At 54.4% G+C, this 57,671-nt stretch carries 49 protein-coding genes (1 of these 49 cut by a window edge); 28 read left to right on the plus strand and 21 right to left on the minus strand.

The window, feature by feature from the left end:
* The 8 genes from serC to pyrF form a co-directional block, all read left to right on the plus strand.
* Positions 1 to 319, plus strand: partial view of a 3-phosphoserine/phosphohydroxythreonine transaminase gene (serC, locus tag NNL38_RS05330; protein ID WP_255389988.1) — the end only. 764 nt of this gene lie to the left of the window's left edge; 319 of the gene's 1,083 nt are visible here — the last part of the coding sequence; the start codon falls outside the window, past its left edge; it ends in the stop codon at positions 317 to 319.
* Between the two features lie 163 nt (positions 320 to 482).
* On the plus strand, positions 483 to 1,763 hold the full coding sequence (aroA, locus tag NNL38_RS05335) for a 3-phosphoshikimate 1-carboxyvinyltransferase (RefSeq protein ID WP_255389989.1): 1,281 nt from the start codon (positions 483 to 485) through the stop codon (positions 1,761 to 1,763).
* Positions 1,764 to 2,005: 242 nt separating this feature from the next.
* A complete protein-coding gene (gene cmk / locus NNL38_RS05340) occupies positions 2,006 to 2,689 on the plus strand; it encodes a (d)CMP kinase (protein WP_255389990.1) in 684 nt (227 codons plus the stop codon).
* Positions 2,690 to 2,788: 99 nt separating this feature from the next.
* On the plus strand, positions 2,789 to 4,459 hold the full coding sequence (gene rpsA / locus NNL38_RS05345; RefSeq protein WP_255389991.1) for a 30S ribosomal protein S1: 1,671 nt from the start codon (positions 2,789 to 2,791) through the stop codon (positions 4,457 to 4,459).
* Between the two features lie 72 nt (positions 4,460 to 4,531).
* The gene (ihfB, locus tag NNL38_RS05350) at positions 4,532 to 4,825 is read left to right on the plus strand and encodes an integration host factor subunit beta (RefSeq protein ID WP_255389992.1); all 294 of its coding nucleotides are present in this window, start codon (positions 4,532 to 4,534) and stop codon (positions 4,823 to 4,825) included.
* Between the two features lie 130 nt (positions 4,826 to 4,955).
* Positions 4,956 to 5,240: a LapA family protein gene (locus tag NNL38_RS05355; RefSeq protein ID WP_255389993.1), complete on the plus strand. Its 285-nt coding sequence runs from the start codon at positions 4,956 to 4,958 to the stop codon at positions 5,238 to 5,240.
* Positions 5,241 to 5,246: 6 nt separating this feature from the next.
* Positions 5,247 to 6,416, plus strand: coding sequence for a lipopolysaccharide assembly protein LapB (lapB, locus tag NNL38_RS05360; RefSeq protein ID WP_255389994.1), 1,170 nt, complete (start codon positions 5,247 to 5,249; stop codon positions 6,414 to 6,416).
* 245 nt (positions 6,417 to 6,661) lie between these two features.
* On the plus strand, positions 6,662 to 7,357 hold the full coding sequence (gene pyrF / locus NNL38_RS05365; protein ID WP_255389995.1) for an orotidine-5'-phosphate decarboxylase: 696 nt from the start codon (positions 6,662 to 6,664) through the stop codon (positions 7,355 to 7,357).
* Between the two features lie 70 nt (positions 7,358 to 7,427).
* On the opposite strand, the gene NNL38_RS05370 is transcribed toward pyrF, so the two are convergent.
* From NNL38_RS05370 to pspF, 6 genes are all read right to left on the minus strand, one after another.
* Positions 7,428 to 8,243: a peptide ABC transporter ATP-binding protein gene (locus NNL38_RS05370; protein ID WP_255389996.1), complete on the minus strand. Its 816-nt coding sequence runs from the start codon at positions 8,241 to 8,243 to the stop codon at positions 7,428 to 7,430.
* Positions 8,240 to 9,241: a peptide ABC transporter ATP-binding protein gene (locus NNL38_RS05375; RefSeq protein WP_255389997.1), complete on the minus strand. Its 1,002-nt coding sequence runs from the start codon at positions 9,239 to 9,241 to the stop codon at positions 8,240 to 8,242. The genes NNL38_RS05370 and NNL38_RS05375 overlap by 4 nt, the downstream gene beginning before the upstream one ends.
* On the minus strand, positions 9,241 to 10,128 hold the full coding sequence (gene sapC / locus NNL38_RS05380) for a putrescine export ABC transporter permease SapC (protein ID WP_255389998.1): 888 nt from the start codon (positions 10,126 to 10,128) through the stop codon (positions 9,241 to 9,243). The genes NNL38_RS05375 and sapC overlap by 1 nt, the downstream gene beginning before the upstream one ends.
* Positions 10,115 to 11,077, minus strand: a complete 963-nt coding sequence (locus NNL38_RS05385) for an ABC transporter permease (protein ID WP_255389999.1) — start codon at positions 11,075 to 11,077, stop codon at positions 10,115 to 10,117. Before NNL38_RS05385 ends, sapC begins: the two co-directional genes overlap by 14 nt.
* A gap of 4 nt (positions 11,078 to 11,081) precedes the next feature.
* A complete protein-coding gene (gene sapA, locus NNL38_RS05390) occupies positions 11,082 to 12,701 on the minus strand; it encodes an ABC transporter substrate-binding protein SapA (protein ID WP_255390000.1) in 1,620 nt (539 codons plus the stop codon).
* Positions 12,702 to 12,835: 134 nt separating this feature from the next.
* Positions 12,836 to 13,852, minus strand: a complete 1,017-nt coding sequence (gene pspF, locus NNL38_RS05395) for a phage shock protein operon transcriptional activator (protein WP_255390001.1) — start codon at positions 13,850 to 13,852, stop codon at positions 12,836 to 12,838.
* A gap of 245 nt (positions 13,853 to 14,097) precedes the next feature.
* On the opposite strand from pspF, the gene pspA reads away from it, so the two are divergent.
* From pspA to tyrR, 6 genes are all read left to right on the plus strand, one after another.
* Positions 14,098 to 14,763 (plus strand): phage shock protein PspA, encoded by a 666-nt coding sequence (gene pspA, locus NNL38_RS05400; protein WP_255390002.1) that lies wholly within the window; start codon positions 14,098 to 14,100, stop codon positions 14,761 to 14,763.
* A gap of 48 nt (positions 14,764 to 14,811) precedes the next feature.
* On the plus strand, positions 14,812 to 15,036 hold the full coding sequence (pspB, locus tag NNL38_RS05405; RefSeq protein ID WP_255390003.1) for an envelope stress response membrane protein PspB: 225 nt from the start codon (positions 14,812 to 14,814) through the stop codon (positions 15,034 to 15,036).
* On the plus strand, positions 15,033 to 15,419 hold the full coding sequence (gene pspC / locus NNL38_RS05410) for an envelope stress response membrane protein PspC (protein WP_255390565.1): 387 nt from the start codon (positions 15,033 to 15,035) through the stop codon (positions 15,417 to 15,419). Before pspB ends, pspC begins: the two co-directional genes overlap by 4 nt.
* A 142-nt stretch (positions 15,420 to 15,561) precedes the next feature.
* Positions 15,562 to 16,959: a YcjX family GTP-binding protein gene (locus NNL38_RS05415; protein ID WP_255390004.1), complete on the plus strand. Its 1,398-nt coding sequence runs from the start codon at positions 15,562 to 15,564 to the stop codon at positions 16,957 to 16,959.
* Positions 16,956 to 17,975, plus strand: coding sequence for a YcjF family protein (locus NNL38_RS05420; protein WP_255390005.1), 1,020 nt, complete (start codon positions 16,956 to 16,958; stop codon positions 17,973 to 17,975). The genes NNL38_RS05415 and NNL38_RS05420 overlap by 4 nt, the downstream gene beginning before the upstream one ends.
* Before the next feature lie 288 nt (positions 17,976 to 18,263).
* Positions 18,264 to 19,799, plus strand: coding sequence for a transcriptional regulator TyrR (tyrR, locus tag NNL38_RS05425; protein WP_255390006.1), 1,536 nt, complete (start codon positions 18,264 to 18,266; stop codon positions 19,797 to 19,799).
* Between the two features lie 235 nt (positions 19,800 to 20,034).
* Here tyrR and NNL38_RS05430 read toward each other — a convergent pair whose 3' ends face one another.
* On the minus strand, positions 20,035 to 20,547 hold the full coding sequence (locus NNL38_RS05430; RefSeq protein WP_255390007.1) for a methylated-DNA--[protein]-cysteine S-methyltransferase: 513 nt from the start codon (positions 20,545 to 20,547) through the stop codon (positions 20,035 to 20,037).
* Between the two features lie 239 nt (positions 20,548 to 20,786).
* On the opposite strand from NNL38_RS05430, the gene rimJ reads away from it, so the two are divergent.
* Positions 20,787 to 21,371: a ribosomal protein S5-alanine N-acetyltransferase gene (gene rimJ, locus NNL38_RS05435; protein WP_255390008.1), complete on the plus strand. Its 585-nt coding sequence runs from the start codon at positions 20,787 to 20,789 to the stop codon at positions 21,369 to 21,371.
* 66 nt (positions 21,372 to 21,437) lie between these two features.
* On the opposite strand, the gene pyk is transcribed toward rimJ, so the two are convergent.
* Together pyk and NNL38_RS05445 are read right to left on the minus strand one after the other, a co-directional pair.
* The gene (gene pyk / locus NNL38_RS05440; protein WP_255390009.1) at positions 21,438 to 22,883 is read right to left on the minus strand and encodes a pyruvate kinase; all 1,446 of its coding nucleotides are present in this window, start codon (positions 22,881 to 22,883) and stop codon (positions 21,438 to 21,440) included.
* Between the two features lie 265 nt (positions 22,884 to 23,148).
* Positions 23,149 to 24,003: a MurR/RpiR family transcriptional regulator gene (locus tag NNL38_RS05445; protein ID WP_255390566.1), complete on the minus strand. Its 855-nt coding sequence runs from the start codon at positions 24,001 to 24,003 to the stop codon at positions 23,149 to 23,151.
* 327 nt (positions 24,004 to 24,330) lie between these two features.
* On the opposite strand from NNL38_RS05445, the gene NNL38_RS05450 reads away from it, so the two are divergent.
* From NNL38_RS05450 to fabV, 4 genes are all read left to right on the plus strand, one after another.
* Entirely contained in the window at positions 24,331 to 25,185 is an 855-nt protein-coding gene (locus NNL38_RS05450; RefSeq protein ID WP_255390010.1) for an NAD-dependent epimerase/dehydratase family protein, read from the plus strand.
* A gap of 1,023 nt (positions 25,186 to 26,208) precedes the next feature.
* Positions 26,209 to 26,883, plus strand: coding sequence for a TetR family transcriptional repressor PsrA (gene psrA, locus NNL38_RS05455; RefSeq protein ID WP_255390011.1), 675 nt, complete (start codon positions 26,209 to 26,211; stop codon positions 26,881 to 26,883).
* A gap of 44 nt (positions 26,884 to 26,927) precedes the next feature.
* On the plus strand, positions 26,928 to 29,204 hold the full coding sequence (locus NNL38_RS05460) for an acyl-CoA dehydrogenase (RefSeq protein WP_255390012.1): 2,277 nt from the start codon (positions 26,928 to 26,930) through the stop codon (positions 29,202 to 29,204).
* Positions 29,205 to 29,424: 220 nt separating this feature from the next.
* Positions 29,425 to 30,627: an enoyl-ACP reductase FabV gene (gene fabV, locus NNL38_RS05465; RefSeq protein ID WP_255390013.1), complete on the plus strand. Its 1,203-nt coding sequence runs from the start codon at positions 29,425 to 29,427 to the stop codon at positions 30,625 to 30,627.
* Between the two features lie 86 nt (positions 30,628 to 30,713).
* Here fabV and NNL38_RS05470 read toward each other — a convergent pair whose 3' ends face one another.
* The 5 genes from NNL38_RS05470 to NNL38_RS05490 form a co-directional block, all read right to left on the minus strand.
* Positions 30,714 to 32,057 (minus strand): ATP-binding protein, encoded by a 1,344-nt coding sequence (locus NNL38_RS05470; RefSeq protein WP_255390014.1) that lies wholly within the window; start codon positions 32,055 to 32,057, stop codon positions 30,714 to 30,716.
* Positions 32,054 to 32,728 (minus strand): response regulator, encoded by a 675-nt coding sequence (locus NNL38_RS05475; protein WP_255390015.1) that lies wholly within the window; start codon positions 32,726 to 32,728, stop codon positions 32,054 to 32,056. The genes NNL38_RS05470 and NNL38_RS05475 overlap by 4 nt, the downstream gene beginning before the upstream one ends.
* Positions 32,729 to 32,913: 185 nt before the next feature.
* Positions 32,914 to 34,596 (minus strand): aspartate:alanine antiporter, encoded by a 1,683-nt coding sequence (locus NNL38_RS05480; RefSeq protein ID WP_255390016.1) that lies wholly within the window; start codon positions 34,594 to 34,596, stop codon positions 32,914 to 32,916.
* A 234-nt stretch (positions 34,597 to 34,830) separates the two neighbouring features.
* Entirely contained in the window at positions 34,831 to 35,094 is a 264-nt protein-coding gene (locus NNL38_RS05485) for a GrxA family glutaredoxin (protein WP_255390017.1), read from the minus strand.
* A 224-nt stretch (positions 35,095 to 35,318) separates the two neighbouring features.
* Positions 35,319 to 36,299, minus strand: a complete 981-nt coding sequence (locus tag NNL38_RS05490) for a porin (RefSeq protein WP_255390018.1) — start codon at positions 36,297 to 36,299, stop codon at positions 35,319 to 35,321.
* 268 nt (positions 36,300 to 36,567) lie between these two features.
* Here NNL38_RS05490 and NNL38_RS05495 point away from each other — a divergent pair, with 268 nt between their 5' ends.
* The 3 genes from NNL38_RS05495 (at position 36,568) to NNL38_RS05505 (ending at position 40,017) form a co-directional block, all read left to right on the plus strand.
* Positions 36,568 to 37,743 carry an iron-containing alcohol dehydrogenase gene (locus NNL38_RS05495; RefSeq protein WP_255390019.1) on the plus strand — a complete coding sequence of 392 codons (1,176 nt, stop codon included), beginning with the start codon at positions 36,568 to 36,570 and terminating at the stop codon, positions 37,741 to 37,743.
* Between the two features lie 138 nt (positions 37,744 to 37,881).
* Complete coding sequence (nfsA, locus tag NNL38_RS05500; RefSeq protein ID WP_255390021.1) at positions 37,882 to 38,607, plus strand: oxygen-insensitive NADPH nitroreductase; 726 nt, start codon at positions 37,882 to 37,884, stop codon at positions 38,605 to 38,607.
* Between the two features lie 180 nt (positions 38,608 to 38,787).
* Positions 38,788 to 40,017, plus strand: coding sequence for a hypothetical protein (locus tag NNL38_RS05505; protein ID WP_255390022.1), 1,230 nt, complete (start codon positions 38,788 to 38,790; stop codon positions 40,015 to 40,017).
* A 48-nt stretch (positions 40,018 to 40,065) separates the two neighbouring features.
* Here the strand turns inward: NNL38_RS05505 and NNL38_RS05510 are convergent, their stop codons facing one another.
* Complete coding sequence (locus NNL38_RS05510) at positions 40,066 to 40,356, minus strand: hypothetical protein (RefSeq protein ID WP_255390023.1); 291 nt, start codon at positions 40,354 to 40,356, stop codon at positions 40,066 to 40,068.
* Positions 40,357 to 40,416: 60 nt separating this feature from the next.
* Between NNL38_RS05510 and NNL38_RS05515 the strand changes: the two genes are divergently transcribed.
* On the plus strand, positions 40,417 to 41,010 hold the full coding sequence (locus NNL38_RS05515; protein ID WP_255390024.1) for an acetate uptake transporter: 594 nt from the start codon (positions 40,417 to 40,419) through the stop codon (positions 41,008 to 41,010).
* 115 nt (positions 41,011 to 41,125) lie between these two features.
* Here NNL38_RS05515 and NNL38_RS05520 read toward each other — a convergent pair whose 3' ends face one another.
* The 4 genes from NNL38_RS05520 to pabB form a co-directional block, all read right to left on the minus strand.
* Entirely contained in the window at positions 41,126 to 42,487 is a 1,362-nt protein-coding gene (locus tag NNL38_RS05520) for an L-serine ammonia-lyase (RefSeq protein WP_255390025.1), read from the minus strand.
* 241 nt (positions 42,488 to 42,728) lie between these two features.
* Positions 42,729 to 43,982: an aromatic amino acid transport family protein gene (locus NNL38_RS05525; protein WP_255390026.1), complete on the minus strand. Its 1,254-nt coding sequence runs from the start codon at positions 43,980 to 43,982 to the stop codon at positions 42,729 to 42,731.
* A 191-nt stretch (positions 43,983 to 44,173) separates the two neighbouring features.
* Complete coding sequence (locus NNL38_RS05530; protein WP_255390027.1) at positions 44,174 to 44,773, minus strand: CoA pyrophosphatase; 600 nt, start codon at positions 44,771 to 44,773, stop codon at positions 44,174 to 44,176.
* A 128-nt stretch (positions 44,774 to 44,901) separates the two neighbouring features.
* Positions 44,902 to 46,299, minus strand: a complete 1,398-nt coding sequence (gene pabB, locus NNL38_RS05535) for an aminodeoxychorismate synthase component I (RefSeq protein WP_255390028.1) — start codon at positions 46,297 to 46,299, stop codon at positions 44,902 to 44,904.
* Between the two features lie 274 nt (positions 46,300 to 46,573).
* On the opposite strand from pabB, the gene NNL38_RS05540 reads away from it, so the two are divergent.
* The 4 genes from NNL38_RS05540 (at position 46,574) to NNL38_RS05555 (ending at position 53,520) form a co-directional block, all read left to right on the plus strand.
* Positions 46,574 to 48,082 (plus strand): fumarate hydratase, encoded by a 1,509-nt coding sequence (locus tag NNL38_RS05540; protein ID WP_255390029.1) that lies wholly within the window; start codon positions 46,574 to 46,576, stop codon positions 48,080 to 48,082.
* A 216-nt stretch (positions 48,083 to 48,298) separates the two neighbouring features.
* Complete coding sequence (locus NNL38_RS05545) at positions 48,299 to 49,324, plus strand: efflux RND transporter periplasmic adaptor subunit (RefSeq protein WP_255390030.1); 1,026 nt, start codon at positions 48,299 to 48,301, stop codon at positions 49,322 to 49,324.
* A gap of 79 nt (positions 49,325 to 49,403) precedes the next feature.
* Complete coding sequence (locus tag NNL38_RS05550; RefSeq protein WP_255390567.1) at positions 49,404 to 50,450, plus strand: efflux RND transporter periplasmic adaptor subunit; 1,047 nt, start codon at positions 49,404 to 49,406, stop codon at positions 50,448 to 50,450.
* A 1-nt stretch (position 50,451) separates the two neighbouring features.
* On the plus strand, positions 50,452 to 53,520 hold the full coding sequence (locus NNL38_RS05555) for an efflux RND transporter permease subunit (RefSeq protein ID WP_255390031.1): 3,069 nt from the start codon (positions 50,452 to 50,454) through the stop codon (positions 53,518 to 53,520).
* A 121-nt stretch (positions 53,521 to 53,641) separates the two neighbouring features.
* On the opposite strand, the gene pyrC is transcribed toward NNL38_RS05555, so the two are convergent.
* Complete coding sequence (gene pyrC, locus NNL38_RS05560) at positions 53,642 to 54,673, minus strand: dihydroorotase (protein WP_255390568.1); 1,032 nt, start codon at positions 54,671 to 54,673, stop codon at positions 53,642 to 53,644.
* A gap of 181 nt (positions 54,674 to 54,854) precedes the next feature.
* Positions 54,855 to 56,858 carry a methyl-accepting chemotaxis protein gene (locus NNL38_RS05565; protein WP_255390032.1) on the minus strand — a complete coding sequence of 668 codons (2,004 nt, stop codon included), beginning with the start codon at positions 56,856 to 56,858 and terminating at the stop codon, positions 54,855 to 54,857.
* 364 nt (positions 56,859 to 57,222) lie between these two features.
* On the opposite strand from NNL38_RS05565, the gene hinT reads away from it, so the two are divergent.
* Positions 57,223 to 57,573, plus strand: coding sequence for a purine nucleoside phosphoramidase (hinT, locus tag NNL38_RS05570; protein ID WP_255390033.1), 351 nt, complete (start codon positions 57,223 to 57,225; stop codon positions 57,571 to 57,573).
* Positions 57,574 to 57,671 lie beyond the last annotated feature (98 nt).

Raw genomic sequence — 57,671 nt, forward strand, 5'->3', positions numbered from 1 at the left:
ATCCATTGGTGGTGTTGCTGAAATGCAGCGGCGTAACGAGGCCAAAGCCAAGGTGCTGTACGATTTTATTGATCAGTCTGACTTTTACCGCAATGAGGTGCATCCGGACAACCGCTCCCTGATGAATGTGCCGTTCCAGCTGAAAAATCCGCAGCTTGATGCCCTGTTCCTCGAGCAGGCAGAAGCGGCGGGCCTGAAAGCCCTCAAAGGCCACCGAGCGGTGGGGGGGATGCGCGCCTCAATTTACAATGCGATGCCGATTGAAGGTGTCCGGGCGCTGGTGGATTTCATGGCGAAGTTTGAACATCAGCAGGGTTAAGTTGCATTGAAGCCATGACACGAACCAATCAAGGCCGCCGCGAAGGCGGCTTTTTTATTGAATCATCGGATCAGCCAAGCCGGGCTGGATTCAGTACTAGCCGACAAGGGCATTATTCGCTAATCTGCGGGAACGCCTAAAAAACAGGATAGAAGAGAGACAGATGGACAGTTTAACGTTACAGCCGATACAACAGATGAATGGGGAAGTGAATCTACCAGGGTCGAAGAGTGTTTCCAATCGCGCCCTGTTATTGGCAGCGTTAGCACAAGGGACCACACGACTGACAAACCTGCTCGATAGCGATGATATCCGTCATATGCTCAATGCATTAACACAACTCGGTGTCAGCTATCAGCTTTCTGAAGATAAGACCGTCTGTGAAGTTCACGGATTGGGCCGCGCATTTGCACCAACCCAGGCCCTGGAGCTATTTCTGGGCAATGCAGGGACTGCGATGCGCCCGCTGGCGGCGGCGCTGTGTCTGGGCGAGGGAGAGTTTGTGCTCACCGGTGAGCCGCGGATGAAAGAGCGCCCGATTGGCCATCTGGTTGATGCCCTGCGTGCTGCTGGCGCCGATATTACTTACCTGGAAAATGACAATTATCCGCCGCTGAAAATTACCGGCACCGGTCTGCACGGCGGTGAGGTGGAAATTGACGGCTCGATTTCCAGCCAGTTCCTGACCGCCTTTCTGATGGCGGCGCCGATGGCCACGGGGGATACCGTGATCAAGATTAAAGGCGAGTTGGTGTCTAAGCCGTATATCGATATTACCCTGCATATTATGTCTCAGTTTGGGGTCGCGGTTGAAAACCGTAACTACGAAGCGTTTGTGGTGAAAGGTGGCCAAACTTATCAGGCGCCGGGTGATTTCCTGGTTGAGGGTGATGCCTCGTCTGCTTCTTACTTCCTGGCTGCCGCCGCGATCAAGGGTGGCACCATCAAAGTCACCGGCATTGGCAAGAAAAGCATCCAGGGGGATGTCCAGTTTGCTGATGCCCTGGCGGCGATGGGGGCCGAAATTGAGTGGGGTGATGATTATGTGATCGCCCGCCGCGGTGAGCTGAAAGCGGTCGATATGGACTTTAACCATATCCCGGATGCAGCCATGACCATCGCCACGACCGCTTTGTTTGCCGAGGGCACCACGGCGATCCGCAATGTCTACAACTGGCGGGTGAAGGAAACTGACCGTCTGGCTGCGATGGCCACCGAGCTGCGTAAAGTCGGTGCTACCGTTGAAGAAGGGGAAGATTACATCATCATTACCCCGCCGGTGCAGCTGCAGCATGCGGCGATCGATACTTATGATGATCACCGGATGGCGATGTGTTTTTCTTTGGTGGCACTGAGCGATACCCCGGTCACCATCAATGATCCAAAGTGTACTTCAAAAACCTTCCCGGACTATTTTGACAAGCTGGCGCAACTAAGCTGCTGAGTTTGTCGACCTGGCCTGAACAGAGCCCGCCTGCTTGGCGGGCTCTGTTGTTAATCAACTTCGCGCGTTCAGCCAAGCGGTGGATTCTCCGCCATCAAGCCGCTGATTTGATAGTACTGAGGCTATTTTTCCCGTATAATACGCCCCCGTTTGAGGGCTGTCATACCAGGCTGTTGGCTCACATTCTGCGCTAGCGGTTTGGTATGACAGCGCTATATTTGGAACCAATTCGGAGAAAACCTATGTCTACACATGCTCCAGTGATCACTGTTGATGGACCAAGCGGCGCCGGGAAGGGCACGCTCTGTATGCTGTTGGCAGAAAAGCTGGGCTGGAAGCTGCTGGACTCTGGTGCGATTTATCGCGTCCTGGCCCTGGCAGCCATTCATCATGGTGTTGATCTTGAATCAGAAGACGCACTGGTTCCACTGGCAGCGCACCTGGATGTTGAATTCGTTGCGGAAGGCGAATTGGTGAAAGTGATCCTCGAAGGCGAAGATGTCTCGGGTGAACTTCGCAAGGAAGAAACCGGGATGGCGGCTTCCAAAGTGGCAGCCTTACCTCGCGTGCGTGAAGCGCTGCTGCGTCGCCAGCGGGCATTCAGTGAAGCCCCTGGGCTGGTGGCTGATGGTCGCGATATGGGCACCGTGGTTTTTCCGGGCGCTGACGTGAAGATTTTTCTTGATGCCAGCGCGGAAGAGCGTGCAATTCGCCGCATGAATCAGTTGCAACAGAAAGGCTTAGATGTTAACTTTGATAGTCTTTTAAACGAAATTCAGGAACGCGATGATCGCGACCGCAATCGCGCGGTAGCGCCGCTGCGTCCCGCGGCTGATGCTTTGGTGCTAGACTCTACTGAGATGTCAATAGAGCAAGTCACTGCAGAGGCACTGGCCTATATTGAAACGAAATTATCAGTTGAGTAATCAACATGATGGCGTCGGTATCAAGGATGAATACTGACTATACCCCCAACCCCATGTGGTAGGACACCCATGGTTGTTTATTAAATTGAAGATTAAATAATGATTGAATCTTTTGCTCAGCTCTTTGAAGAGTCACTGAAAGAAGTAGAAACACGCCAAGGTGCCATTGTTAAAGGTACTGTTGTAGCGATCGAAAACGGTTATGTACTGGTTGACGCGGGCCTGAAGTCTGAGTCTTCTATCCCAGCTGACGAGTTCAAGAACGCCGCTGGCGAACTTGAAATCGAAATCGGTGCAGAAGTTGACGTAGCTCTGGACGCTGTTGAAGACGGCTTCGGTGAAACTAAGCTTTCTCGTGAAAAAGCGAAGCGTCACGAAGCTTGGATTCAGCTGGAAAAAGCTTACGAAGATGCTGAAACTGTTGTTGGTATCATCAACGGTAAAGTTAAAGGTGGTTTCACCGTTGAACTGAATGGCATCCGTGCATTCCTGCCAGGTTCTCTGGTTGACGTTCGTCCAGTTCGTGACACTGCTCACCTGGAAAACAAAGAGCTTGAGTTCAAAGTAATCAAGCTGGACCAGAAGCGCAACAACGTTGTTGTTTCTCGCCGTGCTGTTATCGAGTCTGAGAACAGCGTTGAGCGTGACGAGCTGCTGGCTTCTCTGCAAGAAGGCATGGAAGTTAAAGGTATCGTTAAGAACCTGACCGACTACGGTGCATTCGTAGATCTGGGCGGTGTTGACGGCCTGCTGCACATCACTGACATGGCTTGGAAACGCGTTAAGCACCCATCAGAAATCGTTAATGTTGGCGACGAAATCAACGTTAAGGTTCTGAAGTTCGACCGTGAGCGTACTCGCGTATCTCTGGGTCTGAAGCAACTGGGTGAAGATCCATGGGTTGCTATCGCGAAGCGTTACCCAGAAGGCACTAAGCTGTCTGGCCGCGTAACCAACCTGACTGACTACGGCTGCTTCGTTGAAATCGAAGAAGGTGTTGAAGGTCTGGTACACGTTTCTGAAATGGACTGGACTAACAAGAACATCCACCCATCTAAAGTTGTTAACGTGGGTGACGAAGTTGAAGTTATGGTTCTGGACATCGACGAAGAGCGTCGTCGTATCAGCCTAGGTCTGAAACAGTGTAAAGCGAACCCATGGCAGTCATTTGCAGAAATGCAAGCTAAGGGCGACCGCGTAACTGGTAAGATCAAGTCTATCACTGACTTCGGTATCTTCATCGGTCTTGAAGGCGGTATCGACGGTCTGGTTCACCTGTCTGACATTTCTTGGAATGTTGCAGGCGAAGAAGCTGTTCGTGACTTCAAGAAAGGCGACGAAATCTCTGCAGTTGTTCTGGCTGTTGACGCTGAGCGTGAGCGTATTTCTCTGGGCATCAAGCAAATCGAAGAAGACCCGTTCAACGGCTTCGTTGCTGTGAACAAGAAAGGCGCTCTGGTAACAGGTACTGTGACTGCTGTTGACGCGAAAGGCGCAACTGTTGAGCTGGCTGAAGGCGTTGAAGGCTACCTGCGCGCTTCTGAAGCATCTGTTGACCGTGTTGAAGACGCAACTCTGGTTCTGTCTGTTGGCGATTCTGTTGAAGCGAAATTCACAGGCGTTGATCGTAAGAACCGCGTAATCAACCTGTCTGTACGTGCGAAAGACGTTGCTGAAGAGCAAGAAGCAATGGCTGCCCTGAACAAGCAAGACGATGCTTCGTTCGGTAGCGCAATGGCTGACGCTTTCAAAGCGGCTAAAGGCGAATAATTGAGCATAGGGGGAACACTTTTCCCCCTAAGCGGTTATACTATTGAGAAACATACTAAAAACGGAGTGTGTATGACAAAGTCTGAATTAATTGAAAGGCTGTGCAGTCAACAAACACATCTTTCTGCGAAACAAGTAGAAGATGCAATCAAGGAAATCCTTGAGCATATGGCGACCACCCTCGCAGAGGGCGACCGTATCGAAATCCGTGGCTTTGGTAGCTTCTCCTTGCATTACCGTGCTCCACGCGTTGGGCGTAATCCCAAGACCGGGGACAAGGTTGAGTTAGACGGTAAGTACGTCCCTCACTTTAAACCGGGCAAAGAGTTACGTGATCGCGTGAATGCTGCTTACGCAGCGAATTAAACGCATTTAGAACAAAAAAACGGCATGCTGAAAGGTATGCCGTTTTTTTATGTCTATTGATCATGGTCTGATGTGTGAAAATCTTGCATAATCAACCCATCAACTATCGATCAAGTAAGAAGGATTTACGATGAAGATAATAAGCATTCTTGTTTTAGTGGTCTGCTTTCTCATTACGCTGGCGTTGGGGGCGCAAAACCAACAGTTAGTGAATTTTGATTATCTGATTGCTCAGGGTGAGTTCCAGATGTCGACCCTGCTCGGGATTGCCTTTGGTGCCGGTTTTGCCATTGGCTGGCTGATTTGCGGCATGCTGTATCTGAAAGCGCGTTTTTCAAGAAATCGCCTGAGCAAGAAAGTTGCGAAGCAACAGAAAGAGCTCGAGCAGCTGCGTGCTGAGCCTGTAAAGGAATAAACATTAATGCTAGAGCTGTTGTTTCTGTTATTGCCAATTGCCGCCGCCTACGGCTGGTATATGGGTAACAGGAGCGCTAGTAATAAACAACAGGAGCAGTCTCACCACATGTCACGCCAGTATGTGACTGGCTTGAACCTGCTGTTATCTGATCAGTCAGATAAAGCGGTGGACGTGTTTATTGAACTGCTCCAGGTTGACAGTGAAACGATTGATACTCACCTTGCTTTGGGGAACCTGTTCCGAAGCCGGGGCGAGGTGGATCGTGCCATTCGAATTCACCAGAATCTGATTGCCCGTCCGAATTTAACTATCGATCAACGCAATTTAGCTTTGCAGCAATTGGCCCAGGATTATATGGCTGCCGGGTTCTTTGATCGTGCGGAGAAGATTTTTGAACAGTTGCTGGACGAGCCGGAGCATCGTAAAGGTGCCTTGCAGCAACTGTTGACCATTTATCAGCAAACCCGGGAATGGGACAAAGCTATCGAAATGGCCAGCCAGCTGGTCAAAATGGGCAAGTCCAAGCTCAAGCATGATATTGCCCACTACTGGTGCGAAATGGCGATGCTGGAGCTCAGTGCTTTGAATATGGACAAGGCCAGACAACTCCTGAAGAAAGCCCTGTCGGCTGATAAATCCTGTGTGCGTGCCTCAATGATGATGGCGAAGATTCTGATCGGCGAGGAAGAGTACAAAGCCGCGCTGAAACAGCTGGAGCGGGTCGCTGAGCAGGACATTGATTATGTCAGCGAAACCTTGCCGATGTTGTTGCAATGCTATGAAGCGACCGGAAACGAGTCGGGGTGGTACAAACACCTGCAGCACTGTGTTGAGCTCAATGCCGGGGCTACGGCTGAATTGATGCTGGCTGACGAGATTGCCAGGCTTGAAGGCTCCGTGTCTGCCCAAACCTTTATGACCCGCCAGCTGACCAAAAATCCGACCATGAAAGGATTTTATCAGTTGATGGATTACCATCTGGATGAAGCGGAAGAGGGGCGAGCCAAAGAGAGCCTGAGTACCCTGCGCGCGCTGGTGGGGGAGCAGCTGAAAATCAAACCTCACTTCCGCTGCCGGAAGTGCGGCTTTGCCACGCACTCGCTCTACTGGCAGTGTCCCTCCTGTAAAGGCTGGGGCGGCGTGAAGCCGATCCGAGGTCTGGACGGTGAATAACCCGAATGCTGAACAGCCCGCTCGATGCCGAGCGGGCTTTTTATTGCCGGCAGGTTTGACGATTTACGATACCGAGTTGAATCTTGTGCTCTGAACAAACGATTGGCAAGGTAAGAAAAGCTTTGGTTTTGACTACTTCCAACAAAATTTGAAGAAGTGCTCGAAAAAAAACAATTTTACGGTACAATCCCGACCGCGCTCAGGGAGGCTGGGCGAGATTTAGCAATTATCAAGCAGGAGATGCCATGTTGGATCCAAAAGTCATTGTCGCGCTCGATTATCCAAGTCAGGATGAGGCTCTTGCCTTTGTTGACCGGATTGAGCCCGGAACTTGTCGATTGAAAGTCGGCAAAGAGATGTTTACTTATTTTGGCCCTGATTTTGTGCGTAAACTGCATGATCGGGGCCATTCTGTATTTCTGGACCTGAAATTTCACGATATTCCCAACACCTGCTCCCGTGCTGTTGCGGCGGCGGCAGAGCTCGGGGTGTGGATGGTGAATGTTCACGCCGGCGGCGGTGAGCGCATGATGACGGCATCGCGGGAGATCCTGGAGCCGTTTGGCAAGGACCGCCCATTGCTGATTGCAGTGACTGTGCTGACCAGCATGGAAGCGACTGATCTGCGTGGGACTGGGATTACGGCTGAGCCGCAGGCGCATGTTCTGAATCTGGCTCGTCTGACGAAAAGCAGCGGCCTGGACGGGGTGGTTTGCTCGGCACAGGAAGCGACGATGCTGAAAACAGAGCTAGGCCGAGAATTTAAACTGGTCACGCCGGGGATCCGTCCGGCAGGCAGCGCTGCTGGCGATCAGCGCCGGGTGATGACGCCGGTTGAAGCGGTTCAGGCGGGCTCGGATTATCTGGTGATTGGCCGGCCAATCACCCAGGCCGATGATCCGGCAGCGGTGCTGGCGGCGATTAACCAAAGCCTGGCCTAAGCGAACTTGGCAGGCCCGGTGGGCCTGTCGTTGTTTTGGGGTATGGTTCGCTTCGCGAACAGGTTAGGCGCTAGCACTCTACCTTGGCAGAACGCCGGCTGCGCCGATCGTGGCTGTGAGCGGAGAAATGACTGTCGAGCAGCTTTTGGGTCAGCGGGTGTTGCGGGTTGTTAAAGACCTCCTCGGTTAGTCCTTGTTCGACCACTTCGCCGGTTTGCATCACCATCACTTTATCAGTGAAGTGTTTGATCACCCCCATGTGTTGCGACACGTAGATATACGACAAGCCCATTTCTTCCTGAAGCTCGAGCAACAGGTTGATGATCTGCGAGCGCATCGACATATCCAGCCCGTTCAGGGCTTCATCGGCGACAATGATACAGGGTTGCAGGATCAGCGCGCGGGCGAGAGAAACCCGCTGTTTCTGGCCGGTCGCCAGCATTTGCGGATAAAAATAGGCGTGCTCCGGCAGCAGCCCGACCCGGCGGAGGGTTTCCATGATCCGTCGCTCACGGGCTTGCGGGGTCATGTTGGTGTTTCGCTTCAGCGGCCCCTCCAGGATCTTGCCGATCTGGATCCGGGGGTTGAGCGAGGTATTGGGATCCTGAAAAATCATCCGGATCAGCTTACAGCGAGTCTGAAAGTCATTGTTGGCCAGTGGCTCACCGTTGACCCGGATGATCCCTTCGGTCGGCTCGACGACCCCAGACAGCATTTTTGCCAGGGTCGACTTGCCGGAGCCGTTCTCGCCGATAAAGGCCAGGGTCTCACCGGCTTCGAGGGAAAAGGTCACTGGTTTGACGGCTTCAATGGTCCGGCGGCGGAATAAACCTGAACGGTAGTGATAGTCTTTCTTCAGGTGTTCGACTTCAAGCAGCGCACTCACTTACTGTTCTCCTCCATGTTCAGCGGGAAATGGCAGCTGAATTTATGGTTTTTGATTTTTCTGCGCTTGGGGACTTCGACACATTTCCGCTGGGCATGGGGACAGCGAGGGCCAAGGCGACAGCCGATGGGTAAGTGCTGCAACGGCGGGATCGAGCCCGGCAGCGTCTCCAGTTTGCACTTATGCGGCAGGACATCGAGGTTAAAGTCCGGCATCGCGTGCAGCAGGGCTTCGGTATAAGGGTGGTGCGGTGATTCCAGCAGTTGCTTTCGGCTGCCGGACTCGACCGCCTGGCCGCAATACATCACGGTGATCCGGTCCGCCCACTGGGTCACCATGGTTAAATCGTGGCTGACCAGCAAGATGGTGGTATTGCCGAGCTGGTTCATCCGGCTGAGCAGACGGAAGATCTGCGACTGGGTGATCGGATCGAGATCGTTGGTTGGTTCATCAGCAATCAGCAGGCGAGGGCGGTTGGCGATCGCCATTGCAATCATGACCTTCTGACACTCGCCGTCCGTCAGCTCGTAGGGGTAGCTCTTCATCACCCGCTTGTGCTCTTTGATCCCGACCTTATGCAGCAAGGCGATTGCCTGCTTCTGTCGCCAGTGGAACCGCTGCCACCAACTGCCGGAAAAAGAGCCGGCCGGGATTGCTTCTTCCAGCTGCTCCCCGACTTGCTCAGAAGGGTCCAGGCACGAGGAGGGCTCCTGAAAGATCATCGCAATTTCCCGCCCGACCACTTTGCGTCGCTCACGGGCAGAGAGGGTCAGCAGGTCGATGTCAGCCAGGCGCAGGCGGTCGGCGCTGACCCGCCAGCTGTCTTTGGTTACGCCGGCGATAGCTTTGGCCACCAGGCTTTTCCCGGAGCCGGATTCACCCACCAGCCCGCGGATCTCGCCTTCGCTTAGCGTCAGGCTCATTCGGTCGACGGCTTTGACCATCCCCTGCGGGGTTTCAATTTCAATGGTGAGGTTACGGATATCAAGTAATGGCATTAATCTATCCCCGCGTTAATCGCCTGGCGGAGTCCTTCTCCTACTAAGTTTATAACCAATACGCTGAAGGTGATGGCCAGTCCCGGCAGGGTGACGGTCCACGGCGCGAGGTAGATCAGCTCAATGGAATCACCCAGCATCGCGCCCCATTCGGCCGAAGGCGCCTGGGCGCCGAGGCCGAGAAAGCCCAGCGCTGCCAGATCCAGAATGGCGATGGAAATGGCCCGGGTCAATTCGTTGGAAATGACGGTCAGGATATTGGGCAATATTGAATGATAGAGCAGATAGAAATTATTGGCGCCGTCGAGCCGGGCCGCGATGATGTAATCTTTCTCGACCTCATTGTGGACTGCGGTATAGACCGCGCGGATGAAACGGGGGATCAGCGCTAGCCAGATCGCCAGTAGGATATTGAGCTCCCCCGGCCCCATATAGGCCACAACAATAATCGCCAGCAGCAGGGACGGGATCGATAATACGGTGTCGAGCAGGTGATTGAGAAAACTCGATTTCAGTCCCCGGGTCATCCCCGCCATGACGCCGATGGTAATGCCGATCACGCTGGAGGCCAGGGCAATCAGCAGGGCGTAGCCGAAGGTCAGCTGCGAGCCAACGAGCAGGCGGCTGAGAATATCCCGGCCCAAATCATCGGTTCCGAAGAAGTACTCGACATGGCCGGTCGGATCCCAGGATGGTGGCATCAGCAGCTCACCGACCTGATCATAGGGCGAATAGGGGGTGATCCACGGCGCAACCAGGGTGATCAGGAGCAGGAACAACAGGCACCAGAGCCCGAACATGGCCAGCGAGTTGGTGCGGAAGTTTTGCCAGGCCCGTTCCCACTGGGTCGGGATCTTCTGCTCCTGGTAAATGTTATTTGATAGCATACCATTCCTTTCTGACAAGCGGGCTGACGATGGCGCCGGTCAAATCCGACAGGATGTTAGCCACCAGAATAAAGCTCCCGACAGCAATCACACCGGCTTGAATGGCCACATAGTCCTGGCCGGCAATCGCATTGAGCAGCCAGCGACCGATGCCGGGCCAGTTGAAGATCGACTCGGTCAGCATGGCAAACGTCATCATGGTGGAAAACTGCATCCCCAGCTTCGGAATGATCGGCGGGATGGCATTTTTCAGAACGTGGCGACGGATAATTTCAAACATCGACAGGCCTTTGGTCTGGGCGACCTTGATAAAATTCTGACCCATGATTTCGGACACGGATGCCCGGGTCAGGCGGATCACTTCGGTCGTCGGCGCCATGGCCAGCACCAGTGTCGGCAGGATCAGATGGCGGATGGTATCCATCAGTGCTTCAGAGCGGTACGGCTTCTCGGACAGGATCACATCAATCAAGGCCACCCCGGTCACCGGTTTGATTTCATACAACAGGCTGTAACGCCCGGCCACCGGGAGCCAGCCAAGCTGCTGGGAGAACAGCATGATCAGCAAGACAGCCAGCCAGAACACCGGAATCGAGTAGCCAAGTAATGCCAGTGATGAAATCGACGTATCAATCATCCGTCCGCGTTTCACCCCGGCCAGGGTGCCCAGCGGGATCCCGACCAGCAGCGACAGGACAAAGGCAAAGAAGCAGAGCTCAATCGTGGCCGGGAAGGCGGCCAGCACATCATGGACAATCGGCTCACCGTTTGGGTTGAGGCCCAGGTTGCCGGCGAACAGGTTCTCCAGGTAAATCAACCAGCCGCCCCAGAACGGCTGCTGGCTCCACACCAGGCTCTGATCCAGGCGCAGGATGCTGAAACCCACCAGGGTCAGGATGGCCATGGTGATCAAAAACAGATTGAGTCGACGAATCGTGTAAATAAACATGTAATTACTCGCTGCGATAGACGCTGGCAAAAGAGCGGGTGCCAAACGGGCTCAATTGCAAACCGCCAAGCGATTGGTGATGGACCTGAAAATGGACGCCGTGCGCCAGGGGGATCACCGGAACCTGCTGGTCCAGAATATCCTGCGCCAGGTGGTAATAATTGACGCGCTGTTCGAGCTGATTGGTTCGTGAGGCCAGCTCCAGCAGATTGTCAAAGCTGAGTTCGCACCAGTTCGCGACGTTGAGCCCGGCGGCTTTGGCACTACAGGAGAGCAGCGGACGGAGGAAATTATCCGGATCGCCGTTATCGGCAATCCAGCCGGTCAGCTGCATATCGCTGTTAGAAGCTGAAGTTGAGCTGAGGCGACTAACTGACTCCTGAGCCAGGATGATAAGCCGCACCCCGACCGCTTTCAGATCGGCCTGGATCAGCTCGGCGGTTTTGCGCGGACTCGGGTTGTAAGGGCGGGGCTCGATCGGCACCCACATTGTCAGGATCAGATCGTCGGCATAGCCTGCTTCTGCCAGCAGGGCGCGCGCTTGGTCCGGGTCGTAATCCAGCGCCTGGCTGGCGTGGTTGTAGGCCCAGGACATCGGCGGCAGGATGCTCTTGGCCTTGGTGCCGGTCCCGTAGTAGACCGAGTTGAGCAGGTTATCCCGGTTGATAGCGAGATTGATGGCTTGTCGGACCCGCAGATCCTGCAGCACAGCTTTGTCGTTATTGAGGGCAACGAAAGCCACGTTCATCCCGGTCTGGGCCATCAGCTCAAACTCTTCGCTGTTGCTGATCACCGGCAGCTGGCTGGCCACCGGCGATGACAGTACGTCACATTCTTTGCTCAGCAGCTTGGCCAGGGTGCCGGTGCCGCGGGCTGAAATATCAAATACGACCTGCTCCATCGGTGCGGCGCCCTGCCAGTATCCCCAGTGGCGGCCGAGACGGATCAGGTCGTCGGGCAAATACTGGGCGAGGTAGAATGGGCCGGTGCCGATGGGCTTCATATCCAGTTGCTGTAACTGACCGGCTTTGAGCAGGCGCTGGGCATATTCCTGGGAATGGATCACCGCGTAGCTGGTGGCTAGGTTTGACAGGAAAGCATTGTCCGGGCGGGTGAGCACGAAGGTGACGGTATGGGAGTCGTTCATCTCGATATGAGCAATCAGCTCACTGAAACCCTGGCTCTCAAACCACGGGTAGCGTCCGCCGGACACGGCATGGAACGGGTGCTTGGGATTGATAATCCGCTGGAAGCTGAATACCACATCCTGGGCATTGAAGCGCCGGGTCGGCTTAAACCATTCGGTGGTCTGAAATTCAATCCCTTTGCGCAGCTTGAAGGTATATTCCAGGCCGTCATCACTGATGGTCCAGCTGCGAGCCAGCGAAGGCAGGGGCTGGTGGCTGACCGGATCGAGCATCAGCAGGCGATCGAAAATTTGAGCGGCAAGCGTATCAGCCGTCAGGCCGCCATCAATCAGCTGGGGGTTGAAGGTGGTCGGTGTATCTTGGCCACAATAGACGAAGCCACGGCTACGGATGGTGCTATCTCGCTGTGGCTCTGAGCAGCCAATCAGGCTGAGCAGACTGAGGCACGCAAGCAGTAGACGGGTAGAGGCGCTCATATCGACATGTATTTTTGGAAAACAAGTGGCTAAATTTACCATTATCCATCACCGTCACCAAGCGTTGCAGGCAAATAACCTTCTAGAATTTGGTGCTTTTTACTGAGGTTCTGCGCCGGATGATGCCGGTTTGGTCACTGGGTCGGGGTGCCGACCAGCTGGTATTTGCGCAACAGGCCCCTCAGTTGATGGTAGCTTAAACCCAACAGCTCAGCGGCATTTCGCTGATTGAAGCGGGCCTGTTCCAGCGCCTGGCGGATCAGGGAGACTTCCTGCGCCTGCTGCCACTGGCGAAAATCAAGCGGAAAACTCGGGACCGGTTGGGGCGCGCAGGCCTCGGCGGATGGCTGTGCTGCGGCTGCCGCATCCTCAGGTTGCCAGGGAGAGCGGAACGGGTCAATGATGATGGCATCGACGGGCTCATCTTCCTGGCTGTGGCGGAATACCGATCGTTCCACCACGTTCTTCAGTTCGCGGATATTGCCGGGCCAGTGGTAGTCGGTCAGCGCTTTTCGGGCGTCGGGCGAGAAGCCGGAAAAGTAGCCAAACCCCAGCTCTCGGCACATGCGCACAGCGTAGTAATCCGCCAGCGGCAGGATATCTTCCCGGCGTGCCCGCAGCGGCGGCAGGTGGATGATGTCAAAGGCCAGGCGATCGAGCAGGTCAGCGCGGAATTTTCCGTCCTCGGCCAGCTGGGGCAGGTTGTCATTGGTGGCGCAGATCAGCCGGACATTGGCCTGACAGGTTCGGCTGCCGCCGACGCGCTCGTATTCGCCGTACTCGATCACCCGTAGCAGCTTTTCCTGGACGCCGAGTGGTGCGGTTGCCAGTTCGTCGAGGAACAGGGTGCCGCCTTCAGCCCGCTCAAAGCGGCCCTGATGGCGGCCTTTGGCACCGGTAAAAGAGCCGGCTTCGTGGCCGAACAGCTCCGAATCAATCACGCCTTCACTTAACGCGGCACAGTTGAGTGTCACCAGCGGTTGATCCCAACGCTGGGACAGATAGTGGATCCGCTGGGCAATCAGCTCCTTGCCGGTCCCGCGCTCGCCCAGGATCAGGATCGGCCGGTTGAGCGGCGCCAGGCGTGAGGCCTGATCCAGCACCGCCAGGAAAGGTTCGGATTCACCGATCAGGTTATCTGTCTTTTGCATGGTTAATCTCGCTAACTGTTGGCGAATTTAATAATACCATAGCACCATGTGTAGATGGCTTCCAATGTAACTTATTGAAAAACATCAACATAAAAGTTGGCACAGTACTTGATATAACTTTAGGCATCACAGAACACATCGTGGCTTCGGCCACCATGACTGAACGGAGTCGTTTTCATGGCGGCACAGCATCAAGCTGGCACCGGACTGAAAATGGACCTGACTTAAATGAAAGGAGAGTTACTATGGGTATTTTTTCTCGCTTTGCCGATATTGTAAACGCAAACGTCAACTCACTGCTGGATAAAGCCGAAGATCCGCAAAAAATGATCCGCCTGATCATCCAGGAGATGGAAGATACCCTGGTGGAAGTGCGCACCTCGTCTGCTCGCGCTCTGGCCGATAAAAAAGAGCTTCAGCGCCGCATTGATACGCTGCAGTCTCAAAGTGATGACTGGCAACAGAAAGCGAGCCTTGCGCTGCAAAAAGGCCGTGAAGATCTGGCCCGTGCAGCCCTGATTGAAAAGCAAAAACTCAGTGATGCCATCCTTACCCTCAATGAAGAGTATAAGCTGGTAGATGAGACCATTGCCAAGCTCACCACCGAAGTTGCGGAGCTGGAACGCAAGCTGCAGGAAACCCGTGCTCGTCAGCAAGCGCTGGTGACCCGTCACCAGGCTGCCGGGAATCGGCGCGATATCCGCCGTCAGCTCGATACCGGGAAAGTGGATGAAGCGCTGTCGAAGTTTGAGCAATACGAGCGCCGGGTTGACGAGATGGAAGCTGAAGCTGACAGCTACGGCATTGGACGCGGTAAAAACCTCGATCAGGAATTTGCCGATCTGCAGGCCCAGGATGAAATTGAACAGGAACTGGCGCGGATGAAAGAAAAGATGAAGGATAAAGAGTAAGCTGGTGATCATTCAGGGTTCTGCACGAAACGAGGATGGAGGTAATTTATGGGTTGGATAGTTTGGCCACTGATGGTGTTTTTGATCTTTGTGGCGCCGTTGTGGCTGATTCTGCACTACCGCGGGAAGCGCCATGCCGGTCAGGGACTCTCGGGCGAGGCACAGGAAAAGCTGCAGTCACTCGTGGTTCGTGCAGAGCAGATGCAGGAGCGTATTCAGACACTGGAGAAGATTCTCGATGAGGAGGCGCCGCAATGGAGACAACGCCAATGAGCAAAACCTTGTACCGTGATCCGCAGAACGGCAAGATCACCGGGGTTTGTGCCGGGCTGGCCGAGTATTTCGGGATGGAGATCTGGCTGGTGCGGATCCTCGCGGTCTCTGCGTTTTTGCTGGGCATGGGCTTCTTCGCGGTGATCGCGTATCTGGCTGCCAGTTTGATCCTGGAAAAGATGCCCGAAGCGCGCCAGGAGCAGCGCTATATCTATCGCGAGCATACCGTGAAGCAAAAGGCCTGGCAGGCCGGGCAGTCGCCGGAGCAGGTGATGCAGAATGTCGAGGCCGAGCTGGATGATGTCGAACAGAAGCTGCGCCAGATGGAAGCTTATGTCACTTCATCCGCGTTCAAAGTTGCCCGTGAATTTAAACACCTCTGAGGGCTGCTGCTTCAGCGCCGTGCCGTCTGCACGGCGCAATGTTATTAAGCAGACCACCCGTCTGCTTTTTTCACCTCCGTCGATGTTCATGCGCGATTCATCCCGGAAGTGAGAGTATACAAATCATTTGCTGGGAACCTTTATGCACCGAATTGGGAATGAGCTCAATAAATTAGTCAACCGCAGCCTGGATCGCCATGTCCGTCTGGCGGTGACCGGTCTGTCGCGGGCGGGGAAAACCGCGTTTATCACCTCATTGGTCAATCAGCTACTCCATGTCAGTACCAACCCGAGGCTCCCTCTGTTTTCAGCCGTTCGTGATGGTTATCTACTCGGGGCCAAGCGGGTGCCTCAAGTCGATATGCATGTCCCTAAATTTGGCTATGATGAAGGGATGCAGGCCTTGCTGTCTGCCCCGCCGGCCTGGCCGGAGCCGACCCGGGATGTCAGCCAGATCCGCCTCGCGCTGCGCTATAAACCGCAAAAGGGACCGATGAAGCTGCTGCAGGATACCGCCACGCTCTACCTCGATATTGTCGATTATCCGGGCGAGTGGCTGCTGGATTTGCCGTTGCTGGAGCAGGACTTTCACGCCTGGTCACAGCAGCAGAGCAAGTTGCTCAAAGGGAAGCGGGGCGAGCTGGCGCAGCACTGGCAGGCAATGCTGGAAGACTTTGACCCCTTTGCTCCGGCGGATGAGGCCCTGATTGAGCGGATCTCGGCCGCTTTTACCGAATATCTGTATAAATGCAAGGCCGAAGGCGGCCTGCACTGGGTTCAGCCGGGCCGTTTTGTGCTGCCCGGCGAGCTGGCAGGCGCGCCGGTGTTGCAGTTCTTCCCGCTCACCCGGCTGGCACAATACACCGAGGCACAGTTGCAGCAGGCGAATGAGCACAGCAACTACGCGATGCTGAAAAGCCGCTATCAGTATTACCGCCAGCATATCGTGAAAGGGTTTTACCGGGAGCATTTTTCCAAGTTTGATCGCCAGATCATCCTGGTGGATTGCCTGCAACCGCTCAATGCCGGGCCGGCGTCGTTTAACGATATGCGCCAGGCGCTGGATCAGCTGATGCAGAGTTTTCGCTATGGCCGCAGCTCGCTGCTGCGGCGGTTGTTTTCACCGCGGATTGATAAGGTGCTGTTCGCGGCGGCCAAGGCTGATCACGTGACCCCGGAACAACACCCGAACCTGGTCAGTTTACTCCAGCAGATGATCAATGAAGCCTGGCAAACCGCTTCCTTTGAAGGGATCAAGATGGACTGTGTCAGCCTGGCCTCGATTCAGGCAACTGAGCCGGGGTTTGTCGCCCATCAGGGCCAGCAGATGCCGGCGCTGCGCGGGGACACGCTCGACGGGCAGTCACAGATGCTGTTTCCCGGCGAGGTTCCCAGACGGTTGCCGAACGAAACCTTCTGGCAGCAGCACGGCTTTGATTTCGTGAATTTCCGGCCGCTGGAAATTCAGAGCGATGAGCCGCTGCCCCATATCCGGATGGATAAAGCGCTGGAGTATTTATTGGGAGACAAACTGCAATGAGTCATGCATACAAGGGCAAAATTGTCTTTGAGGAGCCGCAAACCCAACCCAAGTCGGACCAGGAAGAGCTGACTGCGCAGCAGCAGTTTGACCAGGGCGAAGACTTTCTGCCGGAGACCACGACAGATCAGCCTGATGTCGAAGCACAACTGACCCGGACGCTGGCCCCGAAGCGCCGGGGACGTTGGCTGAAAGGGCTACTGGTGGCCACGGCGGCGATGACCGGCTGGCAAACCGTGGATTATGTCGTCACTGCTTATCAGGGCGGTGACTGGCTGGCACTGGGTTGGAGCGCGATTGTGGCGGCCCTGGCGACGGCCGGGATCACCACTTTGGCGCGCGAACTGCTCAAATTACGCCGCCTGAAGCAGCGCCAGAGTGAGCAGGAACAGGCACAAGCACTGCTGGAAGCCGACAGCATGGGTCAGGGACGGGCGTTTTGTCTCAAGCTGGCCAAACAAAGCAATATTCGCGACGATCACTTGGGGTATGAGCGCTGGCTGAACTCGCTGGCGGCAACCCATAACGATCGGGAAGTACTGGCACTCTATGATCAGATGGTGCTGCGCCAGCAAGATCAACAAGCCCGCCAGCTGGTGGCCAAATACTCGGGTGAGGCGGCCGTGATGGTTGCGGTCAGCCCGTTGGCGCTGGCAGACATGCTGCTGGTGGCGTGGCGTAATTTCCGGCTGATTGATCATATCGCCCGTGTCTATGGGGTTGAGCTCGGTTACTGGTCACGGATCCGGCTGGTGAAACTGGTGCTTGCCAACATGGCGGCAGCCGGGGCCAGTGAAATGCTGATGGATACCAGCATGGATGTGCTGTCGGTCGACTTGGCCGGGCGGATGTCGACCCGGGTGGCCCAAGGCGTCGGAGTGGGGTTACTGACCGGCCGGTTAGGGCTCAAAGCCATGGCCCTGATGCGGCCGCTGCCATGGCAGCCAGGGCAACAACCCAAGCTGGGAGAGATCCGCAAGGACTTACTCACCCGGCTGACCCGAAAAAAGGCCTAGCCCCATATCGCAACTGCCCGAGGCACCTTGGGTTTCGGGCAGACTGGCGATTTCCTCGCCACTTCGCTGTGGATGACCTGCGTGACCTCTCATCCCGCGATGCTCGCAACTTGACTCCCCGAAAGTGAAGGCGCACACTTCTTGAGGTGTCAACAATTCCTGACACCTAAAGCAAATTGAAATATTCGGCTCGAATCGAGCGCTCCAGTCGGTGCGGCCCGGTGAGGCCGAGACTGCTTCGTGCGTCACGGCGGGATATTTATTGAGGACATTGAAAAGGCGTGTGATATGAGGTTACAAGTCAATTGTGAAGACCGGCTTGGGATAGCCCGGGAGTTGCTGGATATTCTGACCAGCCAGCAAATTGACCTGCGGGGGATTGAAATTGACCGGGTCGGCATTATCTACCTGAACTGCCCGGAAATTGAATTTGAGCAATTTAGCCACCTGATGTCGCAAATCCGTCAGCTGGATGGTGTCACTGATGTCCGGAAAATTCAGTTTATGCCCAGCGAGCGGGAGCATAAAGAGCTGAAGGCGCTGCTGGAAGCCCTGCCGGATCCGTTTTTCTCGATTAATTTGCAGGGCAAGATCGATCTGGCCAATGATGCCGCGGAAATGCTGTTGAGCAAGCAGCGTGGGGACATCGTTGGCGAAAACGTTCAGACCTTGCTGGGCTTTAACTTTCACCGTTGGCTTGAAAAAGAGCAAGCGGCGAAACGAAGCGAAATGGTGGTGATTGCCGGCCTGGATTACATGATGGAAATCATGCCGGTGTATGTTACCGACGAAAGTGAGCAGTCGGTGCTGGCCAGTGCCATGATTTTGCTGAAATCGCTGTCGGAAGCCAAAATGCCGGTTGCGATGCGCCAAATCAGCGGCGATAACGGATTCGAACACTTTGTGGGTCAGTCGTCGCGCTTCAAGCACTTGTTGGCGCAGGCGAAGAAACTGGCGCTGCTGGATGCGCCGTTGCTGATCCAGGGCGAAACCGGAACCGGGAAAGAAATGCTGGCCCGTGCCTGCCATCAGCGCTCAATGCGACGCGAAAAACCGTTCTTGCTGGTCAACTGTGTTTCGATGCCGGATAACGCGGCGGAAACCGAGTTGTTCGGGATGGCGTCCTCGGCAACTGAGCCGGGTAAGAAAGGGATATTTGAGCAGGCCGATGGCGGCACCGTCTTTTTGTACGAAGTCGGTGAAATGTCAGCCCACTTGCAGATTAAACTGCTGCGCTTCCTACAGGACGGCACGTTCCGCCGGGTGGGGGAAGAGCGCGAAATGAAAGTCGATGTCCGGGTGATTTGCTCGACGCAGAAAAAGTTGCCGGATCTGGTGGCAGCGGGCGCGTTCCGGGAAGATCTGTACTACCGTCTCAATGTGCTGGCGCTGGTGGTGCCGCCGTTGCGCGAGCGTCCGGCGGATATCGTCCCGCTGGCAGATCTGTTCCTGAGTCAGTTTGCCCAGGAAATGCAGCAGGCCAAGCCGCAGATCACCGATGATTTGGCCAGTTATCTCAGTCAGTATGCCTGGCCGGGGAACATTCGCCAGCTGCGCAATATTCTGTTCCGGGCAATGACCCAGATTGAGGGCTCGATGCTGAAGGTTGAAGATGTCCAGTTACCGGAGAATGAGTCGATGACCCTGATCAACGAGGAAAACCTTGATGGCTCGCTGGACGAGATCATGAAACGTTATGAGTCCGGGATCCTGACCAACCTCTATCGCAGCTATCCGTCGACCCGAAAACTGGCCAAGCGGCTGGGGGTTTCCCATACGGCGGTCGCCAACAAACTGCGTGAATACGGGATCGGGAAGCAATAGTGCTATCACGGCTCAGGCAATGAGCTCCGGCGGTGGATCTGAAATCAAAAAGAAGACGTCTGGTTACGTCTTCTTTTTTTCGCCCTCAGACTGATACCGGTCAAAGTAAATCAGTGATCAGAAATAACGCCGGGAAAATGTTTGAGAACAAGGCGGAATTTTTAGATAAGTAGTTATTCTACAATCAAAAATTCTAACGCAGTTATCGAGCATTTTAACAAGCTAGGATGACCAGCTATTTACTGCGATTGGTATGAGTACCGGGAGTCGGTTGGAGCAGGGTGAGCTGGCCGGCTTCCAGTGCCAGCAGCTGCAGTGTCACATCCTGTCCGTAGCGGCAGGTGGCAGGTTGCCCCTGTTCATTGAGCACCCGGTGGCAGGGAATAATAATGGGAATAGGATTGACGTTTTTCGCCATGCCAATAGCCTGAGCGGCGGCTGGTTGCGCCATTGCGCCGGCAAGCATCTGATAAGAGCAGCAACTGCCGAAAGGGACTTCCGTGATAGCCTGCCAGACTTGTTGTTGGAACAGGGTGCCTTGTGGTGCCAGGGGCAGGGTGAATGTCTGGCGCTCACCCAGGAGATATTCTTTGAGTTGGGTGCGGTAGGGGTGCATAAAATCCGGGTGACGTTCCCAGCTGGAATCCGGGCAAAAGCCGCCGCTACCAATGGTCAGTTGCCTGAGTCCGTGGTGATCGGCCAGTAAGTAGATTTTGCCCAGGACCGAATAGAGGTAGTCATAATACATAAAATGTCACTGCTAGTTGAAAAGAGCCTCTGGTGCGATCTCCTTGCCCTCGCCGGGAGGTGGTGCAGACCTTTGAAAGGTGAATCGCACTCTGTTGAAATCATAGTTCAGAACCGGGATCTGTCCGGTCATTTTTCATAAAATGTTTTACCCGACATTGATTTATCCGCCAGCCATCTCGCGGCCACAATAAACTATGGTAAGGTGAGAGGCTCAGGTTTGAAAGAGGTGAACCGCCGTTGTTTCAATCTATCATTCATCGTTCCCCGTCACTACAGGTTGATGACTTGAACGTCCGCCTGGTCAGCCCCAAAGATGCTGAACCTATCGCAGACTATTATCAGCGAAACCGGGCTTTTCTTCAGCCCTGGGAGCCGCTGCGGGAAGAAGGATTCTATACGGTTGCCGGATGGGAGAAGCGCCTCAGCCAACTCGCTGAGCTGCATAAACATAAGCTGGCTTATTATTTTGTGATCACCCGCGAAGATTCGGCGCAGATTTGCGGGGTCATCAATTACAGCAACCTGGTCCGGCATCCGTTTTATGCCTGTCATGTCGGCTATTCACTTGATGAAGCCTGTCAGGGGCAGGGTATCATGCGTAAGGCTCTGTCAGCGACGGTGGCGTGGATGTTTGACGAGCAGTCTTTTCATCGGGTGATGGCTGCTTATATGCCGAGGAACCAAAAAAGTGCAGCGGTGCTGAGTGCTGCCGGATTTGGGATTGAAGGGGAAGCGAAGGACTACCTGCTGATCAACGGCCGCTGGGAAGATCATATCTTGACGGCCAAGATCAATTCGGGTTGGGTTCAACCCAAAGTCTAACACCTAACATCTAACATCAAAGGCAAGGACAAGGGCGAGGGGGGTCCCCCCGCCAGGTGAGAGTGTTTATGCGACAGTCAGGATCCGCATATTGTTGGTCGAGCCGACAATATCCATTTCATCACCCTGGGTGATAATGACCAGATCACCCTGACTCAGCAATCCCAGTTCTTTCAGATCGGCCAGGGCATGTTTTGCCGCGGCGAGTCCGGCATCGCTGTCGCGATCAAAGAATACCGGCGTCACGCCGCGATACAGCGCTGCCCGGTTTAGCGTCCGTTCATTTCGGGACAGGGCAAAAATCGGTAGGCCCGAGGAGATCCGGGACATCATCAGCGGCGTTCGGCCGGATTCGGTCATGGTCACAATCGCTTTGACGCCTTCCATGTGGTTGGCCGCGTACATGGTCGACATAGCGATGGTTTCTTCGGTGTTTTCAAAAGTCCGGCTCATCCGGTGGTTGGAGACATTGATACTCGGCTCCTTCTCGGCACCGACACAAACACTGGCCATGGCTTTGACGGTCTCTTCCGGGTACTGACCGGCAGCGGTTTCGGCAGAGAGCATCACCGCATCGGTACCATCAAGCACGGCGTTGGCAACATCCATCACCTCGGCGCGGGTTGGCATCGGGCTGGTGATCATTGACTCCATCATCTGGGTGGCGGTGATCACGGTCCGGTTCAGGCTACGGGCGCGGCGGATCAGTTTTTTCTGCACTCCGACCAGCTCCGGATCGCCAATTTCAACCCCGAGATCGCCCCGGGCAACCATCACTGCGTCGGAAGCCATGATGATTTCGTCCATGGATTCGGCATCAGCAACCGCCTCGGCCCGTTCGACTTTGGCCACCAGGCGTGCATCCAGGCCAGCGTCAGTCGCCAGGCGGCGGGCATAGTTCATATCTTCGCCGTTGCGGGGGAAGGAAACAGCGAGGTAATCCACCTGCATAGCAGCCGCGGTCAGGATGTCCGCTTTGTCTTTGTCAGTCAGCGCTGCTGCCGACAGGCCGCCACCTTTCTTGTTGATCCCTTTATTGTTTGATAGCGGGCCGCCCACGGTTACCTCGGTGTGTACCTTGTGGCCTTCGACATCGACAACTTTTAACTGGACCCGGCCATCATCAAGCAGCAGGATATCGCCGGCCATGACATCTTCCGGCAGGGCTTTGTAATCCAGGCCGACCGCTTTCTCGTCGCCTTCCCCTTTGGGCAGGGTACTGTCGAGGGTGAACTTATCACCGATATTGAGGTGAATTTTGCCATCTTTGAAGGTAGAAACGCGGATTTTCGGGCCTTGCAGATCGCCGAGAATAGCCACATGCCGGCCCAGTTTTGCCGCGATTTCACGCACCGTCTTGGTCCGCTGGAGGTGATCCTCCGGACTCCCGTGAGAAAAGTTCATCCGGACTACATTGGCGCCGGCTGCAATAATTTTTTCCAGGTTGTTGTCGCGATCCGTCGCTGGACCAAGGGTGGTCACGATTTTTGTACGTCGTAGCCTGTTAGACATGAGAAACTCCATTTTAGTGGGGGACATCAATGCACCGGGGATTCCCGCCGGTACATTACATCTTACTGAAATTTTACTACAAAAATTCGGGTCCTTTCCGATGTCAGCGCAATAAAGTGAAAGAAAGTATCACTTTGATTTTTAATAAGATAAAACGCTGGTGGTTCAGAGCAGGGCAGGGGGACCAATCACCAGGATACGGCTAATAAAAAAGCATGGGAAAGACCATGCTTTTTTCAGTTGTTATCTTCGGGATGCGCTCGGGTTACATCATGCCTTCTTTTGAAAAGCGGGAGTCTTTGAGCGACTCTTTGACCCGCTTCAGGTTTTCCCTAAATCCTGCGCCGCGGCGTAGGGTAAACCCGGTCGCCAGGACATCGATGACGGTCATCTGGACGACCCGGCTCGCCATCGGCATGTAGATGTCGGTATCTTCAGGCACATCCAGGCAGATGGACAGGGAGCATTCACGATCCAGCGGGGAGTCCTTGGCGGTGATCCCAATCACTGTGGCGCCGTTCTCGCGTGCCATGCGGGCGATCTCAACCAGGCTCTTGGTGCGGCCGGTGTGTGAGATCATCACTACGACATCACCATCGGCACAGTTGATCACACTCATCCGCTGCATGACAATGTCATCAAAGCAGACAATCGGAATGTTGAAGCGGAAGAATTTGTTCTGAGCATCATGGGCTACGGAGGCGGACGCGCCAAGACCAAAGAAAGAAATTTTCTTGGCTTGGGTCAGCAGGTCAACGGCGCGGTTGACCTGCATCGGATCCAGGCTGTTTTTTGCCACATCCAGGCAGGCCATCGTCGATTCAAAGATTTTTGACGTATAGGCGTCCGGGCCGTCATCTTCTTCGACGTTGCGGTTGACATATGGGGTTCCGTTGGCAAGGCTTTGGGCTAAATGGAGTTTGAAGTCCGGAAATCCCTTCGTATCAAGGCGACGGCAAAAACGGTTCACGGTCGGCTCGCTGACATCGGCCATCTTGGCCAGCGTCGCGATACTGGAGTGAATCGCAGTCTGTGGTGAGGCAATGATAACTTCAGCGACTTTGCGCTCAGACTTACTGAAGTTATCTAAGTTTTTTTGAATTTTCTCTAGGGTATTCATAGCGATTACCGCTTCGTTACTGAATTTCATTCGTTGCTTTCATACCTGCGGCATGCAGATATGAAGCCAATTTGATGAAACTATACTACTTTTCGCGGATCAGCTCCTAGCGATTCCGAGCATATTGCTTTTACTTTTTATTATAGTTTGACAGGGATCGAGTTTTCCCTTTCAGTTCTGAAAATATTTTTTAGGGATTTAGCAAAAATCTGCGTGAACATCGCTTTTATGTGTTGTTAATTTTCACGTGTGGGGAATTAATTTACAGTTTGAAATAAATCCCCGTAGTTTTGTTATGTTGTCAGTTTCATTTCAATGAAAGGAAGAATGATGAAGATCAGTGTGTGCGGTTGTGGCTGGCTGGGGCTGCCTTTAGCCCGATCTCTGGTGGCCAGAGGATATGAGGTTTACGGGACCCAACGTGATCCGTCGCGTGCGGCCCAGCTGGCTGAGTTCGGGATCCGGGGCGTCCCCTTAACGTTGCCGCTGCCTTCGCCACAGGCGGAACTGGCCCCTGCATTGGCCCGGTTGCTAGCTGCTGAGATACTGGTGATTGCTGTACCGCCGGGGCGGCAAGAAGGCAGCGATGCGGCATTCGTCGCTAAAGTGAAATCGCTGTCGCAGGCTGCTCAGGCTCAGGGCTGTCGGCGGGTGATATTTGTCAGTACCACGTCGGTGTATGGTGACGTGACTGGTGCCGTAGATGAGGCGACACAGCCGAAGCCGAATACGGCCAGTGGTCGGGCGCATGCCGAACTTGAGCAGTGGTTGCGCCGCCAGTGGCAGCAGCAATTGGTAGTGTTGCGCCTTTCCGGATTGATTGGTCCGGGACGCCATCCGGTGAAATACCTCGCCGGGCGATCGGGGATCGCCAATGGTGGCGATCCGGTCAACCTGATCCACTTAGATGACTGTATTGCCGCGATTGAGGCGGTTATCGGGCGCTGGCCGGCACAGCCCGTGCTTCATCTAGCGGCGCCGACGCATCCAAGCCGGGCGGCGTATTACACCCAGATGGCGCAATTATCCGGGTTGCCGTTGCCGGAATTTCAAACCATCACGCCAGGGGGCGGAAAGTGGATCGATGCCCGTCAAACCTGTGCCTGGCTGGGCCTGACGCTGGCCCACCCTGATTTGCTGCAACTGGCACCGGAGCTGTCGGATGGTAGGCACGTAAACTGAGCTGTGTTGTTGGATGTCGGGCCGACAGAAAAACGGAAAAAAAAGCGCTGAGGGGATCTCAGCGCATCAACTCGTATAAAACGCAATATGAATAGGAGTAAAGCAGCAGTGGCAATTAATCACTTCAGGCTCAAACAGTGAATGAGTCTCTGCTGAGCTGATAACGACAATCTTATTAATTCAGACCGTCGGGTTTCAGGATGGTTCAAAAAGAATGACGAAAAAGGTTATTTTTTTCTGCGCCTCGTCGAATAGTGAGTGCCAAAAAAAAAAGCCCGTTGAAATTCAACGGGCAAAGGCTCTATTTACACAATAAGGAGTTAGCAGCAGTGGCATTTTCAGATTAAAGCGGGACAATGCAGTTTGGCGGCCAGCTAAAATGGAATGCGTCTTTAATCTCAATGTCATTAGGTATGACTGATGTTTTTTCCGTTGGTTCCCATTGCCGAGGAAAAAAACAAACTTTTTTATAACCTCATGATAATGAATGGGCTAAAAACACCTCATTGTGCATGGATCTTGGCGTTGAAGATGTGAGCGGCTGCAGGTTTGCTCGCAAAAGAAGAGTGGCTGACTTGCTTCTGTTTGGTTTTTTAACGGCCTGGCTTTCGAACCGGCAGTCACATGACACAATAAAGAAAGCCCATCACGATCGGGTGATGGGCTTTGAAGAAAGTCTTCTAAGAAAAAGCAGTGGCATAATATATGACCTTGCTTCCGTTTTTTGGTTCCCGTGAATGTGCATTTTTCTTTGATTATTTTTAGCCGCCGCCGCCTTCTGAAGCTCCCCATCTATTAGCTATTGATATTTAACGATTTATTTACAATCGGGTGCTGAACACCAACTCACATTCTTTTCTGTGCTTTGCCGTTTATGGACAAACGGGACCGGGATCTTTATCACAGTCTGGCAATTTTCTGTGATCGGCTGTCTAAAATGCGCGGCAGGCATTTATTTGCCGCTTGTTAAAAATGTTGCTTGGTTGTAAAGTTTAAACATGTGTTTAATACAGGTGAATGAATATGCCGGGAAAGGGAGAAACCAAGGGCAGAATTCTCGATGCTGCCGAGCTGCTTTTTGCTGAGCACGGGTTTAAAGAAACCTCGCTCAGAACTATTACCAGCAAAGCAGGGGTGAATCTGGCGTCGGTCAACTACCACTACGGCGATAAGAAAACGCTGGTTCGCGCCGTGCTGAGCCGTTATCTCGAAGAGTTCATGCCGGCGCTCAAAGCGGAGCTGGAAGTGCTGTTGACCCGTGACGATTTCTCCATGGAAGATGTGTTCCGGTGTGCTAAACAGCCCCTGTTGAACTTGAACGTGTATCGGCCGAACGGTGCGCAACTCTTTATGTCGCTGCTGGGCAGGGGATATACCGATGTGCAGGGCCATTTGCGCTGGTTTATCGTCACGCGCTACGAAGAAGTGTTACATCTGTTCACCACTGCCGTGTGCCGGGCTAACTCATCCCTCGACCCTGAGACCTTGTTCTGGCGTTTGCACTTTACCCTGGGGGCAACCGTATTCACCATGGCCTCGACCGCCGCGCTGTGTGAGATTGCCGAGAGTGACTTTTCCCGCACGGTGACAACCGAAGATTTGATTGAGCGACTTGTGCCTTATCTGGCCGCCGGTGTTGCGGCGCCGATCGAGCAGCCGCTCTCGCTGATCCAAGAAGAATCAACAGGAACGCAGTAAGTAATGTAGAACCATAACGATTAATGAGACAAAGGATCTGAACCATGAGTATGTTCGTTAATATGCGCAAGCGCTATTTCAGCGACCCTGCATTTAAGCTGTTTAAGAAAGTCCTTCCCCCATTGTCAGATACGGAACGAGAGGCTATGGAGGCCGGCGGTGTCTGGTGGGATGGGGAACTGTTTAGTGGCTCACCGAACTGGCAAACCCTGCACAATTATCCGAAGCCGTCTTTGAATGCCGAAGAGCAGGCTTTTATGGATAACCAGCTGGAAACTTTGCTGGCGATGCTGGATGACTATCAGATCGTACAGGAAGACAAGGACTTGCCGCCTCAGGTGTGGGAATTCCTGCGTCAGGAGAAGTTCTTCTCATTGATCATTGGTAAAGAATACGGCGGGCTGGATTTCTCGGCTCACGCCAACTCGACTATCGTCTCGCGCATCGCGACCCGGAGCCTGAGTGCCGCGGTATCGGTGATGGTGCCGAACTCATTGGGCCCGGGGGAGCTGCTCAGCCACTACGGTACACAAGATCAGAAAGACTACTGGTTGCCGCGACTGGCAAATGGCACCGATATTCCTTGTTTTGCTCTGACTGGTCCGGAAGCCGGCTCTGACGCCGGAGGGATCCCGGATCAGGGCACGGTGTGTTACGGTGAATTTGAAGGAAAAGAAGTGCTGGGGATCCGGGTGAGCTGGAACAAGCGCTACATTACGCTGGCGCCGGTTGCCACGGTTCTGGGTCTGGCCTTCAAGCTTCAGGACCCGGATGGCCTGATTGGCGACAAGAAAGATATCGGCATTACCTGTGCCCTGATCCCGGCAGATTATCCAGGGGTTGAAATCGGCGAACGCCACGACCCGCTGAATCTGGCCTTTATGAATGGCCCGACCCGCGGCCAGGATGTCTTTATTCCGATGGCGTGGGTGATTGGCGGCCAGGATTATGTCGGCCGCGGCTGGCGGATGCTGGTGGAATGCCTGTCGGCAGGTCGCGGGATATCGCTGCCGGCGCTGGGCACTGCAGTCGGCCATCTGACGGCGCGGGCAACCGGCGCTTATGCTTATGTGCGCAAGCAGTTCGGGATGTCGATTGGTAACTTTGAGGGCGTTGCTCAGGCCATGGGTCGGATCGGGGGTTATACCTACATGCTGGAAGCAGCCCGCACCCTGACCACCACCTCGCTGGATATGAAAGAAAAGCCGGGGATTGTAACGGCGATTGCCAAATACCACATGACTGAGATGGCGCGGACCATTCTCAATGATGCGATGGATATCCACGCCGGTCGCGCCATTCAGTTGGGGCCAATGAACTACCTGGGTCATCACTACTTCGGGATGCCGGTGGCGATCACGGTGGAAGGGGCCAATATTCTGACCCGTAACCTGATGATCTTCGGCCAGGGGGCAACGCGTTGCCATCCGTTTGTGCTTAAAGAGATGGAAGCGGCGGCCAACCCGGACACCGAACAGGCTTCCAAAGAGTTTGATGCACTGCTAAGCAAGCATATTGGCTTTGCCATCAAGAACGTGTCCGGGTCCCTGTTGAATGCCTTCACCGGCTCACGCTTGAATCGCGCACCGGTCAGCGGGGAAACGGCAGAATACTATCGCCATCTGTCCCGGATGAGCCGGGGACTGGCAGTGGCAGCAGACTTTGCGATGCTGAGCCTGGGCGGTGAGCTTAAACGCCGCGAGATGGTTTCGGCCCGGCTTGGTGATGTCCTGAGCCATCTGTACCTGGCCTCTGCGGTGCTCAAGCGCTATGAAGACGAAGGTCGCCAGCAGCAGGATCTGCCGATGGTTCATTATGCGCTGCAACACTGTCTGCACCAGTGTGGTGTGGCCTTTGACGAGGTGCTGAGCAACTTCCCGCGTAAAGGGATTGGCCGTTTGGTGCGTACCCTGGTCTTCCCGCTGGGAATTCACTACCCGGCACCGAAAGATGAGCTGTCGGTTGCCATCACTAAAGGGCTGATGACACCGGGCGCGCACAGGGATCGCCTGACCCATCTGTGCTATGTTGGCGAAAAGGAAAGCGATCCGGTGGCGATTATGGAACGCGCCTTTGTCGCGATGCATGAAGTGAAAGGGATTGAGAAGAAAATTGCCGAAGCGGTGAAGGCAGGTGAGATCCCGCGCAAAATTTCGCTCTCTGAGAAGCTGGAAATTGCGCTGAGTGCGGGCATCGTCACAAAAGATGACGTCGAAAAAATGCACAATGCGGAGCAACTCAGGCAGCATGCGATCCAGGTGGATCACTTTTCTGCCGAGCAATTTAAGCAAGGCGGTTTGCAGCCGGGAAAGGCCGCCTAGGAGCAGTTGCTCACGATAATGAATAAACCTGGTGTCCCCAATATGCCACGCAATCGCGTGGCATTTTTTTTATGGTTGTTGCAAAAACCAACAAAATGGACGTGAAATAGGTGATCAACACCTCCAACCACTCCCATTTTTAGCGCTTACGCTCATAAATTTAATGCGAATTTGTCATTTACCTTTTATCCTACAGTCAATTGTGAGAGGGAAGTTGAACATGATCATCAAACCTAAAATTCGTGGATTTATCTGTACCACCACTCACCCTGTGGGTTGTGAAGCGAACGTCAAAGAGCAAATTGAATACACTAAAGCCCAGGGCCCGATTGCCAATGCACCGAAGCGCGTGCTGGTGGTTGGCTCTTCCAGTGGCTACGGTTTGTCTTCACGTATCGCAGCAGCGTTCGGTGGCGGCGCGGCAACAATCGGCGTATTTTTCGAAAAACCGGGCACTGAGAAAAAGCCAGGCACGGCCGGTTGGTACAACTCTGCAGCATTTGACAAATTCGCCAAAGCAGAAGGCCTGTACTCTAAAAGCTTGAACGGCGATGCTTTCTCCCATGAAGCAAAACAGAAAGTTATTGATCTGATCAAAGAAGATCTGGGTCAGATTGATATGGTGGTTTACTCGCTGGCATCACCGGTCCGTAAAATGCCGGACAGCGGTGAAGTGGTGCGTTCAACCCTGAAGCCGATGGGCGAAACCTACACGGCGACAGCGGTCGATACCAACAAAGACGTGCTGATCGAAGCCAGCATCGAGCCGGCGACTGAGCAAGAAGTCCAGGATACCGTGACAGTGATGGGCGGTCAGGACTGGGAGCTGTGGATCAACGCTCTGTCTGAAGCGGGTGTCCTGGCTGACAACTGTAAGACGGTTGCTTACAGCTACATCGGGACTGAAATTACCTGGCCAATCTACTGGCACGGTGCCCTGGGCAAGGCCAAGATGGATCTCGACCGTGCAGCAACGGCGCTGAATGAGAAGCTGTCGGCGACCGGCGGTTCTGCCAATGTCGCGGTGCTGAAGAGTGTGGTGACGCAGGCCAGCTCTGCAATCCCGGTCATGCCGCTGTATATTGCGATGGTCTTTAAGAAAATGCGTGAAGAAGGCGTGCATGAAGGCTGCATGGAGCAAATTCACCGCATGTTTACCCAACGTCTGTTTAAAGAAGACGGCTCTGCACCTGAGCTGGATGAAGCCAACCGTCTGCGTCTGGATGACTGGGAACTGCGTGAAGACATTCAGAAGCATTGCCGCGATCTGTGGCCGCAGGTAACCAACGAGAACCTGTTTGAAGTCGCTGACTACCAACAGTACAAGGATGAGTTCCTGAAATTGTTCGGCTTCGGCATTGAATCCGTCGATTACGACGCCGATGTCAGCCCTGTGGTTGACTTCGATGTGCAAGACATCTGATTCATTATCTTTGATGAACAAAAAACCGCCAATCGGCGGTTTTTTTAAGCTTGTTTGCTGGGACGAGCCTGGCAGATCGTGGTTCCTTATTGGGTCGGGATCCGAATCACGAAGGCTGCGCCTTCAATTCCGGCGGTTTCGACGTGAATGGTCCCTTGGTAACTCTCGACAATTTCGTGGCAGACGGAGAGCCCGATCCCCTGGCCGGGATTGAGCTGATCGGCCCGCACCCCGCGTTGAAAAATCGCTTCGCGCATCGCCTCACAGACGCCCGGCCCGTCATCTTCAATCCGGATTTCAAAGGCATCCTCACGACAGGCGACATTGATCTGCACCTGACTGATACAGAAGCGATAGGCATTTTCCAGCAGGTTGCCCAGCAGCTCCATCAGGTCGTTGCGGTTGAGCGGGAGTTTGAGTCCCGGCTCAAATCCGTATGTCAGGGTGACTTGCTTGTCGCTGTAGACCTTGCTGAGCAGGTTGCGGAAACTGTCAACTGCCGGTTTGAGCTCGGTCTGATCTTTTTGCAGCCCCTGTTGGCCCATCATGGCGCGCTTGAGCTGGTACTGGACCTGTTCGTCCATCTGGCTGATCTGCTCCATGATCCGCTGGTTCAGATCCGGACGACAAATATTCTGATCGTCGAGCAGGGCGTGGGCCGCAGCCAGGCGGGTCTTGAGACTATGGGCCAAATCATCCATGGCATGACGATAACGGCCTTTCTGATCATTGCTGATTTGGATCAGTCGGTTGAGCGCCAGCGTCACATCCTGCAACTCCATCGGGTAATCATCATCGAGCTTGTCGCGCTTTGCGTCGGTCATTTGATCCAACTGGGCAGCCAGTTTGCGCAGCGGCTGGAAGCTCCAGTGAAAGGCGGCGACCAGAAACGCAATCGCAATCAGCACAAACAGCCCGAGGTAAAATGTGGTGCGCTTGTGCAGTTTCTCAAGTGAGGACTTATACTGATCTCCGGTACGTAGCACCACCAGTTGGTAGGTTTTTCCGCCCTCGCGATCCCGGCTCATGTTATATGCGATATAGCTCTCGCCCTTGGGGGTTTCGATCAGGGTCGGGACCGGTATATTGTCCGGCAGCTCCTGGCAGATATTGCCGAGCTCGGCCTCTTTGGCTTCGTCAGAGAGCCAGATGGTATGGTCGCGGGTATCACAAACCACGGACATGTAGTCGGTATCGGACGGATCGATAGAATCAATCCATTTGTCGACATCTTTGATCAGTCCGGCCCGGTTGAGCTGAGCCACCACCATCGGCATTTGCGCCACCAGCTCAGAAGAGTAGGCAGCCATATAGCTCTGGCTGTAGAGCTGGTTAATCACCCCGGCCAAGGCAGAGGTGATTAACACGATGATGGCGACTGAGGTGCCGAGAACCCGTCGGCGCAGCCGGGGCTGGAGCAGTCCCTTCATTGTGCTTGCAGCTCAAAAATATAGCCCTGGCCGCGGATGGTGGAGATGGGATTCTCCTGGCCATGGCTGGTGAACTTTTTGCGCAGGCGGCTGATCATCACCTCGATGGTGTTCGGATCGCCTTCCTGATCTTCATACAGCACATCCAGCAGGCGCTGCTTGGAGACTACCTGGCGGCTGTGGCGCATCAGGTATTCCAGCAGGTCGTATTCAAAAGCGGTCAACTCCAGCAGGGTGTCGCCAATAAAGACTTGTTTGGCCAGCAGGTCGACCCGGATCTCACCGGCAGTCATCTCAGGTTTGACAAACCCGGCGCTGCGACGGACCAGAGCGCTCAGACGGGCGACCATCTCTTCTTTCTGGAACGGCTTGACCAGATAGTCATCGGCACCGGCTTCGAGCCCGGTCACTTTATCCTGCCAGTTGGAGCGGGCGGTTAGGATTAAAATCGGTAAGCGTAACCCCTTGCTACGGATATCCTTGATCAGGCTGATGCCGTCCCGATCCGGCAGGCCAATATCGACAATTGCAACATCATTGGGGTAGTTTTGGGCAAAAAACAGCCCTTCCTCGGCTGTGCCTGCGCACTGTACCTGATGCCCCAGCTCGCTGAGCTGAGATTTCAGATGGTGGCTGAGGATTGGGTCATCTTCGACAATAAGGATACGCATAATATTGATTCCCAAAAATAAAGCGATTCGCTCAATATACTGGATGGTGCTGAGGCTGGCGATGATCGAGCAGTTTAAATGTGTGCCGGGCAGCGTTATCAGCGTGCATCTGACCACTATAGATAACGGGACTGAATAGACGCTGACTCATTCATTACAATTGTGTCAGCGTCTGGTGAAATATGCTAGCTGAGGATGATGATCAAGGTTCCGGCAACGGTCAGCAGGACGTTGGCAATGGCGTAGGTGCCGGCATAACCCAGTGCCGGAATGGTACTGCGGGCATGCTCGTTAATCATATCCATCGCCGGAGCACAGGTCCGGGCACCAATAATGGCACCGAACAGCAGCGCGCGGTTCATTTTCAGGATATAAGCGCCGAACAGGTAGGCGATCACCACCGGCACCGTACTCACCAGCAGACTGGTGACGAAAACAGCCAGACCGACCTGGGCCAGGGAATCAAACAGGTTCGAACCGGCGCTGAGGCCAATCCCGACCATAAACACCATCAGGCCGAGATCTTTGGTCATGTTCAGGGCGCCCTGGGGGACGTAACCGAAGGTCGGGTGGTTGGCCCGCAGGAAGCCGAGGGTGATCCCGGCCAGCAGCAGGCCGGCGGCACTGCCGAGACCAAAGGCGATGTGGCCGAAGGTCATGCTGATGGCGCCGATCAGCAGACCGACGATAAAGAAACAGCAGAAAGCCAGCAGATCGGCAATCTGGCTGTGGACCGAGATGAATCCGATCCGCTCAGCCAGGCCCAGGACCCGGCTTTTCTCGCCGCTGACCTGGAGGATATCGCCTTTGTTGAGCAGGATATCGTGGTCCATTGGCATTTCGATTTGAGCCCGGACCACCCGGTTGAGAAAACAACCATATTCAGACAGGTTGAGGTCGGACAGCTTTTTGCCGGCGATACTGTCGTTTTTGACCACGATTTCTTCTTCAACCACACGCAGGTCGAGCAGATCCCGGTCAAACACTTCTTTGCCGTGGCGGAAGCTGGGATCGAGGCGTGCATGGCTGTCAGGATAACCCACCAGGGCGATTTCATCACCTTCCTGCAAGATGGCGTCGCCGTCGGGGTTGGCCAGAATGCCGTGGCGGCGGATCCGCTCGATATAGCAGCCGGTCTGGCGGTAAATGCCCAGCTCGCGCAGGTTACGGCCGTCAATCCAGTTGATCAGCTCCGGGCCGACCCGGTAGGCACGGATGATCGGCAGGTAGACCTTGCGCTGGGCCACTTCGCCGATCCCGCGCTCGCGGGCAATTTGTCGCGAGGACTCGGCCAGGTTTTGTTTTTGTAGCTTCGGCATCAGTTTCGCCAGCAGGATCAGGCTGATCAGCCCCAGCAGGTAGGACATGGCGTAGCCGACACTCAGGCTGTCGACCATACTCTGTACCAGCTGGCTGTCGTCAATGCCGGCCAGGCCGCTGTTGAGCGCATCTTTCGCGCCAACCAGCACCGGGGTCGCGGTGAGGGAGCCCGCCATCAGGCCGGTGGCCAGGGCCAAATCCAGTTTCAGGACGTTGGACATCAGCATGGTGACGGCAATCGCCGAGACCAGCACCACCAGTGCCAGTAGGAGGTAGTGTTTCCCGTCACGAAAGAAAATGCCGAAAAAGTTGGGGCCGGCTTCAATGCCGACACAGAAAATAAACAGCATAAAGCCGATATTCAGGGCATCGGCATCAAAGGTAAATCCCGCATTGCCAAACAGCAGAGCGGTTAACAGGACGCCGATCGAATTACCAATCAACATGTTGGCGATTCTGATTTTTCCGACACTGAGGCCGACGGCGAGGACTACAAAAAGGAGGAGGATATCGTTCTGGTGGAGTAAAGCAGCGACATCAATGTTCACAACGGGTTCCGGCAAGAGAGGACAGCAACAACAGTGGGTGGATTTTAACGGATTTTAATAATGGGTTATACCGCTAAGTGGTATCTTGCTATAAAAATGAACCGATATTATTCAAGTCATACCAACTTAGAGAAAAGTCTGATCACTGATTTAATTGATTGGTCTTGTTTGTCGCTTTAGCAAAAGAAAAAAGGCTGCATGGGCAGCCTCTTGAATGCGTAGTCGTATCGGGAATTATTGATACAGACCCAGGTTCTCTTTGGCGTACGCTTCAAATTCGGTACAACCGCCGATGTGCTCCTGATCAATGAAGATTTGCGGCACGGTTTCAACCGGCTTGCCAACCGTTTTTTCCAGATCGGCTTTGCTGATGCCTTCGGCATGGATGTCAACGTAACGGTAGTTGAAATCATCGCGATCGGCTTTCAGGTTGTCAGCCAGCTCTTTGGCACGAACGCAGAAAGGGCAACCAGGACGACCGAAAATAACAACGAACATAAACACTCTCCTTTTTTCTGATGCGCTCACTATAACGTGACAGGCTGGGATGAGAAAGCGGGTTTTATCTTTCAGAGCGATAGATAAATCCGATGAAGCCGGGATCGCTCAGCAAGTTGGCGTGGGGAGGGGATTTTGCTTCGCCCGGGGCCAGAAGCACAAAACCGGGCAGGCGCCCGGTTTGAATCGTTGGTGTTGCGGTGGGAAGTTGCAGGGGCCCGAGCTTAGAAGTCGTAGCGCAGGGCCACGGCCAGGACGTCTTCGTTACCGTCGATGTTGTCAATTTTGTACTCGGCAAAAGTACGCAGTTGCTTGTTGAACTTGTATTGCGCGCCGACCGTGTAGTAGTCCGTCTTGTCTTCGGTTGTACCACCGGCATCTTTTTTCAGGAAGTTGTAACCTCCCAGAACGGAGAAGCCATTATCAAAGCTATAACCCAGCACCGCTTCGTAGCCGTCGTAATCGGTATTGTTTTCTTCACCCTTTTTATCTTTCCAGTTTTCACCGGTGGTATACAGCAGGGCGGCGTAAATCTTGTTGGCATCATACGCCACCGATAGTGCGGTCATCTTGGCATCATCTGAGTTGTCTTTGCCCTCGCCCTGGTTGTAAGCGGCACCGAGGCTGATCCCCATCGGCAGGGCATACTTGGCCGCGAAACCGTAGGACTGGGCGTCGTCACCATTGGTGTTTTCGATCTTGTCATTTTCAAACTGATAACCGGCTTCCAGGGTCAGGCCGTTAAATTCGCCGCTGTATTTCAGAACACCGCTGGCTTTACCGGTACCAAAGCGGTCGGTTCCGGTGCCACTGGCGTCAGCGCCGAACTCATACAGGACATCGGTAAAATCAGATACCAGGGTATAAGCACCATATTGGCGGCCGTAGGTCAGTTCTCCCCAGTCACCGCCCAGGCCGGCATAGCCCAGGCGCGTGTCGAAACTGTCTTCTGATTTCGCATCGAACTCGATTTCGTACTTCATCAGGCCATACAGTTGCTCGTTGACCTGAGTTGACGCCGCAGCGCCGATGCGGAAGTAGCTTTGATCACCCTGTTCGCTGTCATCGTCAGACGCATAGTACATGCCAACCGCACGACCTTTGACATCCACTTTATGGGTGTCATCTTCGTAAACTGTTGCGGCACTCACGGCGCCGGAGAATAGTGATGCCAGAATTGCAGTGGTTAGTGCTGCTTGTTTCATGTGTGTGTCCCCTAAATATATAAAAAAATCGGCATGTCGCCGTTATTGTGTTGCGGGGAGAATAGAAGTCTTGTGTGACACTAAGGTGTTAATAACAAGTCACTTTCATGAAATGAACAGGGATCGATTAAGAGGAGTACAATGTGTGATACATCATGGGTTCTCAACAACGTGTCACGCTTTACAGGCGAAAATTTGCTCAGAATCAAACGGCGATTTCTGGCAACGGGCACACTGAATCATTACCGCTTTGTGACAGGGAGTTAGTATGTTCCAGTTTATGACGTCAACGCGAATTATCTTTGGTGAAGGTGCGCTGGCGAATTCATTGTCATCACTCAACCAGTTTGGCTACAGCGTGCTGCTGGTTACCGGTAAAGAGGGTGAACGGGCCGAGCCGGTGTTGAACTACCTCAAACAACAGAATATGCGCTATCAGCAGGTGGCCGTACACGGAGAACCGCTGATTGCCATGATTGAAGAGATGGCGGCCATGGGACGTAAGTTTCGGCCCGATATGGTGCTGGCGATGGGGGGCGGCAGCGTGCTTGATGCCGGGAAGGCGCTGGCGGCCCTGATCCCGAACCAGGGCAGCGTGTATGACTATGTTGAGGTGGTCGGGCGCAGTGTGCCGCTGCAGGCCAAGCCGCTGCCGTTTATTGCGGTGCCGACGACTGCCGGTACCGGCTCTGAAGTGAGCAAGAATGCGGTACTGCGTTCGGCACAGGAGCAAGTCAAGGTCAGCTTGCGCAGTCCGGAGATGCTGGCGGATCTGGCGATTATTGATCCGACGTTCACTTATGGCATGGATCCGGTGATGTCGGGCTATTGCGGGATGGATGCCTTCAGTCACCTGATGGAAGCGTATGTGTGTGGTGATCCGAATCCGCTGACCGATATGGTGTGTGAAGAAGGGCTGCGGCGGCTGTCGGGCTCCCTGCTGGCGGCCTGTGAAGATGATGATCCCCGGGCGCGATCGGATATGTCCTTTGCCGCAATGCTGGGAGGGATGGCGCTTGCCAACGGCAAGCTGGGCGCCGCGCATGGGCTGGCCTCGGCGCTGGGGGGCCGCCTGGACGCGCCCCATGGCCTGATCATCGCGCAGCTGGTCCCGTTTGTGATGCAGGAGAACGTGCTGGCAGCGCGGGAAGCTGGCCGGACAGACGTGCTCGATCGCTACCGCCAGCTGGCCTGTATCCTGACCGGGCGGATCAACGCCGAAATCATTGACGGAATACTCTGGGCACGCCGGACCCTGAAGCGCCTCAATTTGCCCACGCTCTCATCTTACGGACTGTGCGATATGATGTTTGATGAAGTGGCCGAAGATGCCCTGCGCTCGAATGCGATCAAGGGCAATCCGTTACCGTTAAATAAACCGCGCCTGCTCAGTCTACTAGATCAAGTTTGTGACGGATGTTGCTGCGATCAGACGCCATTGTGAGGGTTTCGTCAGTATTCTGCCGTGAGCCAGGATGTGAGATGCGTCTCAGCATCCTCTTATGGTACAGTGTCACTTACGTAATTTATGTCACTTACATAAATGTCACCACGATGCTTTTTCAGTAGGATAAGGACTCCCATGAACCAGACCGTTGAAACGCTATTGCAGCACCGCTCTATCCGTAAATTCACCGAACAGCCCATTTCTGAAGCGCAGCGTGCCGCGATCCTTGATTGTGCGATTGCTGCGTCATCGTCCAGTTTCATCCAGTGTGTCAGCATTATTCGGGTGACTGCGCCGGAGAAGCGTGAGCTGTTGGCGGAGTATGCTGGTGGGCAGCCGTATGTGGCTTCTGCGGCTGAGTTTTTGGTGTTCTGCGCCGATTTTCATCGTCACCAGGCGATCCATCCGGAGGCGCAGCTTGGCTTTACCGAGCAAACCCTGATTGGTGCTGTTGATGCGGCGCTGATGGCGCAAAATGCTCTGACAGCGGCGGAATCAATGGGGTTGGGTGGGGTATTTATTGGCGGGATCCGAAATAATCCGGCACAGGTATCAACATTATTGTCATTACCGAATCATGTGATGCCGCTGTTTGGTTTATGCTTAGGCTACCCGGCGCAGGATCCGGAGCGAAAACCACGGCTGCCGCAGGCGATGATTGTCCATCAAGACAGCTATCAACCGGCTTTAGATACAGCGCTGTTGGCGAAGTATGATGACGAGGTGCGGGAATACTACAAAACCCGAACCGGCGGCAATAAAGAAACGTCTTGGACTGAGCAAATTACCGCGACCTTAAGTAAGGAAGCGCGTCCCTTCATGAAAGACTTTATCAATCAGAAAGGCTTCAGCACAAAATGAGGCTGCGATAGAACTTTTTCATTTGGGGTGAGTCCGATACACTAAGAGACTGTTGAGTGTTTGCTCAATTTTGTGGCGGCGTGATCATCCGACATCGCTGTTTCCGTTGGCCGGGTGCTTTGTACCGGACCTGGGAGTAGCACAGGCCGCCTATAGCCATTTTTACCAGCGGAATGAGATATGAAACAAATTGGGAAAGCAGCCTGTTGTCTTTGTCTGGCTGCTTTACTGAGTGCCTGTTCAAGCACACCTGAAGGTGAAGAGGGAGTTTCATCTCAAATCAATGCTGAAGATCGGTTTCAGCAAGCGCTGAGCGTCCATCAGCAATGGCAACAACGTTTGGTGGCTGTTTCGGCCTTGGAAGTTTACTCACCGGAACAATACGGGGTTTTGACTTCGAGTTGGCAAAAGGCATCCACCATTTTCCAGGAGTTGAAGGAGACGCCGAGCCTGGCATTTGAAAGCTATTCACTGTTTTCCTCACAAACGTATCTGGATCGGTATTTTGAAGAAATTTCGCGGGTGTCGTTGGCTCTGGAGACGCTGCAGGATCTGAAAACGGTGGCTGATGATGTCCTGGCACCGGCAATCACGCAGTTGAATTACCTGAACTCGATTGATGCTCGCCATTATTACCGCAGTGAGTATGTCCGGCTGACCCGCTTGTATGCCAAGTTGTTCCGTCTGGTGGAAGAAAACGAACTCAGTGAAGCCGGAGAAGAGCAGGAAGAGTTTCTGGAGCGGGGGCATAGCCTGGAAGTTCGCACCATTAAGAAAATTTACGTGGCACCGCAGGAAGAGGCGCTGGCCGTTCTGCGACGCGATGATGTCCAAGAAGATGCGCCCATCAGTTATGCCAGGGTCGAGTCGGAAATCCTCAATGCCAAAGGTTTGATTGAACGTTCGCCAAGAGCTTTCGAGCAAATTGAGCAAGCGGTGGCGGAAATCCGCTTCGAGCTGGCCCATGCGGCTCATATCGCGCAGGAAGTGCAGGCGCTGCGCGGGCGGAGTGACGATGAATATGAAAATCACTTCCTGGAAATTGAAACCAAGCTGCTGCAAATTTCGTTGGCACTGAATGACAGTGACTTGCGGGATCGGCCGCTGAAGATGCAGGCGGCCCAGATCAAGGAGGTGGTTTCTGAGACCCGGCAGCAGTATGCGGCCGCCAGTCAGGTTGCGACCCCGGATCCGGAGCAGATGCGACAGCTTGTTGCGCTGCGTCAACAGGTGAGTGCCCAGCAGGCACAGATCCAGGCCTTGCAGGCTCAACTGGCTCGGGCTGTTGCGGCTGGCAGTTCACCTGTTGAAACCAATTTCCCGAGCGGTCTTACAGCCCAGCCGTCCATATCACAAGACGCTGGCAAAACAGCCCGGCAGCCTCAGGATCAACCGCCCGCATTGCCTTAGGCAATAGCCTCGGTGCAGCCTGAGACCCACTTGGGTTGAATCATTCGATTATTCTAAAACTCGTCTTTTCTCTGAAAAAGCAGCGCGAAGCTGCTTTTTTCTATTGTGTGCTGTGATTTCTCCGATCGCTTTGCCTGAAAATCCAGGCAGTGCCTGGTTTTCTCTTCTATACGCTCTCAATGATGTGTCATAGGTCGTTACATTTATTTTAACGATTAAACATAATAAAACTTTACGATGAAGATATAAATTCGATGGTTTTTTGTTTCTGGATAAAAAGTCGGCGTTTTCAGGATTGATTTGCCGTTTTGCTTCCTTTAGAATGCGCCGCGCACCCAAGGTGCAATCATTTTTTAATTTTTATTACATTTTTTGAGAACCTTCCTGTAGGGGCACTTCATGTCTACAAAATTAGCGAACCCGGCGCCGCTTGGCCTGATGGGTTTTGGGATGACGACCATTCTTCTGAATATCCACAATGCGGGCTTTTTCCCGATTGACTCGATGATCCTGGCCATGGGGATTTTCTATGGTGGCTTGAGCCAAGTGTTGGTCGGCATGATGTGCTTCAAGCGCGGTGACACCTTCGGTACCACGGCCTTCACCTCTTACGGCCTGTTCTGGCTGACCCTGGTCGGTCTGATCGTGATGCCATACATGGGGCTGCCAGCCAGTCCGGCTGGTTTCATGGGCTGGTACCTGACGCTGTGGGGGATTTTCACCGGCTTCATGTTTATCGGTTCTCTGTGTTACCCACGCGCTAAGCAATTTGTCTTCGGCTCTCTGACGGTACTGTTCTTCCTGCTGGCTGCGCGTGATTTTACCGGTAGCGAGCTGATTGGTACCATTGCTGGGTTTGAAGGCATTATCTGTGGTGCCAGCGCGATTTACTTTGCGATGGCCCAGGTGCTGAACAACGAATTCGGCCGCACCATCCTACCGGTTGGCGAGCTGAATAAAGAAGAAAAAGTGGCACTGAAAGCTGCGGCTTAATGTCATCCGCAGAAAGCTTGTGATGAAAAAACCTCGCTGTGGCGAGGTTTTTTTATGCCGGACATAAAAAAAGCTACCCGAAGGTAGCTTTATCAATCATGAGGCGTTGCCGAAATTAGCAAATCACCTTAATCGCCAGACCGCCCTGAGAGGTTTCACGGTACTTGGCATTCATGTCTTTACCGGTTTCCAGCATGGTCTCGATGACCTTGTCTAGCGAAACGCGCGGATCGGATGAACGGCGTAGCGCCATGCGGGAAGCATTGATTGATTTCACTGCGGCAATCCCGTTACGCTCGATACATGGCACCTGAACCTGGCCGGCCACCGGGTCACAGGTCAGTCCCAGGTTATGCTCCATGGCAATCTCTGCCGCCATACAAACTTGCTCCGGGCTACCGCCCATCAGCTCAGCCAGACCGGCCGCTGCCATCGAGCAGGCGACACCGACTTCACCCTGGCAGCCGACTTCGGCACCAGAGATAGATGCGTTACGCTTGTACAGGCCACCGATGGCACCGGACGCTGCGAAGTAGCGGGTATATTCCTTCTCGCCAACCGGTTGGATAAACTTGTCGTAGTAGGCCAGAACGGCCGGGATAATCCCGCAGGCACCGTTGGTTGGCGCAGTCACGACGCGGCCGCCGGCAGCATTTTCTTCGTTCACGGCAAAGGCGTACATGTTGACCCAGTCAACCACGGTCATCGGGTCGTTGCTCAGCTTTTCAGTGGTCATCAGTTGCTGACGCAGCGCCGCGGCACGGCGTGGGACACGTAGCGGGCCAGGGAGGATCCCTTCTTCGCTCATCCCGCGCTCCATACACTCGGTCATGGTTTTCCAGATCCCGGCAAAGTAGTCGCGAATTTCCTGCTCAGTATTCAGGGCACGCTGGTTTGCCATGGTCAGGCCGCTGATGGACAGGCCGCTTTCTTTACACTTGGCAACCAGCTCTTCTGCTGTCGTGAAGGCGTAAGGTACCTGAACGGTTGATTCAGCTTCTTTACCGAAGTTTTCTTCATCGACGATAAAGCCACCGCCGATCGAGTAATAAGTTTTGGTATAGACTTCTTCGTCACCACACCAGGCGTGGATGGTCATGCCATTTTCATGGAGCGGAAGGTTAGTGGTGTGGAAGTTCATCCCGCTGTCGCGAGGGAAGTCGACCGTATGGTTGTTGTTGTCCAGTGACAGGCGCTCAGTTTCTTCAACACCGGCAATGAAGCCCGGGATGCTGTCGATATCAACCGTTTCAGGACTATTGCCTGCCAGGCCCATGATAATGGCGATATCTGTGTGGTGGCCTTTACCGGTCAGAGAAAGAGAACCATATACATCTACAGTAATCTTGGTGAGATCACGTAATTTGCCCATGTCACGCAGGTCGTCGACAAACTCTTTACCTGCTTTCATTGGGCCAACCGTGTGCGAACTGGAAGGGCCCACACCAATTTTGAAGATATCAAAAACACTGATCATGCGAATTACCTCAGTCGGGGGAAGCGATCTGCCTCCGGCCAAGACTGTCATAGTTTTTATAATTCCCGCCCCTTCCTTGGCGAGATCACAAGAAAAACAAAAGAGCAGTCGGCAAAAGCTTCCTGCTCTTCAGTATCCTCTATTCTACGCAAATTGTCTTAGATGACTATGCGTTGTAGCACATTTATTTGTATGAATAATGTGCCGCAGCCATCGTTTCTACAATTGTCGCGATACGTCGTTACAGTGCACCGTAGATTACAGAAGTAATGGCAGCAATACCACACAGTGCTGTGAAAAGACGAACAGGCGCTGTCGTTTTGTACTTCGCCATGGCAGGCACTTTGTACATGGCAAATACAGGCATCAGGAACAGAATCGCCGCAATCATTGGCGCACCCATGGTTTCAATCATGCCCAGGATGCTTGGGTTAACCACAGCAACAATCCAGGTGGTGATCACGATGAACGCCAGGGAAATTTTCTCAATTTTGCTGACTGGCATGCCTGAACGAGATTTCACCAGGCCAACCAAGCCTTCGTGAGCACCCAGGAAGTGACCGAAGTAGCTTGAGGTGATGGCGGCAAAGGCAACCAGCGGACCCATCAGCGAGATCATTGGTGACTCATGGATGTTGGCCAGGTAAGACAGCACAGAGATGTTCTGAGCTTTGGCATCCGCCAGCTGAGCCGGAGACAGCGACAGCACGACGGAGAAGACGAAGAACATCACGAAGCCCATCAGCATCATGGCGGCACCGCCGGTGATCATGTCGGTCTTCTTCGCAGCGTTGTCACCATATACTCGGCGCTGCTCTTTTGAAAACTGGCTGATGATTGGGCTGTGGTTGAACGAGAACACAATGATAGGAATGGCCAGCCAGATCACTGAAGGCATGCCGCTCCAGTCCGGGGTAACACTCATCATCGAGGTGTTCCATTCAGGAACCAGGTAGATAGACAGCGCAATCAGGATAAAGACCAGTGGGTAAACCATCATGGACGTTGCTTTAAGCATCAGCTCTTTGCCGAATACGACACCGGCGGTCATGGCCAGGATCAAGCCGCCAGACAGCAGCCAACGTGGCACAGATTCCATTCCCATCTGGTTGACCATGAAAGAGTCTACTGTGTTGGTAATGCCTACACCGTAGATCAGCACGATTGGGTAGATGGCGAAAAAGTAAGCGAAAGTAATAATGTTCGCGCCAGTTTTACCGAAGTGCTCTTCAACAGTATCTGTAATGTCAGCTTCTGGGTTTTTTGCAGAAAGAACGAAGCGTGCCAGGCCTTTGTGCGCAAACCAGGTCATTGGCAGGGCAATCAGCGCCAGGATCACCAGGGGCCAGAAACCACCAGCACCGGCTTTAATCGGCAGGAACAGGACACCGGCACCGACCGCTGTACCAAACAGCGACAGGGCCCAGGTAAAATCTTTATATGTCCAACTAGCTTTGGCAGTAGAGGATACTGCTGAGTTTGACGTGGTATTCATGGTTATATACCTAAATTATGGTTACGGAACGGAACATAGGAACGGCGCGCATTGTGAGGATTTACCGGGGGAAAACTTTGATCAAGATCTCGTTATGTAACGGATGCAAATTGCAATACAATTAAAGGTGATCTAGATCACTATCTGTTGGCGGGTGTGATTAGTAAAACTATGGTGTCGGATAATTTTGTCTAATACCAGAGCTGCGATGAAAGGAGTTTGATCATCTGTGCAGTTGCCCCCCAGATTGAATATTTCTGGTAAGGTATTGCATAAATATTGTGGATCGAGCCGTTGATTTGAACCTGCTCTGTATGCATATTCATCGGGTTTAATAGGTGGCGAATTGGCACTTCAAACAGCGCATCGACTTCGTTGGGATCCAGGCTTGGCCGGTAGTTTGGCGAGATCACCGAGAGGTAAGGAGTCACCAGATAGCCACTGATGGTCGGCAGGACCGGCAATTGACCCAGGATGTGCTCTCTGCTGCATAAAATGCCAGTCTCTTCTGCCGTCTCTCGCAGAGCGGTTTCAATTAAATCAACATCTTGGGGTTCATATCGGCCACCAGGGAACGAGACTTGGCCGGGATGGTGCTTCAAATGGTTGGCACGGCGGGTCAGCACGACGTGAAAGCTGTTGCCGCGGGGAACCAGCGGGATCAGCACGGCTGCCTGCTTTAGTGCCTGGCGGCGGGCAAGATGCTGTCGGATCCGTGCACTATGGCTCGAATCATAGTTTGCCTGAGGGGCAAGCAGAAAGCGGGTTAACAGGTGTTGCTGCTCGTTCATGCCTCGTCCGTGAGCGGGAGTTGAACCTGCGACAGCGAATTGGCTGCCGCAGCAAAGTGATCGGGCGATCACCGCAGTACTTGCGTACCGGTCGGCTCTCCTGAGCTCTTTCCTTGACCTAATGCTGATTATCTCAACGGTTCTTCCAAGATTGGCAGAATTTTACTCAGTTTGTCCAGTGTTTCTTGATACTCGCTGTCGGCCTGGCTATCCGCCACCAGCCCGCCGCCGGCCCAGGCATACAGGGTATCGTGTTGAGAAATCAGGGTTCTGATGGTGATACTGGTATCCATTTGGCCGCAGCGGCTGAGATAGCCGATGCTGCCGCAGTACACGCTGCGTCGATGTGGTTCCAGCTCCTCGATAATCTCCATCGCACGGATTTTCGGTGCACCGGTGATTGAGCCGCCGGGGAAGCTGGCACGGAGCAAGTCCAGCGGTGAATATTTGTTATCCAGCTCGCCGGTAACCGTGCTGACCAGATGGTGAACGGCCGGAAAACTTTCAATTTCAAACAGCTTCGGAACTTTGACTGAGCCGGGGCTGGCCACGCGGCCGATGTCATTGCGCAGCAGATCAACAATCATCAGGTTTTCTGAACGATCTTTTTCGGCAGTTTGCAGCGCATGGGCGTTCGCCTGATCCTGCTCTGGCGTCTCTCCCCGCGGCCGGGTGCCTTTGATCGGCTTGGTTTCAACTCGGCCCTGGCGATGCTGAAGGAAACGTTCCGGAGAAACCGACAGGATAGCGTGCTCATCGGTACGGATAAAACCGGAAAACGGCGCGCCATTGGTCTGGTCCAGGCGCAGGTAGGCCTGCCATTCATCGCCCTGGTAGTTGGCGGAGAAACGCTGCGCCAGGTTGATCTGATAGCAATCGCCCGAGCGAAGGTATGCCTGCACTTGGGCAAATTTGTTGTCATAGTCGGCCTTGTTCATATTGGCCGCCCACGATGTTGTTAATGAAAAGTCGTCGGATTGTTGCGCTTCATTCTCGAATGCTGCGGCCTGGGCTTTCAGCCAGGCTTTGCGCTCGCTGCCTGTCGGTGAGATCAAATACAGCTGGCGGGTGTGATGATCAGCAATCAGTGCCCAGTCGTAGATCCCCACCGCCATATCCGGAGCGGTAATATCCCGGGTTGCCAGCGAGGGCATCTGCTCGACCCGGCGGCCGAGATCGTAGGCAAAATATCCCAGGGCGCCGCCGAGAAAAGGAACGTCTGTCATCGGTTTACATGCTGGCAGTAACTCTGCCTGGAGTTGCTCGATGAGCGCGAACGGATCGGTGGTGCTGGTTTTCTCGTCACCGTTGGCATAACGGATGCGCGTGATGTCGCCGCGGGTCTCCAAAATGGCTAAAGGATCGGCAACCAGAATGTCATAGCGATTATCCGGGTGATCCTGGGCTGCAGAGCGTAATATCATGGCCCATGGCTGGCCGGAGAGCGGCGCAAACCAGACAAGCGATGCCTGCTCGGTGTACTCAAAGGCTTCAATGCTGAGTTCAGGATGTGATTTACAAATCATTTTCTTTTTTGTGACAGGTGTTCGGTTGGCGCATGGCGCGAGATTGTTGGCAAGAGTATCATAAACACAGATTTTAATACGACGCCCAAACGTTTTCCTTTGTCAGTTTATTTGCCCACCGGTAACCGCTGACAAAGGCGAATCGCCCATAACCTGGCCGTGGTTGCTGAGACTGCATGCATTCCCTACACGCAGCGATCCGAAGCGCAACGACGTCCCATACTGGAAGCATTGACCGGGCGCCGCACGATGATAACAATCAACGAGGGCAATTATGACCGTCATCCGTAAGCAAGATGTGATTGAGAGCGTGGCTGATGCGCTGCAGTACATCTCTTATTACCACCCGCTGGATTTTGTTCAGGCGTTGGAAAAAGCCTACAACAAGGAGCAAAGCCAGGCCGCGAAAGATGCCATTGCGCAGATCCTGATCAACTCCCGGATGTCTGCCGAAGGTCATCGCCCGATCTGCCAGGATACCGGGATCGTGACCTGCTTTGTCAAAATCGGCATGAATGTTCAGTGGGACAGCGATTTGACTGTTCAGGAAATGGTGGACGAAGGGGTACGCCAGGCGTACACCAACCCGGATAACCCGCTGCGGGCCTCGGTTGTTGCCGATCCGGCCGGCAGTCGCAAAAACACCCGTGATAATGCTCCGGCGGTCGTGCACATTGACATGGTGCCGGGCGATAAGGTCGAGATCCAAATTGCGGCCAAGGGTGGCGGTTCGGAAAACAAAACCAAGATGGTGATGCTGAATCCGTCGGATGATATTGCCGAGTGGGTTGAAAAGACGGTTCCGCTGATGGGTGCGGGCTGGTGCCCACCGGGCATGCTGGGAATTGGCATTGGTGGTACCGCTGAAAAAGCGGCAGTGCTGGCGAAAGAGTCCCTGATGGAGTCGGTTGATATTCACGAGCTGATCGAGCGCGGCCCACAGAACGCGGAAGAAGAGCTGCGTCTGGAAATTTTCAACCGCGTTAATAAGCTGGGGATTGGGGCCCAGGGTCTGGGCGGCCTGACCACGGTTGTTGATGTCAAAGTCAAAACCGCACCAACCCATGCGGCGTCAAAGCCTGTATGCATGATCCCGAACTGTGCTGCGACCCGTCACGTCCACTTTACCCTCGACGGCACCGGTCCGGCTGAGCTAACGCCGCCGAAACTGGAAGACTGGCCGGAAGTCACCTGGGAAGTGGGCGAGAGCGTTCGCCGCGTCAATCTCGATGAGGTGACCAAAGCCGATGTTCAGGAATGGAAATCAGGCGAAACCCTGCTGTTGTCCGGCAAGATCCTGACGGGCCGCGATGCGGCGCACAAGCGGATTGCCGATATGCTGGCCAAGGGGGAAGACTTCCCGGTCGACTTCAACAACCGCTTCATTTACTACGTCGGTCCGGTGGATGCCGTGGGTGATGAAGTGGTGGGCCCGGCTGGCCCGACAACTTCAACCCGGATGGACAAGTTTACTGACATGATGCTGAGCCAAGCCGGCCTGACCGGGATGATTGGTAAAGCAGAGCGTGGCCCGGCAGCGATTGAGTCCATCAAGGAGCACAAAGCGGTGTATCTGATGGCAGTCGGCGGCGCGGCTTACCTGGTGGCCAAGGCGATCAAAAAAGCACGCGTGGTTGCTTTTGAGGATCTGGGTATGGAAGCGATCTATGAGTTTGAGGTCGAAGATATGCCGGTGACGGTTGCGGTGGATGCTGAGGGTACCAACGCCCACCAGACCGGTCCGGATACCTGGAAAGTTAAAATTGCTGAAATGGATGCCTGATTATCAGGCGAACCATGACAAAAGGAGCGCTGCGGCGCTCCTTTTTTTATGTGGCGGGCATAGATTCTCGCTGTTGAAGACCTGTCTCGTCCTTGGGGATTGCGCGCTTTTCCCTTCGCTTTTCGTCAGTTGCGCCGGAGCTTGGCCGGTTATCGACTAAACTATTAATCTCGATGGCCTCGTCTGTTCTCTGGTATGTCCTGATTGAGGAGCATTATGAAATGGTGTGTCGCTGCGGTGAGCAGCATCTGGCTGCTTGGCTGCCAAGAGCCGGTCACAATTCCGGAACCCGAGTCCAGGCCGGTGAAGTTACAGGCGGTGTCGGTGGGCGACAATGACACGTATCGAACCTTTCCGGCGCGGATTGAAGCCGGCGACAAAGCGGTATTGACGTTTCGGGTGTCCGGCCAGTTGGAGCAGGTCACGGTCAGGCCGGGTGCCGTGGTTCGGCGAGGGCAGGCATTGGCCAAGCTGAAAACTGACGAGCTGGAGCAACTGCTTGAACAGGCCGAGGCCAATCATGCGCTGGCGTCCGTCCAGTTTAAGCGGGATCAGCAGCTGCGACGAACGCGGGTGATCTCAGAGCTGGAATACGATGAGTCCAAGGCTGCGCTCAGCCAGGCCACTGCCGCTCTGGGGCAGGCGCGGGCAAATTTAGGTTATGCCACCTTGCTGGCCCCGTATGACGGCAACCTATCGCTGTCTATGGTCGAGAACTATGAATATGTGGCCGCCAAAGAACCGGTGATGCATATCCAGAGTGCCGGTCTGATGAATGTCACCTTCCAGTTACCGGATCACCTGCTGGCGCGTTATCAAGGGGACTATGATACCGAGCCCAGAGTTACCTTTGATACCCTGCCGGACCAGATTTTCCCAGCCCAGTTCAAGGAAATAGATACCGAGGCAGATCCGAAAACATCCAGTTATAAAGTCACCCTGTCGATGGAAAAGCCGGCGGGACGTAACCTGCTGCCGGGGATGGCGGGCCAAGTGAGGATATCATTGCCCAGCGGCAATAGCGGCGCGTTGCCATCAAGAGCCATCATGCACGAAGGGAAAGTGAATTATGTCTGGCGGGTTGACGCACAGGGGGTCGTCAGCAAAGTTGCCGTTCAACTGGACGCCCAGCGACGGGTGATTGGTGGCCTGAATGACGGCGACTTGATTGTGACTTCCGGGGTTGAACAGTTGCAGGAAGGTCAAAAAGTCCGGGCCTGGGTCAAAGAGCGAGGGCTGTAGGATGACATTTTGGCAGCGACAAGGTGATCGATGTGGGCGTAAGCCGTGGCTTGGGTACCGGTGGCTATGGCTGTTGGGCATGGGGGGGCTGAGCGGCTGCGAGCAGCCAACCATTGAGCCGAGAGTTATCGTGGCGCCGGTGAAGGTACAAGTCGTACAGCTGGCTCAGAGTTCGCCCCAGGTCAGTTTTCCGGCAGTAGCCGCTGCGGCGGATAAATCCCGTTTGTCGTTTCGGATCCCCGGCGAAGTGATCCGCATCCATATCAACCCCGGCGAGAAAGTGAAAACGGGACAATTGCTGGCGCAGCTTGATCCCACCGATTACCGGCTGGCAGTGGATGATGCCCAGGCCAGGTATGATGTTGCTGACAGCCAGTACCGGCGTTCGGCCAAGTTGGTCAAGCGTGGTTTTTTGTCCCAATCCCAGTTTGATGAGCTCAGGGCCCAGCGTCGGATCGCCCTGGCGCAGCTCAACCTCAATAAGTTACGTCTGACTTTCACTGAACTCCGGGCGCCGTTTGATGGCGTGATCTCCCGGATCCCGGTCGAGCAGTTCGAAAATGTTCAGGCCGGACAGGGGATCATGAATATCCACCGTACGGACTGGGTCGATATTATCATCCAGGCGCCGGATATGATCTACTCGCAAAGTACAGCCCTGGAAGTGGAGCAGTCTCAGCCGGGGGCCCGGATTATTCTCAATGACGGTACGGCCTATGACGCCCGGCTCAAGGAGTTTACCACCGAGCCGGACCCGGAGCTGGGCTCTTTTCTGGTTACCCTGACCATGCCGATGCCGCCGCAACAATTTATTCTTGATGGCATGCCGGTTGAAGTCCGCGCAGATGCCCAGAAGCTGAAAATTTATCAGCACAATGAAGCGGTGATCCCGGTCGAAGCTATTTTTAATCAGGACGGCGATCCAATTGGCAGCGAGAACAAGTTTGTCTGGGTCGTGGATGCTGAGCGTCGGGTGGCGAAACGCCGGGTGGTCATTGATAAGCTGGTTCCGCAAGGAGCCCGGCTTCGCACCGGGCTGGAGGCCGGTGAACAGATCGTGGTTGCCGGCGGCAACCGTCTCCAGGAAGGACAGCAGATCAGTATTGTCGGCAGCGAGGCTGAATAAGATGAAACAAGATATTGCCGCCTATTTTATCCAAAACAAAGTGATCAGCTGGATGATGACGCTGATCTTCCTCATTGGCGGTACCTTGTCATTTTTTGGGCTTGGCCGGCTGGAAGACCCGGCGTTTACCATCAAAGATGCCATGGTGGTGACCGCGTATCCGGGGGCAACGCCGCTTCAGGTCGAAGAGGAAGTGACTTATCCAATTGAGAAGGAAATCCAGCAGCTGGCTTATGTGGATGAAATCAACTCAATCTCCAGCCGCGGGTTGTCCCAGATCACCGTGACAATGAAGAACAATTATGGCCCGGATGATTTGCCGCAAATCTGGGATGAGCTGCGCCGCAAGGTGAATGATTTGACACCCAGCCTGTCGCCGGGAGTGCAGGCGCCTCAGGTCATTGATGATTTTGGTGATGTTTTCGGGGTGCTGCTGGCCATCACCGGGGATGGGTATAGTTATCAAGAGTTGAGTGATTATGTCGATTACCTGCGCCGGGAGCTGGAGCTGGTCGACGGCGTGGCCAAGGTGTCGGTTACCGGGACCCAGCAGGAGCAGGTATTTATCGAAATCTCCATGCAGCGGCTGAGTAGTTTGGGGATCTCACCGCAGACGATTTATAACACCCTGCAAACCCAGAACCTGATCACGAGCGCCGGGGCTGTCCGGATTGGTGATGAATACATTCGGGTTCACCCGACGGGAGAATTCCAGAGTGTGGATGAGCTGGGGAACCTGATCATCACGGAAACCGGTGCCGAGGGTCTGATCTACCTGCGTGATGTCGCGGATATCCGGCGGGGGTTCAAGGAAATTCCATCAAACCTGGTCAGCTATAACGGCAAGCAGGCGTTGCATGTCGGGGTCGCGTTTACGTCCGGGGTCAACGTGGTGGAAGTCGGGCAGCGGGTGCAAATTCGTCTCGCCGAGCTCAAAGAGCAGCAACCGATCGGGATCAATATCGGTGCCGTTTATAGTCAGCCGACCGAAGTCGATAAGTCGGTGAGCGGCTTTGTGATTAGCCTCGGCCAGGCGGTGGCGATCGTCATCATTGTGCTGCTGTTTTTTATGGGACTGCGTTCGGGACTGTTGATTGGTTTGATTTTGCTGCTGACGGTGCTGGGCACGTTTGTGTTTATGAAATGGATGGCGATCGACTTGCAGCGGATCTCTCTCGGGGCGTTGGTGATTGCGCTCGGGATGCTGGTGGATAACGCCATCGTGGTGGTCGAAGGGGTGCTGATCGGGATGCAGAAAGGGAGGACCCGGGCGCAGGCCGCCTCGGATATCGTCACTCAGACTAAGTGGCCGCTGCTGGGCGCGACGGTGATTGCGGTGATGGCCTTTGCGCCGATCGGGCTGTCGCAGGACTCCACCGGTGAGTACTGCCGGACCCTGTTCAGCGTGTTACTGGTTTCGCTGATGCTGAGCTGGTTTACCGCGATCTCCCTGACTCCGTTTTTCTCGGATCTGTTTTTCCGTCAGCAGAAAAACGACAGCAGCAATGAGGAGGTGGATCCATACAAAGGCAAGTTGTTTGTGATGTATCGGGCATTTCTCGAGCTGTGCATGCGCCGGGCCTGGCTGACGGTGATTGTGCTGGTGGCGATGCTGGGTGTAAGTCTTTATGGCTTTGGCTTGCTCAAGCAGTCTTTCTTCCCGGCATCGACCACGCCGATGTTTATGGTGGATATCTGGTTGCCGGAAGGGACCGACATCCGGGCGACCGATGACAAGCTGGCCGAACTGGAAGCCGAACTGCGCCAGAATGAGGCGGTAACCTATGTTAGTGCCAGTGCCGGGAAGGGCTCGCAACGGTTTATGCTGACCTATTCGCCGGAAAAAAGCTATGCCGCCTATGGTGAGCTGATCATCCGGGTAAAAAGTTTTGAAGATGTGATCCCGGTGATGCGCCAGTTCAGCCAGCAGCTGGATACCCGCTATCCGGAGCTGGAATACAAGCTCAAGCAGATCATGCTGGGACCGTCATCCGGCGCCAAAATCGAGGCCCGGCTGGTCGGGCCGGATCCGACCGTGCTGCGCGGGCTGGCCAAGCAGGTTGATGCAATCATGCAGGCTGATCCGGGCGCGTTCTACATCCGCCATGACTGGCGGGAGCGGACCAAAGTCCTGGAGCCGGAATTTAATGAAAGTCAGGCCCGGCGCTACGGGATCACCAAGCAGGATGTCGATGATTTATTGCAAATGGCATTTTCCGGCCTGGCGGTCGGGGTCTACCGAGAAGGGACTAATCTGATGCCGATTGTCACCCGGCTGCCGGATGACGAACGGGTCGATGTGACGTCTATCGAAGGGATGAAAATCTGGAGTCCGGCGGTAGGCGGTTATGTACCATTACAACAGGTGATCGCCGGTGTCAATGTCCGCTGGGAAGATCCGTTGATCGCCCGCAAGAACCGCAAACGGATGCTGACCATCATGGCTGATCCGGATCCACTGGGCGAGGAAACGGCGGCGACGGTGCAGACGCGGATCCAACCGGCAATCGAAGCGCTGGACTTTCCACCGGGCTATGCGCTGGAATGGGGCGGGGAGTATGAGTCCTCGGCTGATGCTCAGGCCTCCTTGTTCCAGACCATGCCGATGGGCTATTTGTTTATGTTCCTGATCACCATCTTCCTGTTCAACAAAGTCAAAGAAGCCCTGATTGTCTGGGCTACGGTGCCGCTGGCGGTGATTGGGGTCACCACTGGCCTGTTGTTGCTTAACACCCCGTTTGGCTTTATGGCATTGCTCGGCTTTCTCAGCTTATCAGGGATGCTGGTGAAAAACGGGATTGTACTGCTGGACCAAATTGAGATTGAGATCAGCAGTGGTAAGGAGAAATACGCGGCCATCGTCGATGCTGCGGTGAGCCGGGTCCGGCCGGTCTGTATGGCTGCTATTACCACGATTCTCGGGATGATACCACTGCTGCCGGATGTGTTCTTCAAGCCGATGGCGGTGACCATTATGTTCGGGCTGGGGTTCGCGACCGTGCTGACGCTGATCGTGGTGCCGGTGCTCTACCGCTTGTTTCATCGGGTAGCATTACCGCAAAGTAGTTGAAGAGGGTGGGACGATGAGGCGACGCGTTAAAAAGCCGGGGCCGAACTGAGTTCGGCCCCGGCTTTTGATTGGTTGTGTCTCACTTGTGTTGTCCGAGCCGTATGGCCCCGGGCACAGGAGATCAGTCCGTCACTTTCCACTGGATGTTTTCACCGGCGCGGATTGGCACCACGACATCATCGCCGAAGCGCATGGTTTCCGGCACTGCCCAGCTCTCTTTTTGCAGGGTAATGGTGTCGGTATTGCGCGGCAGACCGTAGAAATCCGGGCCGTTGAAGCTGGCGAAGGCTTCCAGGTGCTCGAGTGCCCCGGCTTGCTCAAAGACTTCAGCGTACAGCTCAATCGCCGCGTGGGCGGTGTAGGAGCCGGCGCAGCCGCAGGCCGATTCTTTACGACCGCGGGCGTGCGGCGCGGAATCGGTCCCGAGGAAAAATTTCGGGCTGCCACTGGTTGCCGCTTCGACCAGTGCCTGCTGGTGGATATTGCGCTTGAGGATCGGCAGGCAGTAGAAGTGCGGGCGGATCCCACCGGCCAGCATGTGGTTGCGGTTGAACATCAGGTGATGGGCGGTAATGGTTGCCGCGACGTTCGGGCCGGCCTGCCGGACGAATTCAACCGCTTCTTTGGTGGTGATGTGCTCGACCACAATCTTCAGGTTCGGCATCTTGTCGACAATCGGTGCCAGTACGGTGTCGAGGAAAGTCTTTTCGCGATCAAAGATGTCGACCTCATGGGTCGTCACTTCGCCGTGGATCAGCAAGGGCATGCCGATTTCGGCCATGGTTTCCAGAGTCGGGATCAGTTTGTCGATGTCAGTGACGCCGGAGTCGGAGTTGGTGGTTGCGCCGGCCGGGTAGAGTTTGGCGGCGTAGATATGGCCGGTGGCTTTGGCTTTGCGAACTTCTTCGGGGGAGGTGTTGTCAGTGAGGTAAAGGGTCATCAGCGGGGAGAAATTGCCTTGGGGCTTTTCGGCAAGAATGCGATCACGGTAGGCCAGAGCTGCATCGGTATCGGTGACCGGCGGGATCAGGTTCGGCATAATAATGGCTCGCCCCATATACCGGCTGATGTCACGGACGGTATCTTGCAACACCTCGCCATCTCGTAAATGCGTGTGCCAGTCGTCTGGGCGGGTAATGGTCATGGTCGTCATCATTGCTTCCCTCGCAAAAAATTTGCCCGATTCTAATGGCAACACCGGGGTATGTAAAGGCGATTCTTATCGTGACTGAACAAACTGATTTGCGATGACGTAATCGTTTGCAGGTTTGCGACACACGAGATGGGTTGTTGCGGATAAAAGTCGCCCCGGCGCAGCGCGGCCGGGGCGGGGGTCAGAGCTTGAACCGGGTGACCAGATCTTGTTGTTGGTGGGCCAGGATATCGAGCTTACTGCTGGTGGTCGACACCTCGGCCATCGCGTCGTAGTTGGCATCGGCAATATGGCTGATCTCTTCCAGGTTGCGGGCAATGGCAGTGGTGGTGGTACGTTGTTCTTCGGCCGCCTGGGCGATCTGGGTGCTCATTTGGCTGATCTCAAGGATCGTGGCTTGAATCTCCTCCATCGCACTGTTGGCGTCGGACGCCTGGCCGATACTGTTCTCCATTTCGCCGACACAACTTTGCATCACGGATACAGCCTGGCCCGAGCGCGATTGCAGGCTCTGGATCATGGTTTCGATCTCGGTGGTCGAGTCGGTGGTGCGCTTGGCCAGGACCCGGACTTCATCGGCAACGACGGCAAAGCCGCGGCCCTGATCGCCGGCGCGGGCGGCTTCAATGGCGGCATTGAGGGCCAGCAGGTTGGTCTGATCGGCAATGTTGCGGATCACATCCAGAATGGAGCCGATATTGCTGCTCATCTCCTGGAGTTTGATGACGGCGGACACCGACTCATCCAGTCGCTCGGCCAGCTGGTGCGCAGTATTGATATTGCTGCTCATCACTTCGCGTCCGGTATTGGCGGCATGCTCGACCTCATGTACCCGCGCCATGGTGCGCTGGGCACTTTGCGAGACATCGGTCACCGAATGTTCCATCTCGGTCATTGCTGTGGAGACGGAAGCGGTTTGCTGGCGTTGCTCATCAAGTCGGTGACGGGCTTCGGTGGTGGTGCCCTGGTTTTGCTCGGCCACCACGGCCAGATCCGAAGAGGCCTGGCTGAGCTTGCCCAGGATTTCCTGCAGGTTGTCGGCCAGGGTATTGATATGGCGGCTCAGCCGGTTGAACTCGACAAACCGGGTGGGGTCGCTGCGCTGAGTCATGTCGCCGTTGGTCAGCGCTTCGAGGGTGCGCAGGGTTGACTCCAGCGGGCGGCGGACACTCTGGGCCAGATACCAGCCGATAAAGAGGGCAAACAGGGTGGCCCCGACGCCGATGCCGATGGCATTGCGCAGCCCCTGAGCAAAGGTTTCATCGGCTTGGGCAATGGCACGGTTCATCTCATTGTTCGCTTCAGTGCGGAAGCTGTCGAGCAGTTGGGTTGCTTGATCAATCTCCGCTGCCAGGGTGGCAATGTTGTCGTACAGGCGGTTGCGCGCATCGATGTAGCGATAGTGGACATCCAGCACGCCGCCCGGTTTGCCGATATCCAGGGTGTATTGGTTGATCGGCTGATCAAATTTGTCTTTCAGCTCCGGCAGCATGGCCGAGAGCGAACGGTACGCGTTGTTGAGGTGGGTGACATAGCGTTTATTGTCTTTCACCGCTTTTTCAATGACCGTGATGTCATCGGTTGCCAGCGCATCGGAGGTGATGGTTTCAGTCTGGCGTAGTTTAATGAAATAGTTCTTGGCGATCATTTTGACTGAAATACTGTTCTGATCGGCGACGAACTCCTTCATTTTACTGCTCAGTTCATCATGGAGCTGTTGAAACCGGCGGGCTGACTGCAGTCGGGCTGCTTCGGCATCGAGCTGGCTGCGATAGTTCGCCATGGCTGTATGGGCCTCGGAGAAATACCGTTCCTCCAGCGCGAGCAGGGCATTGACCTGGCCGCTCAGGGCGGTGTTACCGTGGGCTGCTTCAACCAACTGCGCGAGGGCGGCACTAAAGGCTTGGTGCGCTTGGGTAAAGTTTGCCTCGGTGGTCTGCATCCGTTGCGGGTTTTGGCTGGTGAGAAAATCTTTGAAGATCTTATCTGCGGCCAGCAGGCGGACACTGGTTTGGTTGGCGGTTGAGACCAGCGGTAGGGCTTCGGTGGTTACCGTGGCAAGCTGGTGGTGGATCCGGTTGGTGCCGTCAAGCATCAAAGCAATCGTCGCGGCAAACAGCACGACCATGACTGCAAACCCGGAGTACATACGTCGTATGACAGAGGTTTGATTTCTTGTCTTCATAATATCCCTAACATTGCAAACATGGGCGACAGCAACGCCACATCAAATACAGTAATACGAAGCTGTAATTATGTTATTGACCTTCGTATAAACTGTGATGTCGAAATTTCAACTAGCAAAAAAAGTTCGCTGAATTGGACAAAATCGACCCACAATCACGCAGACATCATGTCTCGGGGAAGCGTGACAGATCCTTGATATTAGTCGAATTGATGGACTACATACTTTGACGGCTGCATCAAAAAATAACCATGTTGCTGCGAGACAGGCTGGAAATCTTGTTTAAAACGGTGTTCAATATTGCTCTCTGGTTTGGAGTCAAGCATACTCCTGTCAACATACTGATATGTAAATGGAGCATGAAATGGCAGAAGAAACCATCTTCAGCAAAATCATTCGTAAGGAAATTCCGGCTGATATTTTATACCAGGATGATATGGTCACCGCGTTTCGCGATATTAACCCCCGCGCGCCGAGCCACATCCTGATTATTCCGAACAAGCTGATCCCGACGGTGAATGATGTTGAAGCCGATGACGAGATGATGCTGGGACGCCTGTTTACGGTTGCCCGCAAACTGGCGGAGCAGGAAGGGGTGTCGGAAGACGGTTATCGCCTGATCATGAACTGTAATCCGCATGGCGGCCAGGAAGTGTACCATATTCATATGCACTTGCTGGGCGGCCGACCACTGGGACCAATGCTGGTCGGCTAACGCTTTCATGATCCTGCCGGGCGCTGCTGGGACATTGATGGCTTGGCAACCGCTCAGCTAATGTGAACAGTCTGGGTCACGGTTGATTCTGACCGGGG

The organism is Photobacterium atrarenae, from assembly GCF_024380015.1.
Taxonomy (GTDB): Bacteria; Pseudomonadota; Gammaproteobacteria; order Enterobacterales; family Vibrionaceae; genus Photobacterium; species Photobacterium atrarenae.

What these genes read in the sequence shown, in the direction of transcription:
- NNL38_RS05505 (WP_255390022.1), top strand. Translation starts at nt 38,788, where the DNA reads ATGAAACAAATTGGGAAAGCAGCCTGTTGTCTTTGTCTGGCTGCTTTA.
- tyrR (WP_255390006.1), top strand. Translation starts at nt 18,264, where the DNA reads ATGAGGTTACAAGTCAATTGTGAAGACCGGCTTGGGATAGCCCGGGAG.
- NNL38_RS05550 (WP_255390567.1), top strand. Translation starts at nt 49,404, where the DNA reads ATGGGGGGGCTGAGCGGCTGCGAGCAGCCAACCATTGAGCCGAGAGTT.
- pspC (WP_255390565.1), top strand. Translation starts at nt 15,033, where the DNA reads ATGAGCAAAACCTTGTACCGTGATCCGCAGAACGGCAAGATCACCGGG.
- NNL38_RS05545 (WP_255390030.1), top strand. Translation starts at nt 48,299, where the DNA reads ATGAAATGGTGTGTCGCTGCGGTGAGCAGCATCTGGCTGCTTGGCTGC.
- NNL38_RS05385 (WP_255389999.1), bottom strand. Translation starts at nt 11,077, where the DNA reads ATGTTTATTTACACGATTCGTCGACTCAATCTGTTTTTGATCACCATG.
- pspF (WP_255390001.1), bottom strand. Translation starts at nt 13,852, where the DNA reads ATGCAAAAGACAGATAACCTGATCGGTGAATCCGAACCTTTCCTGGCG.
- NNL38_RS05375 (WP_255389997.1), bottom strand. Translation starts at nt 9,241, where the DNA reads ATGCCATTACTTGATATCCGTAACCTCACCATTGAAATTGAAACCCCG.
- NNL38_RS05470 (WP_255390014.1), bottom strand. Translation starts at nt 32,057, where the DNA reads ATGAAGGGACTGCTCCAGCCCCGGCTGCGCCGACGGGTTCTCGGCACC.
- pspB (WP_255390003.1), top strand. Translation starts at nt 14,812, where the DNA reads ATGGGTTGGATAGTTTGGCCACTGATGGTGTTTTTGATCTTTGTGGCG.
- NNL38_RS05565 (WP_255390032.1), bottom strand. Translation starts at nt 56,858, where the DNA reads ATGAAGACAAGAAATCAAACCTCTGTCATACGACGTATGTACTCCGGG.
- rpsA (WP_255389991.1), top strand. Translation starts at nt 2,789, where the DNA reads ATGATTGAATCTTTTGCTCAGCTCTTTGAAGAGTCACTGAAAGAAGTA.
- NNL38_RS05525 (WP_255390026.1), bottom strand. Translation starts at nt 43,982, where the DNA reads ATGAATACCACGTCAAACTCAGCAGTATCCTCTACTGCCAAAGCTAGT.
- NNL38_RS05355 (WP_255389993.1), top strand. Translation starts at nt 4,956, where the DNA reads ATGAAGATAATAAGCATTCTTGTTTTAGTGGTCTGCTTTCTCATTACG.
- NNL38_RS05530 (WP_255390027.1), bottom strand. Translation starts at nt 44,773, where the DNA reads ATGAACGAGCAGCAACACCTGTTAACCCGCTTTCTGCTTGCCCCTCAG.
- NNL38_RS05540 (WP_255390029.1), top strand. Translation starts at nt 46,574, where the DNA reads ATGACCGTCATCCGTAAGCAAGATGTGATTGAGAGCGTGGCTGATGCG.
- sapA (WP_255390000.1), bottom strand. Translation starts at nt 12,701, where the DNA reads ATGAGCGCCTCTACCCGTCTACTGCTTGCGTGCCTCAGTCTGCTCAGC.
- NNL38_RS05420 (WP_255390005.1), top strand. Translation starts at nt 16,956, where the DNA reads ATGAGTCATGCATACAAGGGCAAAATTGTCTTTGAGGAGCCGCAAACC.
- hinT (WP_255390033.1), top strand. Translation starts at nt 57,223, where the DNA reads ATGGCAGAAGAAACCATCTTCAGCAAAATCATTCGTAAGGAAATTCCG.
- NNL38_RS05490 (WP_255390018.1), bottom strand. Translation starts at nt 36,299, where the DNA reads ATGAAACAAGCAGCACTAACCACTGCAATTCTGGCATCACTATTCTCC.
- psrA (WP_255390011.1), top strand. Translation starts at nt 26,209, where the DNA reads ATGCCGGGAAAGGGAGAAACCAAGGGCAGAATTCTCGATGCTGCCGAG.
- NNL38_RS05445 (WP_255390566.1), bottom strand. Translation starts at nt 24,003, where the DNA reads ATGAATACCCTAGAGAAAATTCAAAAAAACTTAGATAACTTCAGTAAG.
- NNL38_RS05475 (WP_255390015.1), bottom strand. Translation starts at nt 32,728, where the DNA reads ATGCGTATCCTTATTGTCGAAGATGACCCAATCCTCAGCCACCATCTG.
- NNL38_RS05460 (WP_255390012.1), top strand. Translation starts at nt 26,928, where the DNA reads ATGAGTATGTTCGTTAATATGCGCAAGCGCTATTTCAGCGACCCTGCA.
- NNL38_RS05415 (WP_255390004.1), top strand. Translation starts at nt 15,562, where the DNA reads ATGCACCGAATTGGGAATGAGCTCAATAAATTAGTCAACCGCAGCCTG.
- cmk (WP_255389990.1), top strand. Translation starts at nt 2,006, where the DNA reads ATGTCTACACATGCTCCAGTGATCACTGTTGATGGACCAAGCGGCGCC.
- lapB (WP_255389994.1), top strand. Translation starts at nt 5,247, where the DNA reads ATGCTAGAGCTGTTGTTTCTGTTATTGCCAATTGCCGCCGCCTACGGC.
- ihfB (WP_255389992.1), top strand. Translation starts at nt 4,532, where the DNA reads ATGACAAAGTCTGAATTAATTGAAAGGCTGTGCAGTCAACAAACACAT.
- NNL38_RS05495 (WP_255390019.1), top strand. Translation starts at nt 36,568, where the DNA reads ATGTTCCAGTTTATGACGTCAACGCGAATTATCTTTGGTGAAGGTGCG.
- NNL38_RS05515 (WP_255390024.1), top strand. Translation starts at nt 40,417, where the DNA reads ATGTCTACAAAATTAGCGAACCCGGCGCCGCTTGGCCTGATGGGTTTT.
- pyk (WP_255390009.1), bottom strand. Translation starts at nt 22,883, where the DNA reads ATGTCTAACAGGCTACGACGTACAAAAATCGTGACCACCCTTGGTCCA.
- NNL38_RS05485 (WP_255390017.1), bottom strand. Translation starts at nt 35,094, where the DNA reads ATGTTCGTTGTTATTTTCGGTCGTCCTGGTTGCCCTTTCTGCGTTCGT.
- NNL38_RS05430 (WP_255390007.1), bottom strand. Translation starts at nt 20,547, where the DNA reads ATGTATTATGACTACCTCTATTCGGTCCTGGGCAAAATCTACTTACTG.
- sapC (WP_255389998.1), bottom strand. Translation starts at nt 10,128, where the DNA reads ATGCTATCAAATAACATTTACCAGGAGCAGAAGATCCCGACCCAGTGG.
- pabB (WP_255390028.1), bottom strand. Translation starts at nt 46,299, where the DNA reads ATGATTTGTAAATCACATCCTGAACTCAGCATTGAAGCCTTTGAGTAC.
- NNL38_RS05450 (WP_255390010.1), top strand. Translation starts at nt 24,331, where the DNA reads ATGATGAAGATCAGTGTGTGCGGTTGTGGCTGGCTGGGGCTGCCTTTA.
- pspA (WP_255390002.1), top strand. Translation starts at nt 14,098, where the DNA reads ATGGGTATTTTTTCTCGCTTTGCCGATATTGTAAACGCAAACGTCAAC.
- NNL38_RS05520 (WP_255390025.1), bottom strand. Translation starts at nt 42,487, where the DNA reads ATGATCAGTGTTTTTGATATCTTCAAAATTGGTGTGGGCCCTTCCAGT.
- fabV (WP_255390013.1), top strand. Translation starts at nt 29,425, where the DNA reads ATGATCATCAAACCTAAAATTCGTGGATTTATCTGTACCACCACTCAC.
- nfsA (WP_255390021.1), top strand. Translation starts at nt 37,882, where the DNA reads ATGAACCAGACCGTTGAAACGCTATTGCAGCACCGCTCTATCCGTAAA.
- pyrC (WP_255390568.1), bottom strand. Translation starts at nt 54,673, where the DNA reads ATGACGACCATGACCATTACCCGCCCAGACGACTGGCACACGCATTTA.
- aroA (WP_255389989.1), top strand. Translation starts at nt 483, where the DNA reads ATGGACAGTTTAACGTTACAGCCGATACAACAGATGAATGGGGAAGTG.
- NNL38_RS05555 (WP_255390031.1), top strand. Translation starts at nt 50,452, where the DNA reads ATGAAACAAGATATTGCCGCCTATTTTATCCAAAACAAAGTGATCAGC.
- pyrF (WP_255389995.1), top strand. Translation starts at nt 6,662, where the DNA reads ATGTTGGATCCAAAAGTCATTGTCGCGCTCGATTATCCAAGTCAGGAT.